Raw genomic sequence first — 57,671 nt, 5'->3', positions numbered from 1 at the left:
AATTGATTCGGTCAATCGAATCTGATCCCCGATTTCCCGATTTATTGCGAGAAGAAGCACTTGCTAATGGCTACCGTTCGGTGTTGTGTGTACCGCTCGTCTATGGCGAAACAACGTATGGTGTGTTGGTCGTTCATGCATCCCGCTCTGACGCATTCAGCGAACGAGAGCAAGCTGTCTTCGAAGAACTAAGCGAGACAATTGGCTACGCGATTCACGCAGCAGAGAGTAAGAAGTTACTCCATACGGATAGCCACTACGAGCTCACATTCGATCTCACCGAGACGACAGCATTTTTTATCACTGCATCTGCTGACTTACAGTGTTCAATTACGCTCGAAGATCTCGTTCCCTCGACAAATAAAGAACTCCTCTACTATATCACACTGGAGAACGCTCCAGTCGACTCGTTTCTCGAGATGGCACGCCAGCAATCGATCGTTAAAAAGGCTCGCTGTATCAGCGCGGAGTCGGAGTCCAGCTTGCTTGAAATCGTGTTCGTAGGAGCATCGACTTCCCCACAAGTTCTAATCGAACGGGGTGCTCGCATTAAACACGCAAAAGTGACTGAAGGGACGGGGTCGTTCGTTGCTGAAGCCCCTGCCGATGCTGATATCCGTGCGCTCACGGATGCTGTACAGTCGATTCATCCAAATGCTCATCTCACGATGAAACAGGAGATAAAGCGTTCTCTCCCGCCACTCAGAAGACAGCATGCCCGTATCACACATCAGTTAACCGACCGTCAGCAAGCGTCTTTGACGGCAGCATACAATGCCGGATTTTTCGAGTGGCCACGTGAGAGTACTGGCGAAGAGGTCGCAAATTCACTCGGGGTTTCGGCGCCTACATTCCACCAGCATCTGAGAGCGAGCGAGCGTAAACTCTTGGCAGCGTTCTTTGGAGAAGCGGAGACATTGGACTAGCACCTCGTTCCTAACTGTTTAGGGCTACTGCTTTTGGAGAATGATTTACAATTGGAATCTATGAGTACGCGACAATCGACCGGTTCAGGAAACCTTTCCAAGGAGCAAGTACTTGGCCTGTTGGGGCATGAACATCGTTATGCAATCATTACGTACTTCGATCGAGAAATGATCGATAGTGCTAGCTTTGATGACCTTATTGACTATATCGTCTCTTTAGATCCGAAGAGAGGGGAATTTTCGGCTGAGCGCCGTAAGCGAGTTACAATCGGTTTGCTTCACAACCACTTGCCGAGACTCGCAGATGCTGGTGTGCTCGAATACGATCAGCGGAGTGAAACGGTACGCTATTGGGGAGATTCCCGACTCGAAACCATCCTCGAGGGTGTACCCAGCGATGAATACCTGATTTAACCCTTCTTCCACTCGTCTGAAAGCAGACCTAGTGGGAACATCCTCTCTCGCGGTCTCAAACAGATTGGGACGGGCTGTTCCAAATCAACGACTGCCGAGACTGCGTTCCCTACGGAAACCGTTGTATTTGCAAAGCGCTACCCTTTAGGCGGGGATCAGCCACTTTTTCTCGTCGCATGACTCTTGCACTCACTGCGTAGCTATTGATATCAGTCCTTGCTACCATCTTCGCGTTGAGCACCGTGTCGTACTGCCACCGAAGATGGCGTTTCCCTCCTCGACGTGCAATATCTGCCAGACTCGTACGTATTATATACGTCTGGATGCCACACCAAAGTGGATATCATGACCAGTGATCGATTTATTCGGGGTACTCCCCGAACCAAACACACTTTCTGATTCTGAAGTACAGTTCCTCGACACCACGCTCCGTGACGGTGAACAAGCGCCGGGGATATCGCTTACCCCCACCGACAAAGCTGAGATCGCGCGCAAGCTCGACGCCACTGGCGTCAGTGTCATCGAGGCTGGCAGCGCTTGCACGGGAACCGGCGAAAGAGAAACGATTTCGAGGGTAACTGACCTCGATCTCGACGCGATGGTAACGAGCTTCGCCCGCGGGGTCAAGAGCGATATCGAACTTGCGCTCGACTGCGGAGTCGATGGGGTGAATCTCGTGGTTCCGGCGAGCGACCGCCATATCGAAGGGAAAGTCGGAACGACACGCGACGAAGTGGTCGAAACGACAGTCAATCTCACCGAATACGCCAAGGATCACGGTCTCTGGCTGGAAGTTCTCGGTGAAGACGGTTCACGCGCCGACCTCGATTTCCTCGAACGACTGATGGGTGCAGCCATCGACGCCGGTGCTGACCGCATCTGTTACTGCGATACGGTCGGACACGCGACTCCGGAACACACAGCGGCCGCCGTTTCCGAGCTCGCGCCGCTCGGTTCAACGAGCACCCATACTCATGACGACCTCGGGCTAGCTTTGGCGAATGCACTGGTGAGTATCGAGGCCGGAGCGGATCTCGTCCACGCGACCGTCAACGGAATTGGCGAGCGCGCTGGTAACGTTGCTCTGGAGGAAGTCGCCGTCGCACTCGACCATGGGTACAACGTCGAGACGGTCGACACCGAACGATTATACGACCTCGCACAAACGGTTGCGACGGCGACCGACGTTCCGCTCGCGCCGAACAAAGCCGTCGTCGGCGAGAACGCCTTCGCACACGAATCGGGAATCCATACTGACGGGACGCTTAAAGATGAGGCGATGTACGAGCCGTATCCTCCGAGTACTGTCGGCCGTGAGCGCCGACTCGTGCTCGGAAAACACGCCGGTCGGGCAGGTGTCCGTTCGGCATTGGACGAACACAACGTTGCGGTGGTCGATGACGAACTAAACACCATCGTAGAGCGAGTGAAGACGATTGGTGAACGGGGACGACGCATCACCGATACTGATCTGCTCGCGATCGCAGACGAGGTACAAGGACGTGAACGTGACCGGCCTATCGAATTATTGGATCTGACTGCCACTAGTGGTGGTGCGACACCGACCGCGAGCGTTCGACTCGCCGTCGATGGCGAGCAGCACGTTGCCAGTGGTGTCGGAAGTGGCCCTGTCGATGCTGCCGTTACCGCTACACGAAAAGCTCTCGACATCGATGCGACGCTCGAATCGTATCACGTCGATGCGATTACCGGAGGGACGAACGCACTCGTCACCGTAGAAGTCGAGGTGTCTCAAGGCGACCATTCGGTGTCGGTGAACGCAAGCGACGCAGACATCACTCGTGCTAGCGTCACGGCCATGCTCAACGCTTTCAATCAGCTTCTCGAAACCGATCGGAGATCCGTTACGGTTACCGAGTCAGCTACCCACGAGTAAACTCGTGGGCCTGTCATGACTCCCCTTCTGGCCGAAATTCGGCGGTCGAGTGATTGTCACTCGGATCCGACATCCCAGACTTAAGGGCAAGCTCACCGTTGCCCAACCTCGAAGGGCAATATGGCGGTAGAATGCGTCTTCACCCTTGCGGTAATGGAGCGTACCCCTTTGCTTCTCGTACTCGTCATCGTCGGGATACGACAGCTGAAATGTTCCCGATCTGTTCTCGTCGCGATTGCTCGATAGAGGGTGCTCACAATACGTCGGTTCCAACGAGCGCCTCATCGGGCACGTCCTTGCCAACGGCGAGGAACGAAGGAAAAACAGACACGTTAACATGAGAACTACAATGAGTGTCGACGGAATGGTGATGAACGGTTGATGTAACGGTACAAAGTGGTCGCAAGATCCGTGCCGTTGGCAAGTGAGGGGACGATCGAATATTCTTAACCCGTGTTACAGTGGAGGAACGGGCGACTACTAGGCGGGAGATATCAACATAGGATTCGAACGATTGGCTCGGGCAGACGCCCCGGTTTCTTCTCGATTATATGGAATACGAGCGGTTCGTTTCGGAACTCTCGCGAGTCGGCAAACAGTGATCGTCCTCTACTGAAGGACGGTTTAAACGATGAGAGTGAGTGACATTTAGGAATGGTCCGACAGCTTGCTCCCGTCGCAACAAATCACACCGGGTCACCATCGGCTGTTTCTGGTAATGGATCAACACGGAACAAATACTCCGCAGAAGCGTCGTCAAGATTCGTGGGACTTTCTTCGGCAGTGTGCTTTCGACATAGCTTTGCTTCCGATTTAACTGTCCCATGGCCGGTTTCTTCCTGGTACCGTTCGAGGACGACAAACCTCGCTATCTCGTCGCACTCACGACGGTGACACACATGAGGCGAGTCTGAATATTCGTCTTCCTCGTACTGGGTCTCATTCGCTTTACCCTGCTGATCACGCGGTTCGGTTTCGTCGATACGTTCACGCGCCTGCTCAACTTCCCATGCTCGCTGGCGGTTTTCTTCGTCACGTGCTTGCTTATTTCGGCTCTTTTTCGTGTCTGCCATACTGTCTCTAGGGGAATGAGTGGGATAACGCTGTGGTCGCCACCTTGGACTCCTTGGAACTCACGCCGGAAACCACTCGACTATCTCTTCTAGGACGTGATAGCCATCGTTCCTACGGTATACCCGTCCGATCTATTGGTGTTCGCCCCAAGTTTCGACGAGTTCGCCGGTACGTACCGGCGCTGTTCGAAGCCGAACGCGTTGCAAATCAGCGTGTGCCCCATGAACGACAGGGATGAGAACGCGTCCACTCAAATAGCACTGTAACAAGCATTGCGTTCAATTGAGTATTTGATAATTTGTTTTGTAAAATATTGGCCGAAAAATGTAGTCGAACCGACCGTAATATCGAGCGTCGGGTTTCATCTTCCATATGTTGCCCGACAACGTGGGTAATTCACGGCTAACACTAACCTAAAACCCACGTTTCACGGAGTACAGTATCAAGCAGTGAATAACTAAACATCTATCTATCAATCCCGTAGTCGTCGGGGAGTGTCTCTGACCATTGGCCTACAATCCCGACCTCGTGGAGATGCTGGAGGATCATCTCCATGCGATCTTTCAAAAGCACACCTATACGTGAGATGAATCTACTGTCTGCGACAAGAGAGTGGTCTATGATCGTCTGTAGGAGCGGTATCCAAATGACGACGCCACGCGAATCTCCCAATCGAAATCATACCAGACGAAAATAGTCTAAAGCCGTCGCTGTCGACCCGTCCAACGTTCAAAAACGAAGCTTTGACTCTCATCGAGTTCTCTAGAAGGAGTCCATACTTCCAAACGCTCTAGTACAGACACCAACGATAGCGAACACGAGCGAGAGTTTTCTCGCTCATTTCAGAGCCACCGTCACTATGCCCGCCGACCGGAGGTGTCGTACAAACGTTGATTGATGTCCCACGCGTCTAGATTGCATGGCCGAATTTCCAGACGAACGGGAGCTCGTACTAAGAGCGCGTTCCCAGTTGGAATAGTGGATAAACAGTGCTCGGATACAGGCATACGGTGAATTGTTCGAAGGTAACGCTCCAATCCTCTCCTCCGAGGAATTGCAACGTCTCGATGCGCTCGACTCTGCGATGGAACGACAGGGTGGCGATGGTGTGTGGGGTATCGATCAGTACGGAATCCATACCGCTGGTGCCACGGGTTCAGACAGTTCAATCGAGATCGTTTGCGTGTATCACCCTCAGGTCACCAAAGACTCCGTCCTTCAGGGAAACGATGGTATTGACGATGAGACCGAAGAGCGACTCAACGCAGTACTTTGGCAATATAGCAAACGCATTGCGGCACTCATTGAAGAACGACTCGATGAGTTTATCCGCCAAACCCAGAGCTAGCCCCGAGTTCAATGCTATCTTTCGAACTTGTACAATTCTTGGACGCCTTCGAGTAGAAGTCCATGTTCGTTCGCAATGTCCATCAGGTCGGCGAGAACGTCGCTGTCCAAATCTAGATTTGATTCTCCTCCGAGCTATACAGCGCTTTGCTGGATGTATACTCGGAACGTTACGGAGGTCTTGAAACTATCACCACCAATGCTGGATTGTTTGATGTTCCTCGGACCAGCTTCCCGAGTAAAAACGTGGTCAAGTTCGTCAGTAACTGCCACTTTCCTGAATACTATCCTTAGCGGTATTGTTCCCGACTAAGGCCGCTGAATCTCTCGTTTGTTTTGTGTGAGAACCCAAACTAAAACGAGAGTTCCAATAGCAATAATCGAAACGAGAATGTCGAAGTACCCATTGATTAGTATCACACTCAGCCACAAGATACTGATCGCACCTGTCTGGAGTGCTTTCGCATAATTTCTGCCGACAATGCCCTGATACCCTGCAACGATAGCCGTCCCGACTGCAGCAAGGAGAAACATTCCATCAGCGATCGATGGCAGATCCATACTATTCGGTTTTCCCATATCGCTTGTATGCTTTGTTTTGTTTTTATTTGATATATGGTGTCGTACACTAACCTTCTCCAGAGGGGATCGATTTCGACCATCGCCGATTGATGGTGCATTGTCTCGTTGACCTTGGCCACTCTCAACACTCGTAGTAGTTCATCGAATGGCTACCCCCGGGAATCCACCAAATGACGACGCGAAGACTGAGTTTGCGGCGTTCGAGGTTGCCTTGTTCGTGAAACTCCTCAAATCGTTGATGGGCTGGTCGTCAAGTCAATGGAGTGTAATGGCCTTAGTGGCTTCCCCTCTTGGCCATGCATGAGAACCGGGCGTACAGAACTGCCGAACCGAGTCCTCTCTATTTTTCAATTTTCCGACTCGCTGTTATTTATTGAGCTTAGATTGTGGTGATAATTGGCTCGCTCAAAACCTATCTCGCAATAGTGAACAATTATTATGATTGACGACGTACTACTAGTGTGAGTGAAAGCTTATGCCAGTTCCACACTACCCATCAGACGAACCCGAGGAGATCACTCCCCCAGACATCGATGGGATTATCCAGCGGATCCTTCATCCGAAGGAGCGATCATCACCACCTCCGATCAGGTAAAGTACGCACCACAAACACAGATGAGGTACTTTGCGTTGGATCGCGTGGCAAGTCGGTTACAGAGAGATTTTGTGACGATAATGTGGGTCGGTGAATGAACACTTTCCCTTATGATGATTGGTCCATGTCTCCCAAAAAATCGCCCTTCAGCACGGTCAAACACGAGCCTGTTATGCGGCTCCCTCTTCCCTCCGAGAATCGCATCCCAATAACGCATCAGAAATCATTTATCGGCGAGCATGTCAGGATCATCAGCCGGAAGTAATCCCGTCGCCATCAATCGCCGGGCAATCACTACAATTCCGTTGTCGAACCCCCTCCCAAACACTGCCTTTTCCGTCTCAATCCCGCCAGTGTCCGTCTCATGCACCGAACTCACGAGAATCGTGTTCTTGTCGATCAACAGCAGCCGACTGATCGTCGTGTCGTCGTTGGCCTCAAGGGGCGAACTGTGCAACCACTCTAACCCGGAGACGAACACTTCTGCATCGGGCAGTGCCTTTGCAATTTGCTCACGAAGCTCCTCGGTTTGTGTGCCAACCAGCACATCGAGACCAGTGTCGAGCGCCTCTTGGAGCTGTTCAACCAACCCGTCATCAATAACCTCGTCACGCCCGACGATGAGTATGATCTCTCTCCCAGCGGCATCAATGAGTTGTTGAGTACGATTCGTAATCGCAGTGGTCCCTGAGAGCGCCCAGACTTCGTGCGTGATTTCTTCATCACCATCCGGAATCGCGGGTTCAATATTGTCCATTGCCTCGACGAGCGTGTCTGTTCGCGTTTCGTATTCTTGGCGTAGTGTCTCGGCGGCCTCCTCGATCGGCACGGCGCGAAATTGCTGAGGATTCGAATGCTGAATCTCGACGAGGCCCTTGGTTTCTAACACTCGAATCGCATCATAGACGCGTGTTCGCGGTACGTCGGACGTCTCGCTGATCTCTTTGGCCGTCCCTTTCGGGAGGCGTGCCAACGCTACGAAACACCCTGCTTCGTACTCTTTCAAGCCGAGTTGTTGGAGCAATTCGATCGCTTGTTGTTGATTAGATAAGTCCTTCATGGGTCCCAACCATTTGCCCGGGAACACCGGACTTGTTCATACCGTTCTAGCGTCGCTTACAAGACAGTTGTTGTCGAAGCCATCGAATTCGCCCAACAGCACTGTCCATCATAAATGAGACTATGCGCGTCAAGACGTATCAAAGGCATTCATCCCCAAACAATCATATTGCTGATTCACCAGCCAACTCGTTTATTCACTCGGATAATCACAAATTACTAATCACAAATCCGCAATATATGATGCGATAATTACGAATTTGCACCATCCATATTGCCTTCAGTTAAATCGATTTTCGATAGATTAGTAGTCTGGGATATATTTCCCCGGCTATGAATCAGATACTAAATTAGTAACCCAGATAATCGCAGTAGGGTTATACAGGACTAGCGCAAAGGACGAAGTGGTACGGAGGTCTGATGGGTCCCAACCAATCGTCATCCCGTACCTGAACTACCACCTTCGTGGCAGTTTTCCTCGTGATCAATCAGTCGGGAACACCACGGTCAGTAAGCACATTCTAATTTTCAATCAGAACTGTGAGCAATGGCTCGATCTCATCGAACTGCGGCCCCTTCGTCACGCGCTGTGCGTCTTGATCCCAGTCGATAAAGCCGTGATCCGCTAATTTGGAGAGATGGACGTGCTGCATTGCGATCGTTTGATCTGTTTGATCTGTTTGATCTGTTTGCTCTTCGTCTCCCCCGTCCGCTGCCAAAGCTCGAGAGGGAGCGAGATGATCGGGCTGGGGAGTCCATTGTGCTAAAGTGACAAGGAGCCGTCGTCGGTGGCGATTCGAGAGGACTGAGAGCTGATCATCGAGCATCATTGGTTCTTGTACTTCAACACAGTATACACGTTTAATCACCTCTCAATTTTCGGATTAGCCAGTGTTTGAGGAAGTGAGTGAACCACTTGAACGAGGGCTGTTGGATTTCACTCGGTTTCTCACATACTATTTACGTCTACTCTCCCAATTCTCGCGTATGGGCCGAGGACTCGACAACGTTGACCAGGGCATTTTGTATCATCTCCAGCGAGATGCACGAAATACAACCACCGAAGAAATTGCCGAAACGGTCGGTGTCTCCGCGAGCACCGTTCGGAACCGGATCAAAGCCCTCGAAGACGATGGGATCATCAAAGGCTACCACCCAGAGATCGATTATGAAGCGGCGAACCTCCCGCTGCGTGTGTTATTCGTGTGTACCGCGCCAGCAACCGAACAAGCCGAATTTGTCCAGCAGATGCTTGCTGTGCAGGGTGTGGTCGATGTACGCGAGATGCTTGTCGGCAAACGAAATATCTACGTGGAAGCGGTTGGGACGAGTAGCAAAGATATTACACGCATCACGGACACGCTGCACGACTCAGGCGTCACGATTGAGAGTTCCGAGATCATACGCGAGCGACATAGCCAGCCATTCGATCATTTCCACTTCAGTGAGGAAACGGCAGAGGAACAACGTGAGAGCTGATCTTCAGCCATTTCAATTGCGTATTTCACACTTTCAAAGACGCATGGTGCTGGAATCACACAGTGACTCTGTTACAGAAGGACAATTCGCGTCTCTCCGTGTGTATTCCACAATCTAACAATGCAATTATAAAAAATGACTATATGTGTGCATACTCGAGGCTCGAGTATGCATGAGGATGGACACCCGATTGGCGATCGTGGCACTACAACAGAACAGATTACGTTGTTATACAAGATGCTTGCTGATCACCGGCGTCGAGCACTTCTCCGGTGTCTTCGTAACACCGAGACTCCTCTGGCCGTCTCTACGTTAGTGACGAAGCTGACACAAAGTGACGACCGAGAACCGTCGAATAGAACCACGGACACAGCAATTACGTTGCATCATATTCATCTCCCGAAACTCGCAGATACAGGGATAATTGAGTATGACCAATCTGATCAGCAAGCCACCTATACTGCCCCACCACAGGTCGACGCGCTCCTCGAGCAAATGCTGGTGACGGTTTTACCTGCAGGGCGAGAGCCCTCACCACAGGAGAAGTAGCTGTCGGTGCTAATTTGTTGGTCTTCTACATCCAATTCCATGCTGTGGAGTATACTGCTCCTTCTGGTTGAAGAGCGGCGGCTTCTAAAATTCGGATCTCTGGGTCGTCTATTGGGAGTAACGCCCTATGTATTCAGCTCGGACACAGTAACAGTTTGGTCAGGAAAAACCGTGACGCGGTACCCAATGTAGTCGAAGCTCACTGTTGGCGAGGCATGCTGATACAGATCTTCGAGTGCATCGGGGTCGATGGCCTCATAGAGGGGAGTCGTGGGCTCCGTACCGTTGGCTTTGGTCACTGCCGTCACCACAGCAGAGATGATCGACTGGGAGTCTGCAGGTGTAGTGCGTATCGATGGCTCTGGGTGCGAGGGTGACGAACTTGGCATATACTCTGGTAATGGATTCCGTTGCAATAGTTGTTAGGGGACACATGATAACACGTAACATTATTTTTCGATTAGTTTGCCACCAAGTTGCGTTGTAGTGCATATCGAGCGACCACCCGATGGTCAGCTATATTAGTCTCTATTACTGCCGTAGGCGATGCGGTTCGAACGCATTTCAAAAAGCTCGCCTCGCGCGAGGAGTACGCTCTCGAATGCGAGAATGACATCGACGCCGCTCTCTCGTGTGACTTCTTTCGTTGGGTTTTACAAAACTCCCCGTGAGCCACGCATTGAGAAGGTAATTCTCATCGACTCCAAGCGCATCTCAGCTCTGTGGCCGCGTTGGTTTGCCTTCGTGAGTATTTATTTCAAAGAGTGTATCAGTGATTAGTTGCTGGATACGGTACTAAGTCGCGGTGTCGGAACCAAACATCGATTTCCTTACCCGTTTCAATGTGGTTGTTGCAGGAGTCTAATTCGCGTCCGGTTTCGTCTCCAAGACAGTCGTGCAAAACGTCCGAGATAGTGCCTTCTTCCCCGTGATGTCCGCTATCGGGATTTGTCTTGGATACGTATAACTGTATTTAGAAATCTATTCATACTCGAAAAATTCCGCGACGAAAGAAATGTCCTCGTGGGTATGATGACAAACAAGAGACTCGTCACCAAATGTCTTTCAGCGTTGCCAGTGTTAATACAGTATGTGTAGTAAATGAAACGACCAACCTTGAAGCAGTTAACGCCGCTTTTCGGGAGCGTTGTTTTCGCACTCGCGCTCTTTGCTATCCACCGAGAACTGCAAGAATTCAGTATTCACGAAATTATCGGAGAACTCAGCGCGTACTCCCCATGGGTTATCGCTCTCGCAGTTGGGTTGACTGCACTGGGGTACGTACTAATGACAGGATACGATTGGCTCGGCTTCCGATACGTCAACCGATCGGAGACGTACCGGCGTACCGCCCTGCCCTCTTTCGTTGGACACGTTATCAGCAATAACGTCGGCGTTTCGGTGCTCACCGGCTGGTCCGTCCGATATCGATTTTACTCGGCTATGAGTGTTACAGCGGATGACGTGACGCGAATTGTTGGCTTCTGCACGCTGTCGATTTGGCTCGGCCTCGTTATCGACTCCGGCCTCGCTTTCGTTGCCGAACCCGCACTTCTCAGTTTGGCACTCGGAATCCCCACGGTATCCGTTAGGATCATCGGCGTCGTTCTTCTTGGCGGTGTCTTCGCGTACGTCCTCTGGGGTGTCCTGCGACGGATTCCGATCGAAATTCGAGGCTGGTCGATCGATACACCTAGGCTACGGCTCTCATTTGCGCAGATCTCTTTGGGAATATTCGATTGGGCAATTGCCGGTATGGTACTCTACGTCCTCCTGCCGACTGGCAACCATCTCGGATATATAGGGTTTCTTGCCGTCTTTTTTGTCGCACAGCTAATGGGAATTACCAGCCAGGTTCCCGGTGGATTGGGTGTCTTTGAGGGCGTGCTCTTGGTGCTCCTTTCCGGAATGCTTCCGACAACTGGGATTGCAGCAGCACTCATCATCTACCGCATCGTCTACTATCTGCTTCCTCTGTTCGTGGCTGCGATCGTTCTCATCGTCCGTACAACGCTTGTACACCGTGAGGAAGATATAATTCCCGCACAAACGATACACCGCTGGGCTGCACCGCTCGTTCCAACCGTCCTCGCCCTACTCACGCTGCTGGCAGGGGCAACTCTCCTAATTACAGGAGCGATCCCCGCTGACTCCTCCGGCTCGTTTGGCTTGGTCGTGTCCTCCCCCTTTCGGTCATTGAGCTATCGCACTTTCTCGCTAGTCTCGTCGGGGTAGGACTGTTGGTGCTCGCTCGCGGTCTCCAGCTACGCCTTGACGCAGCGTATCTCCTCACTATCACCATGCTCTTCCTCGGCATCCTATTGTCATTATTAAAAGGATTCAACGTCGAAGAGGCACTCATTCTCATGGCGGTGCTCGCGGTCGTTGTCCCAGCCCGCCGATTCTTTTACCGCCGGGCATCACTGACACGCGAGTGGTTTACGACCGGCTGGATCGTGACTATCCTCATTGTTTTCGGAACTTCGGTTTGGCTAGGATTGTTCGCCTTCCAACATCTCGAGTATTCAGAACAGCTCTGGTGGCGGTTCTCACTCGATGGCAGTGCTCCGCGGTTTCTACGAGCATCTGTTGGGACAGCTGTAGTTCTCCTCGTCGTCGCTCTGGTGCGGCTTCTGAGTCCATCGATGCCTGACCCATCGCCACCAACCGAAACGGAGTTAGAACGTGCACGTTCGATCGCCGAGAAGTCCGATCGAGTCGATGCGTATCTGGCACTTCTTGGTGACAAATCGCTACTGTTCAACGATGACGGGACAGCTTTCATCATGTACGCCATCGAAGGACGAAGTTGGGTCGCACTGGGGCCACCCGTTGGTTCAAAAGATGACTGTTTAGAGTTGGCCTGGCGCTTTCATGAACTCGCTTCGCGCAATGGGGGGCAGCCCGTATTCTATCAGGTCGGTGAGGATGATTTGCCGGTCATGGTGGATCTCGGATTGTCGTTTTTCAGACTCGGTGAAGAGGGTCGCGTGTCACTACCATTTTCGCTTGAGGGAAAACGACGAAAGGAATTCAGGCGCACGATCCGAAAGGTCGAAGGGAAAAATTGTACGTTCGAAGTCATTCCACGTAAGAGCGTTCCTGACATCCTTCCCCAACTACGAACCATCTCTGATAAGTGGTTGGAAATGAAAGGGGGCAGGGAGATCGGGTTTTCGCTTGGTTACTTTGATGAACGATACCTGAAGAATTTCCCAATTGCGGTCATACGATACAACGGTGATATTGTTGCGTTTGCGAATGTCCTTGAAGGGAGCGGAAAACACGAATTGTCGGTTGACCTCATGCGGTACAGTTCTGGCGCACCTGGACGTATTATGGATTATCTCTTCGTGCAACTCATGCTATGGGGATCTGAGAACGGATACGGCTGGTTTAGCCTTGGAATGGCCCCCTTGTCAGGGTTCGAAAATCGGCATGCAACAACTGCTTGGGATCGGATCGGTGCGCAAGTGTATCAACACGGAGAACACTTCTACAACTATCAAGGGCTGCGCGCATATAAGGCAAAGTTCGATCCAGAATGGGAGCCCAGGTACTTGGCCTGTCCTGGCGGCCTCACGTTTCCACTTGTACTCGTACACGTAATTACGCTAATCTCTGGCGGCGTACGACGGATCATCATTAGATGAGTGAAAAAGGATTCAGTGATAAGTACTAAATCCCCTGGCATTTCTATAACTGACCATTGCAGAGCAAAAACTAGGGTTCATTGAGGGAAAAGGCAGCCCTCACTACGTCAGGTCGATATTAAGTACAGGGGTCAGCAACATCGACGTCTGATGTCGGTATCGCCTTGTGCTTCCGGATCGGCTCAAGGCCCGCAGGAGGTTTCAACTGCGCAATCGCATCGATGCTGACCTCCCAGAATTTCCGGATGGTTTCGCCAGTGTGAACGACATCGAACAGCTCCCGTTGAACGTCGTCTATTCTGCCGTCCGCGATGGACCGCTCATCATTGGGGGATGAAACGGTTGTAGACGACTATCGCAAACAGTCAGAGCGTGAATACGGGGAAGCAGCTGACGAGTAACAAGAATTCATCGACCACCTTACACGCGGGGTATTTAGTAGTGGTTGACGCGAATGGTATCTAATATAGAAATATAAAATATTGGTATAAAAATATACGTGGACAATCCCGTGGCCAATACTCGAACGATATGGTGAGACAGCAAGTCGGCCTTGTACTCCAAGAGTCGAAGTAACCGCGACCTCGTCTTCGAAGTGGTATGGTCGCTTTCAAACGACGGTGAACAGAACGCCGGTCTCAAGGGTTAGAGCTGGCGTGGTGTAGAACTAAGCGTTCAATTCCACGATTGATCTCAGTTGTAAAGGTTTAGCTACTTATCGGAACCGCTCACAATTCATACAAAAACTGACGACTCGATTAGAAAATACGCCCAGTTCAACAGCCACGAAAGTTCAATGATTAGTTATAGATAGATATTAGATGATTTCGCCCGACAAAAGTATCGATTATGTTCTTCCAATCGACTCTTGATGGCATCTGTGCATCAAAACTAAGGGTTCTCACCCTTCACTAAATGGTGTGAAATTTGAATATTACGAGAATAATTAAGATAATTTTCAATTTTTATTCTGTCATTTCCTACTTTTGAGGGATATACTTATAGAAATAGACGACATTATCTCTACGTGGTATGATAGAGAGTACCAAACGACGCGAATTTTTAGCAAAGGTGGGGGCAACGAGTGCCATTGGTCTTGCCGGTTATATTGGTAGCGCCACTGGTCAACAGCAAGGGGGACAACAAATCCGGGTCGGGGTACTACAACCCGTAACGGGCGATTTGGCATCCGTTGGCCGACCGATCAGGGATGCTGCGCTACTGCCGGCAACCCAATTGAACAACGCCGATACAGACTTTCAGATCGATACACAGGCCGAGGACACCCAGACCGACCCACAGGCCGGTATCAGCGCGGCACAAGCGCTCGTCGATGCCGGCTATCCGTCGATTACCGGTGCGGCTTCCTCGGAAGTAACGATTCAGGTCTCCCAAAACGTCCTAATTCCGAACCAAGTCGTCGGTTGTTCGCCCGCGAGTACGTCGCCGGAGATTACGGGGCTGCAGGACAACGGCTTTATCTGGCGGACGTGTCCGAGTGATACTGTCCAAGGAGAGGTGCTCGCGCAGATTGCCACCGATCGCGTGAACGCCTCGTCGGTATCGGTCATGTACGTTAACAACTCGTACGGACAAGCGCTCGCGAACAGCTTTGCACAATCATTCGGCGGACAAATTCCGGCACAGGTCGCCTTCGAACAGGCGCAATCGTCGTACGCCGCGCAGTTGCAAGAGGCAATGTCGAACCAGCCAGACGCATTGTTGGTAATCGCCTATCCAGAGAGTGGTAATCAACTGTTCCGCGACTACTATTCCAGCTACAGCCGCGACACGCAGATACTCGTGACTGATGGACTGCGCGATCCCGCGCTCCCAGGTAACGTCGGTCAGCCCCTCACGAATGTCATCGGGACGGCACCGTCCGCTGCCGGGCCAGCTAGGCAATTCTTCACGCAGCTGTACGACGAAGAGGTCGGAGGAGAACCGGGCGTATTCACTGCCCAAGCGTACGACGCGACCGCCATCCAAATTCTCGCAAACATCGCCGGCGGTGCGCAGAACTCCGGAGGGAATATTCGGGACAACATGCAGACGGTTGCGAACTCGCCCGGACAGCAGGTTGATCCCAGCAATCTCGTTGACGCGCTCACGTTGGCCGCTAACGGCGACGAGATAAACTACCAGGGAGCGTCGAGCAGCGTTACCTTCGACGATAACGGCGATGTCACGACGGCTGCGTACGAAATCTTCAGCTTTACACAAGACGGTCAACTCAACCAGATTGAAGTTGTCGAATTTCAGACCGGCCAAGAACAGGGCGGAGGTCAATGATCGGTTGGCGATAATCGATCCGACTCCATTTTCGGTTTATCCACGAGGAACTCCCGACGAACCTCGATATCGGCGAGCAACGCCTCGTCGGCGTCGGAAAGCTTCCCGCCCATGTGTGTAGTGAGCTCGAAGATCGATTTGAGAATCGCGGACTTTCTGGTTCCGTTCGATCCGATGAACGACGTACTCGCCGTCGTTCACCCGGAGATCAAGCTCAACGAGTATCCGAAAATCTCCGTAACCCACACCGAGATATTCGATGCCGAGTTGTCAGTCCCATTCGCGGTGGAATTTGCTCCAATCGGGCCTGTCTTGCTTGCGGTCATACGTTCGCCCCTAGATACGCCTCTATCACCTGCTCATCCTCCAAGATTACTTCGGGGGCGTCGTCTGCGATTACCCGTCCTTGATGCATTACTATCACACGCTCGCAGTTGTTCATAATCAAATCCATGTCGTGTTCGACGAGAAGAAAAGTATACCCCTGTCCGCGGAGGTTGTGTATTCGTTCGAGCAATTTTTCCTCTAAGACTGGGTTCACTCCGGCAAACGGTTCGTCTAGCAGCAGTACGTCGGGGTCGGTGAGAAGCGCGCGTGCCATTTCCAGCAATTTTCGCTGGCCGCCGGAGAGGTTGCCCGCGTACTCCTCGGCAAGGTGGTCGATCTCGAAGAGCTCGAGAGTGTCCCAGGCTTGCTCACGAAGCTCGCGCTCTTGTTCACTGACCTTTCGCCGAGATCCGGGCAAGATCGTCCGCCAAAGCCGCTCGCCCTGTTGGTTCTTCGGCGCGAGCATCATGTTTTCGAGCACCGTCATTTCCTTGAGTTCGCGAGTGATTTGGAAGGTTCGCACCACTCCCCGATCGGCCGTTGCGTATGGCCGTAATCCGGTGATATCCTCATCGTACAGGTAGATCGAGCCGCTATCGGGTCGATGAACGCCGGTGATACAGTCGAACGTGGTCGATTTTCCGGCGCCGTTTGGCCCGATGAGGCCAGTCAACGAACGCTCCTCCACGTCAAAACTCGCTTCGTCGACGGCGGTAACCCCTCCGAAGTGCTTCACCAGATTTTGGATCCGGAGTGGTGGCACCGTCGTGTCTTCTGTCCGACTCTCGTCCTGCGACATGCGTACACCGCCGTCCAGTGTCACCGTTGATTCCTCGGTGTGACTTCGGATATCGGTGCTCATGGGCTCTGTTTCGGAATCGTCTCTAGAGTAGTTCATGTGTTCTCACCGTGTGATTCGTCGGCAGTATGAGCAACGCTAGATTCGTTCGGCGGTCGGCCACCGTCTGCTTGTACCGGTTGTTCACGCTGGGAGAGGTTGACGCTCGATGCAATTTCTTTACGGTGACCGAGCAGTCCCTCCGGTCGGGTTTGGATCATGTAGATGAGTGCCACACCCGCCAATACGAATCGGAGGGAATCGAGGCTCCCCAACAGGAACGCAAACAGCGGAAGGACATCGAGAGACGCCAACGGCGCGACGGCCGCGACGAACGTATTCGGGGCTTCGCCGAGCGGAAGTAGCTGTTCTACGAGTCGCCGAACGAACGTCGGCCCCTCGAAAAGAAGACCGACGAACAGTACTCCGCCGATCACGCTGCCGGTGTTCGAACCGGCTCCACCGATGATGAGTGCGATGAAGATATAAAACGTCAGAATCGGAAGGAAACTGCTCGGGCTGACGTACGACTGGCTGCCCTGCCAGAGAATACCGCCGAGTCCCATAAGTGCACATCCGAGCATGAACACCTTGATTTTGAAGCGGCCGGTACGCTTCCCGAGTGAGGTAGCAACGAGTTCATCTTCACGTATAGCCTTCAACACGCGACCGAACGGTGAGTTGCCGACACGACTCAGTACCACGTAAAACAACCCAACGAAGGCGATGAGCACGAGTGTGTACGCCCAGTCAACGACGGTCGTACGTTCGATACCTATCACTCGAAAGAGTCCGAACACGGCTTCACCGAGGGCTGTCGGTGGTGATGCGGGACTCCGCGCGTTGCTGTAGAACAATGCGTTGACTGGGTTCGTCGGCAGCGACATTCCCTGTGATGCGCCGGTGCCTAGCTTGATTCCAGCGAGCGAGAACGTCTGCAGACTCGTCGAGTTGTAGGTGATTCGGATTATTTCCGAGAGCGCGAGGGTGACGATCGCGAGATAGTCCGCCTTTAATCGAAGGGCAGGTAACGCCGCAATCGCTCCGACGAATGCTGCCGCGAGCATCCCACCGACGATTCCGACGGGAAGGGGCAATCCGAGACCAGGAACTCCTCCAGCCCCGGGATTCACCGGCGCGGTAAGCATCGCCATCGTGTACACGCCGACGGCCATGAAGCCAGCGACACCGATGTTGAACAACCCGGCATACCCCCACTGCAAGTTGAGCGCGAGCGCGAGGAGTGCGTAGACGGCCGCAAAAAAGGTGATCCGTTGGAGGGTGCTCGCTAATCCGTTGGCATCAAGTCCGAGAACGACGCCGATCAGCGTGAATCCGGCGTAAAGCACGAAAAATACGCCGAGAATCAATCCCGCGTCGCCTCCAGGTAGGCGGCTAGATCCACCTTCAGTGCTCTCACTCATTGGTCATCATCTCCCTCCCTCGTACATTCTCATTGGACTCATCGCGACTCCAACAGTACGATTTACGTCCCGGAAGGCGACATCTGCGATCATAAAGACCACTTTGGGAATCGATTTCCATCATGCAGTTGTCACCCCACTGAAAAGTCCCGCCGGTTTGATTACGAGAATGATAATCATCACGGAGAAGGCAGTGGCGTAGGTGAACTCGGAGGGAAGCCAGACCAACGACATTGTGCTCGCGATACCGATCGTGAGACCGCCGAGTACCGCACCGTAGACCGAACCAATACCGCCGAGGATGACCGCCGCGAAAATCAACAGAAGTAGCGTCCAGCCGTAATCGAACGATATTGTTCCGGTTTCGAGGACGACGAGGTAGCCTGCGGCGGCCGTCAGTCCGCCGCCGATCATCCATGTCGTACGGATCACTTGCTCCGTCGGGATACCGGATACACGCGCAAGGTCGGGGTTGTCGGCCATCGCTCGCATTGCCTTGCCCAGTTTCGTTCGTTGGAGCAACACGTGGACACCCCCCATCATCGATAGCACGACGATTACTAACACGAGTTCATGTGCACTGATGATGAGATCGATCACCGGAACGGTGTACGTTGGCAGCGTCCCACCTGTTACTCCTGTTCGACTCGTTCCGAAGACGATTGCAATGACGTATCGAAGTGCGAGTGCCACGCCGATGCTTGCGATGAGCAGGGCAATGGCGTTCTGACCGCGCATGGGTCGATAGACAATACGATCGATCGCGAGCGAGAGCGCGACACCGAACAGAACAGCGATGACGAATCCGACGAGAACCGCCACTGGCGTAGTTACAGCGCTCGCACTCACGCTCCCGGCGTCAGCACCACCGCTGACGCCGACCAAGAACAGATCACCAGCAGGTATCATTCCGAATCCGGCGATCAGATACGTCGTCACCCAGCCGGCGAATGCACCAGCGGTTAGATAATCGCCGTGGGCGAAGTTCGCGAAGTTGAGAATGCTGTATGTCATCGAGAGTCCGATTCCGGCGAGCCCAATGATGAGTCCAATGACGATTCCATCTTTCAGAAATAGAGCAAGCGTAAGCCCTGTTATGGTTCCGGAAATGAGCTTTAAGACGAGGTCAAGGATGAGTAGTATTATGACTAGTACGATGCCGATTTCGAGTGGTCGTTCTACGAAGAGTCGTTTCCCTCGGATGTAAGTATCCCCCACGCTCATTGATACCCCCTCACAAACCGGAGCGAGGTGTGTAAGTAAAAACCTTTGCACAAATCCGGTTTTGTTCACGGGGCAGTTTACTTGACTTCGTGTGGAACGATCTCGATTCCACTTCTTCCGGTTAACGAAGCCACTTAGCATAGCGAATCTGCACACTGGTAACAAGTAATTTCTCTCCAATGAACCTATAAGCGCCCATTACAAGGAGAAGTGGAGAGTTATCAACCGATAAGCTGCCTCCATCGGATTTCGAGTAAGCTTGAAGTCTGGCATCGGTTGACTGGTATTGCCGAAATCGAGTTGCGTGATTATATTGAATTATTCCCAGTCAAACTGGTGAAAACGGGAACATCGATTACCGATGATCCCTTAGTGAGGTGAATGAGTAGACCAATAGAGACAGTCAGATTCAAAGCAATCACTGATCAGAAAATCGGAACTGGGACGTTTATCGAAGGACTGCCAGGACACGGCCTGGTTGCAGCAATTGCAGTGAACCAAATCACCCAACAGCTTGGACTGAGCCATCACGGATCACTTCACTCTGATCTGTTTCCTCCGGTGACATCATTTACGAAGGGCCAAATACAGGATCCTGTCCGAGTATACGCTGGTGAAACGCCGCCCGTACTCACACTGCAGAGCGATGTCGTCCTCCCTCCGACGAGTTATCGAGCGCTCGGAAGCTGCCTACGAAAGGAGATTATGACCAAATTTGAGCGTGCGGTGTTTTTGGTTGGCGCACCCGCACGATCAGAATCTGAAGTGGGCGACATACAGGGAGTTGCAACAACAGCTGCACTCAAAGACAAATTAACCGCCGCGAATATTCCACTCGCTACTTCCCCCGGACTTGTTGGTGGCGTCACAGGCGCGCTTGCGGACGATTTCTATCAATCTGGGATCCCGACCATTGTACTCATCGTCCAAGCGAATCCCTTCTACCCAGATCCAATCGCTGCACAATCATTGATTGAAGATGGTGTTGAACCCTTGGTTAACTTTGATATCGAAACGCCAGAACTCGATCAACAAGCAGATGCAATCCAAGAAAAGCTTGAGCAAGTTGCTGCACAGTACCAACAAGTCACTCAAGATGATCAAGCGGGACAATCACGATACATAGACCAGCCGGTACCAAGTATGTACCAATAGGCAAGAGTACCGCTACCTCTGTAGCGAGAGCTATGCAGGAGAACACAGGGATGGCGATGACTCGGCCGAGGATGGGGGGATGTTTAACCGTCCTGCAAGACACCCACGCCGACGCTAAAGCCCAGCAGTTGACGCTTGGGGAGTATGAGTCTTGAAACCTTCAGGCCGTCCGATACGGCCTGGAATCCCAGCATGGGATTCCCGCGACTTTAGGCGCAGGAGTCCCACCATGAGACTTCTGGCCGAGCGCGCCAACAACAGCACGTGTGGCGGCAATCCAGAGGCTCAGTGAGGAGTGTTCCGTCTGTGTGCATTCGCGGTTTCGCATCTCCTAGGGATGCAGAACCCAACCGTCGTGTGTTACCCTCACCCCCCTCGTATCTGGTTGCATTACTGAACTGTTATCGTATTTGGGAGCGTCAGGTACTGTGGGGAGTAAGTATGGCAGCTACAGCAACCGACAACGTTGAACTTGTCCGGGGAATTTACGACGCGTTCAATCAGGGCGATCTCGACACTGTTCTGGCCAGCATGGCCGACGATGTGACGTGGGTCGAACCCGAGGGGGACCCCCTCTTCGGCGGCACCTACCAGACACCCGACGATGTGCGAACGCACGTATTCATCCCGGCACTCGAGGAATACGACGACTTCACGGTCACTCCGAACCGTTTTATCGACGGCAGTGACACCGTCGTCGTGGAAGGTGTATTCACGGGCACATCCAAAGCGGGGACACCGTTCGAACTCCCGTTCGCCCACGTGTGTGACGTGCAGGATGGGAAGCTCACGCGGTTCACTAACTACGAGGACACCGCTCTCTCCCAACAGACGCGGGAGGCGTAGCCTCTTGCGTGTCTAGCACACCCATTCGTCGGAGATCCACCAGAGAACCATCCGTGGACTCAATTTTTCCCGCTCCACCACTATCCTCATGCAACTCCTTAAGCCGCCCATGTGCAGTTGGCCGCTTAATCCTAAGTGTATCCACCACCCGGCGAACGGTCATCGCCGGAAATGCCGACTCACATACAGCTCCAAGAGTATCGTCGTCGCTCGTTTCATCGGTGTTGTGATCTAGTAATGCGATGGATTCTGTCCGTAAAAATGTTCCTTAGTAAACAACTCATCATTTCACCCGAATATTTCCCTTTATTTGTATTATGTTATTTAGAATTTGTACGGATAGTGATACCGGTACAGTTTCTCGGTAAGAGAACATAGAAGGACGAAATGACGAGCACCAATTCTGAATTGACGGTCGGGGTATTAAGTCTGCACAACAGTAAGGAGACGAAAGCGATTCTCAACGCAGTTGATATGCTCGGGTTTGGGACGGAGTGGCTTCGCCGGGAAAACACGATAGCTCGCGTTCAGGGGGACGAGTTTGTTCTTGAACCAGACATTGATGTTGTCGTCAATCGTCTACTTGTCTCGAATACCGATCAACCCACCGAGGCACTTGGACTCGCCTGCATCTATGATGGATGTCGACCAGTTCTCAATCCGCCGTGTGCCGTGCTACGAGCAGTACATAAGTTCGCGACTGCATCCGCACTTCATGCTGAAGAGATTCCAATTCCGAATGCAATCCTCGGACTTGACCCAACTCACCTCAATACTGCACGTTCCGAGTTTGCAAACCATGCTGTCTACAAGTCGGCAATTGGAACGCATGGTGGTGGAACGTGGCTTATCGATACGTCGAATCCAGTCCAACCAAAGGTCGGCAATCGACAAGCATTTTTACAAGAGTTCATCAAAACATCGGGTAACCGCCATTTCGATTATCGCGTGTATGTTGTGGGCGAAAACGTCCTGGGGGCGATGAAACGAACCGCGTCAGAAGGTGAGTTTCGAACTAACGTTGCACAAGGCGGTGCAGTAGAGGACGCAACGGACGATCTCCCACCGAACGTCCGGGAGATGGCATGTGATGCGATGAATGCTGTGGGTCTTGATTACGCAGGAGTTGATATCGTTGGTAGCCCTAACGGTTGGTACGTGCTCGAAGTCAACCCGACGGCAGGTTTTCGAGGATTCTTTCGGTCCACTGGTCTCAATCCCGCTCCATACATCGCCAAACTAGCAATTGAGCGCGTCGGTGGTGAAGTTGATGACGATCGAGTGACGTCTCTTGCAGCACAACTCGATGATTCTATGCCAGCGTGTACTCCTCAGCCAACCCAAAATATCCATCGTGAACCGCTTCTGATCGGATACACGGAACGAATTACAGTAAGTGGTGTCCACGGTTCAGAGACGGTCGTTGCTAAATCGGATACGGGCGCAACTCGGACAAGTATCGATCTCGGATTAGCCGCGAAACTTGGTGTTGGCCCACTCAAACAACGAACGCGGGTAAGATCTGGATTATCGAAAACGCCGACGACTCGACCACTCGTCGACATCGTTCTCGGAATCAAAGGCGACTGGTACACGGTGACGGCGAACCTCACCGACCGAAGCCACATGTCACATCCCGTACTTCTCGGACGGGATGTACTCCAGCACTATGCCGTTGACGTTACCCGGGCAAGTGAAGAGTAAGTGGCTTCCATCACAGATTTGTCAATAAATAATGTAGAATAGTGCATATGTGTGAGTTATCACCTTCTCCAAAAACATCGGGATTATGTGGTTTAATTGGCAGAGAGAAAGATCAGCTATGAACACTACGAAACGACAGATGGTGGTGGAGACTATATTTTCTGCCCGCATCGCAAAACCGCACACATGGTCGATATATGAACCAATTGTCGGTGTTGAACTTCGTTGAATTCGCAAACCATATCCTTATACCGGTTCCAACCCTCTTTTAGAGTGTGAGGTGGTAACGTATAACAAGAAACAACTATCAATTAACCTCTAAAAAACATGGTTTCCTCAGAGGAAAGAAACCAGTAAAACGAGGGATTTGTCATTACTACTATGTGCTCATTTCCCTCTTTTCCTTTCCTTTATTCATCCGATGAAGAGCATCATTTGGACGTAAAGGTATATTAGGGGAGATTCGTCCACAATTGTCGTAGTCATGAATTCTTTGTCGACACCATGATAATCATGTCACGGCAGTCACCGTCAAGCTATAGAATGGACGGAGTCATTACTCGATAACACGTATGACCATCCAGTATCGTGCAAATTCATAAACATTAATTCGCGTTTAAGGCACGAATTTAGTGAGATCATATGTCGGAGGACTACGAGATAACGATTATAAAATACATTTAAATATCACTTTCACCCAGCAGGGTAGCCGGAAGAGAGTTCTCGCTTCCACGCGTGTAATGGTACGATTATGGATGAAAGTACACACACAGCCACAAATGAAACACTTGCGCGGTTGCCCTCTGGGACACAAATTAAAACGACCATTCACACCTATACTGGTTCCGAGAATGGACCAACGGTGTATATACAAGCCGCACAACACGGTCGGGAAGTAAACGGTGCAGAAGTCCTTCGTCGTCTTCACGATCAGATTATCGATGTGGATCTCGCTGGGCGAGTAATTGCTGTTCCGGTTGCAGACCCGATTACGTTTGACCATGTTTCGTATATTACTCCTGAACAATTGGATCCAGTCAATCCAAATATGAACCGTGTCTGGCCAGGCAAGGAGAATGGAAGTGTCCATGAACGGATGGCGGCGCGCCTCTGGAAACATGCTCGGCAAGCGGACGTAATCATCGACTTGCACACAGGGAGTCCAAACATGCTTCCTCATGTCGTTGCCCTTGATGGGCATGCTGACTCAATTGAGCTTGGACGCGTCTTTGGAACAGGGCTTTTACTCACCGAACAGGCACACACAGCGGCAAGCGAAGAGTGGCATCGACGAAGCTTCGGCGGGAAGCTTCGCGTCGCTGCTGTTGAAGAAGGTATCCCAAGCATCACACCGGAATTGGCGTACAGTAAGCAAATCATCGAAGATGCCGTCGAAATCGGCCTCACTGGCATTCTAAACGTATTACGACATCTCGATATTCTTGATGAACCACCGGTCGATACCGGGCCGCAGACGCTTGCACGAAACCATCTCGGGCGAATTGTCGCCTCAGAATCCGGTCTCTTTCGCTCGACTCCAGATATTACCGTCGGATCGTCCGTTGAAAATGGTACATTTCTCGGAACGTTGTACGATCCAACCACGTATGAGCCACTTCAAACGGTTCGTGCAGATCGAAATGGGCTCTTATATGTACTGACGCAAGAAGCAACGATCATAATGGGTGAAACGTTGGCAAACATCGCAGAGCCGTACGATTCGCAAGATTAGCCTTGTGAATTCCGCAACTCTTTCTTAATCAATAAGCAACACTATCGGAATCATACCCGTTTTCACGCTTCCACTGACCACGGCAATCACCTGAACAAAAATGATATGAAATCATGATCTCTTCATCTAATTCGTTTGTCTTTTTTTGAATGATCACGGGATGTGACTCGGTAAGATCCAGAATAGTCGAACAAGAAACACAGCCGACAAATCGAGACTCTACGTCAGCACTCTCTATCGAAGTTTGTTTTTCAATCATACTGTTGCTTTGCGAGCATTTTGTATGGTAGTTTCGGCCCTTCTCGCACATTTACGTGCTCATTTGCACCGAGGTGTTACTCTATGTGGCATTAATCACTTACTGTCGTTTTATTTTTCATGTTTCACACCTTTTTGTGAAATAATATTACACTCAGTAAAGGAGGGTTTCAACATCTTCCCGTAATCGGTTAGCGTATTCTAACCGAATCTTTCGTGCATCAGCTACCGAAAGCCGATATTCTCCGGCGATTTCTTCGGCCAATGGTTCGTACTGATTAATATCAAATCGCATGGCGGCGAGGTATTGACAGACTCGTTCGGAAAGCCCGTCGTTCATCGCAGTTGCAGTGATTGCGCGAAGTTCTCCAAACGGCGGAATTCCAATCTCCTCCAGACGAATCCCTGGAGTACCGATATTCACCGATTTTTCCTCCGTTAATGACATCAACATCGAAATATCGCTCACGAATTGGAGGATCTGACTCGGAAGTGCAACATCGGGTGCCCGCCACTCAACCGTTGGCGTTTCTTCCCGTAATCGAACAGGGGTGAGAACAACGTCTTCCTGTTGAATGAAGTGCGTAAATTCGACTTCTGGAATATCGAGCTGTTCAGCCTGTAGTTTCAGCGTTTCATACATCTGGGCGAGACGCTCATCCCACTCCTCGGTCGTCTTTGCATATGGCCAGAGATCCCGATACCGAGTCAACAGTTCGGTCGAATGGGTACGGTACGAGAGTGCACGGGCATCCATTCCCATTAACACACCATCGTAATACGGTGAAGAACTAACGAGTGCGATCGCTGGATCCAGTGCTGTCAAGAGGTTGAGTTGGTCAACAACGCTTCCTTTATCGAAGTGGATATGCGTCCCTGCACAATTTTTTGCGTATTTGATCTCGTCACCGTATATTCGCTGCAGCAGTTTTCCTCGATCGCTAGTGATCGGGAACTGGTGTTCAGTTAGTGGGGTGGCGAGCGGAACGAGATGTTTGTCAAGGTCGGATGCTCGTGCTAATACGGTTTCGAGGATCGTAATGAGATTTTGGCGCAATTCCGTCAGCCCGTCCGCCGGTGGGAGTTGGATCTCGATCATTGGGTCGATAAGCTCAGGGACGACCGCCTCATGGATATCAAGGAGCTCATCTGCACCGACTAGCGCTCCCGAATCATCAACCACCCAATATTCCAATTCGAGACCTAGTTTCATTGCTTATTCTAAGAAGAGCGATCCTCTTAGAATCAGTGGCTAAATAGACAAAAGGACAGAATTCGATCCAAATGACAGACAGAGATCTTCGTATTGCTATGGTAGGTCTCACCGCTATTCAAAGAGACCATCTCTCTGGGAACCGCTCGAAGTCGTCGGTTTTTCCTTGGTGCGGAGAGTCGCCGGTTAAGTTATCAGTTATCCCTAGACAATTATGCCGTTGCTATAGATTCATACGGGGAAACAGGTCGTCTCTATTCCTGACCACCTTAGCTCGGTCGGAAATCTAATTCTCTCACGCATATCCTAAATCCTTGAGTTGTTGTTTTACCGCATCAGCTATCTCGACGGTATCATTTGTAGCTTCTCGAACATCCAACGTTTGTCGGCACTCCTCGAGTGATTTTTGCGGGTCAGAAACAGCCGGGGAGCCGCTTTCTTCCCAGCCATCTCGTGTCTCATAGCCATAATACGTACGAGGAAGCGCAATACCAATGAGTGGCGTATCATACGTCTCGATAAGTGAACTGGAATAGCCAGCCTTCTGCATCATTCGAATTCGCGCGGATCGAAGACCTTCATACTCAACTAATCGTGGTTGATCCGTAATTTCACTTAGTAAATGCTGTCCTCGGGACGGAGCATCGACGTCAGCAAGTTCGAGAATCGTTCGATGGACGTCAAGAATGCTCGTTGTCTTGGTACACATTCCTTTGCAGTCAGAACCTGAGATTACAACCGGAATATGAGCAAGTTCTGGATACACTCCATGTAAATGCCGCCAGCCGCCATGCTCACCGAATAATTCGCCGTGATCACCCATCGTGATCACATAATCAAAGTCCTGCTTTAACTCGGCAAAGATCCGCTGATATTGATCTGCAAGGTAATGAACTGCTTCGTCATACGCTTTACGAATATGTTCTTTGTCGGGCTCGTTATCCGTGAGCGTAGCGGCTACTTCGTCATAGGACGAAGCCTCAGTAGTTCCATTTGGTGGTGTATATGGAGCATGAGCTTCCATGAGGTTTGCAAACAAGAATTCGTTATCTCCAAACTCGGTTTTCTGAGTCATTTCAAGGAATTTCGCTGCACCATCGTCAGTTCGTTTGCCTACTAGATCGTGAGATCGATTTCTCATGCCTCGCTTGATTGAGGCTCGGATTCGATATTGACCAGCGAATGCTCGTCGTAGAACATCCGTATATCGCTCCAATCCGGTGGAACTCTGATTGGTTTCGAGAATTTCTTTCCACCCCTTGAGATTTTTACTGTTGACGTTAATTCGCCACGTACCCTCGAACGTGTCAAAACCTCTATCGAACCCGAAAACAGGCGATACTATTAGATTTGCACTAAACGCCCGTGTCGTGTATCCGGCTTGCTGAAGACATTCTGCTAGTGCTAGCTCTGGACAATCGAACCCTTCTGATTTTGCGTGGACGCCGATTTCGCTCGCATATTTTCCTGTGAAGAGAGATGCATGCGCGGGCATCGTCCATTTCGCGGTTGACCACGCATTGTCAAACCGCTTCCCAGGAAGCCAATCAAATTCTGCATCAAAAGCGTCCTTTCGGAGGGTGTCTAATACAATGAGGGCGATATTGGTCATCACCGTAATAGAGGCCTAGAGTACTGCTAACGCTTCTACTTGCATATGAAAGCGATAATTCGATTCCGGATATGATTTTTTATCATTTATCACTTTCGTAATTCACAGATCACCCAGATTGCGAAATCGCCCCTTCGATACCGTGGAAAGTAAGGATAAGGGGGAATCTGTTTCCAACTCCACTTCGGTTGCGAGTCCTCCACCCATTAGATAGCGAGTTTCATCAGGATCTTTACAACGTCGTACAGTTCTCAATTCCCATTGGATGTGTAGATGAACTCATACTTAGGTGAGCGGAGAGCACGAAGTGAGCGATCGTACGAGAAATTTGCGCTAGAAGTGATCCAAACCGCAGTTCGAATTCTTCAATTGATAACTAGGGTGCGCACATCAACGAATGCCAGCTTGAGGGACGATAGCAACCCCGGCAATAGGGTATCTTCGTTTTCCATCTTCCCTTGAAAACGTGATTCGAGCCAATACTTATGGAAAAATAGGATGACAACTATAGGTATGAAACCGAGTACTCAGAGGAGTCAGAGGAGAAAATCTCTCCGGAAATGCAGTATCTGTTATCAGAAGACCAATTATTATTTCATCTCCGGAAACGATGTTTTTTGTTATGATTGCTTCTCGGATTTGATTGGATTGTGTTAATATCGTATTTTTCCAATGCATATTAACGCCCTCTGCTCGAGCTGGTAATCCATCGCACCGCATTCTCCAATGGCCTCCTCCCGCGACTTTAGGTGCGGAAGGAGGTCAATGCGGATATTGATGAGTTTGAGCGATATGATTTGGGGAAACAAATTGAAGATCCCGTAAATGAACAGGGGATCAACCGGTTACTCGATAGCTGTTTGAGTGTCCAGTAGAAGGGGTAGGAAGCGAGATGCCAGTCCAGGTAGTCATCAGGAAGTGTTGAACGAACTGTCGAGAGAATAACGAAACCAGCAGGCACAATAACCGAAACGTATCGCCGACGACTTCGCGCTCGCAATGCAATATACTCTTCTCCACCATGCGTCACTCGGCTTGCGAGGAGGAAGAAATCACTACGACATATCGTATTCACCTTTAGCTATCACGCTACTATTCGTATCTCTTCTTAGTCTTGTTTACCCTCAAAACTACCTTGATTCGATTCTTGATGGGTTTCATCGATATCGCTGGTCTTATTTGAAGTTTCTAGCGCATTGAGCGCCCCCGGAAGCCGCTTCTCGATCGCCGTTAGCAGGAGTCGATAGAGAAGATACGCGAAACTAGCAAAAACCAGCACTTCAAGGAGATATAACTCAATTATCTCTACTACCGAGAGTTCTGCAAGGACAATACCTTGTGCAAGTGAGAGAAAACCGACCATAATAACGAGTAATATGACCGGAATAAAGAGCACTAAAAGACCGATAATAACTAACGTGCTCCGTGAGATGAGATTTGAGATTTTGGTTGCTATCTCGTCATTCGATTTCGACATCTGGTTCACCTCCCCTCTTGTGACGAATCAAAACACAGATGCACCGTCGAGTCTCGTAAATCTCCCTTTCGGTTCCGAACCTGACTGGGGTTAACATTATTGAACCGTACCTGACAACTCGTGTGAATAGCTTTCTGATTTCCTCCGTCACCCGACCGAGAGACCTGTGACACGGCACATCCCTTCTAACCAAGACCCTAAGGAATATCGCCTTACTACCCAATTCGACGGGTGAAGAGGATGGCTGCCACTAAGACGAGATGGTCTCAAGGGTGATCCACCCCCGGAGACTAAGTGACGAGTAGCATGATTCAACAAGGACCGTGAGACAGCGGAGGACAGCCAGCAACGGCAAGGAGTTTCGAGAGCCCTCCTCTACCGGGGCAGGGCAAAGAAACCGGCTGAGCGTCGATAGTGAGGTACCAGTGGCCCCACTAAGGTGGATGCCTGCTGTCTTCACGAAGCGGCTGGTATTGAACGGACTCAGAAGGTACTTTCACCTTGCGTATAACAGAACACCCATGGTTGGAATTTCATTACTCGTCGAAGGAATCGGTACGGGATTTCTGATTGGAGGTGCCTTTGGAGCCAGACACGCTTTCGAAGCCGACCACGTTGCTGCTGTGGCCACGCTTATCGAAGGTGAACGACGCCCGGCAACCACGGGTGCAACCTGGGGAATTGGTCATTCCTTGCCAATCGTCTTCCTAGGTGCGATCTTCCTTACGTTGGATTTGCAGATCCCGAGCGGTGTTGCAACGGCATTCGAACTCCTCGTCGCCGTTATTCTTGTCATTCTTGGCCTTCGAGTTCTTGCTGGGCGCAAGGCGCTTGGAATTACGATTCTAAGACACATGCATGGTGGCAAAGATAACCCGGATAGTGGCCACACCCATATGACAATAGGTAACGCACAGATGGGATTTCTTCACTCACATGGGAACGGAGGGTCACTGGCCGTTGGAATCGTACACGGACTCGCTGGAAGTGGTGGCGTTGTTGTTGCCCTTGCAGCAGCATCCCCTACAGTTGCTGGTGGTGTCGCTTTCCTGGTTGGCTTCTCGATTGCAAGTGTGATTGCGATGGGGGCCGCCTCTTGGACATGGGGGCAAGCAATCGGTCAGACGCGGAAGCTAAGAATCCTGGCTGGTATAGCTAGCATTACAGTTGGATTGCTGTTGTTCGTGGAAATCATTGGGTTTATACCTACAGCCTAACCGGGATAGTTCTTGGCTTCGCTTGCTGGATATAGCCAACCCACAGCGCAGATTGCGAGTAGAGATTACCCAGGGATACCGAACAGAGCGATGTCGTAGCTTGCGATCTTGTTAACCGACGTGAGAAGGACAACCTCAAACTGCCATGCCGTTTCGGCACTAAGATCGCTCGTACTATCGAGATAGAGTTCAAGCTGAGCGCCCGTATCATCGTAGACACGGACACGTACCTCGGCGTAAGCGAGAAGATCCCCACCCGTATTGCGAACAGTACCCTGCACCGTTGGTCCCTTGTAGCTGTCTTTGACAACAAACTCATGAGAGTTGAGTGTGAGCGAGTTAATCGAACTCGCATTCTCATCCGGACTTTGTTGCGCGATCGCTTCTGCTGCGACCAACTCGTTTGCCGTTCGCGGTTTGCCGGAAGCGTTGGTAACTTCAGCGCGAGTGTAGCGCGGATCGTCATCCGTGCTGGCACAGCCACCGAGAATAGCCGTCGTTCCGATACCGACTGAAGTTAGAAAGAACCGCCGGGAGAACTGTTGAGAGCAAACTCTCATCCGTGACTCGCCCCACTACCGTGTTCACTGTCAGTCATTGTACTCGAATGGATGGACAGCATGCATTCCAATATAGCTTTTCGACAGTAGATAGGTGCGTTTTTCTTAGATTTGCTCGGCACAATATGAGTATCAAAAATTAGTTGTACTTTAACTTATATCCTATGCATATGTTCTTTATGCTGTCGTCCCGTTTCTCGAATATGGGCTCTACCGGGAATGATAGAACAACAGAGTCAACCAGCACAGATCTCGCTCAACGACCGGTATCACGAAATCGAATTGTAGAATGGATATTGGTCGAGGGAAATCGACTGATCATCACGATCGGTGGCTCCACAATAGTTTTCGCGCTATTACTCATCTTCTCTCGTTTCGGCGTGATTGCATTTACGAATGAAGATTCGGTCACGCGAATGGCGAGTGGGATGATTGCTGGTACATTCTCACTTGTCACTCTCGTTGTTTCAGTTAATCAATTCATTCTCTCACAAGAATTCTCTCCTGCTGGCGATTTCCGAGACCGTCTCGAAGGCGTGCTACAATTCCGGAAAGATATCGAGGATGCAACGAGTGTACCGGCGGCCCCAACAGCTCCCTCCCGGCTTCTCACATTGCTTGCTACAGCTATCCACCACCGCGCCAATACCCTTGCCACCGCTTTGGACGACCATGATGACGATGGATCTCAAACTCGGGCAGTCCGGTTTGCTAATAGCGTTGCAGATAGCACAGAGCAAATCCACGAGTCGCTGGATCAGACCGAGGAAACCGCATTCTATACGCTCACCACAGCGATCAAGTACGATGACGTATGGCAACTCTATGCAGCAAAACATCTCCGTAACGACGTTCCCTCGCTCTCGGAAGAAACTATCCAAAATTCGATGATTTGATTGAACTACTTCAGTTATTCAACATTGCACAGGAGCATTTTAAGACGATATATCTGCAACGAGAGCTCACTCGATTCTCACAATTGACTATCTACTGCGGTATACCAGCGGTGCTTGCTGCAGTCCTCATCGCTGTTCTCTACGGTGACATCGGTGGTGCGACAATCACTGTCATGTGCCTCTCCTATGTAGCATCATTCCTTGCAACTCTCGTGTTTGTTCCACTCATCTTGCTCGCAGCGTATATTCTTCGGACGGCAACGCTTACTCGACGAACCGCTGCAACTGGGCCAATTCTCCCCCAGAGAGACCCCGATGATGGACCATTTGAAGTTTCGTTTAACGATGAAAAATGACATCGGCAGTGAGCCGGTCAAGGCTGCACAGTTCATCGATGATTGAGTAATCTCGCGTTCTTCTCCGAGCGAAAGTAAAATTTTGAATACCTCGTCTGGGAACTCGGTAGATACGGCGGCTAGTTGATCCTGTGACGCCGCGGCATTGATTTTGAGCTGTATATGAGGCATCGTACTAAAGCGTTACCGCTATACGTACAACTACTTACATGTCTACACAGATTCACTGAAAGCTCATCGCATCTAGAGAACCTAATTTAACGAGGAAATCAGACAATGATGAACCAGACGAACAAGCGACGAAATCGGCACGCAAACGAAACTGAAGATAATCAACAATTCCGACCGACCCATTCCACGCGGAGAAGCCGCTCCTCGGATGGTACTCGTCTTCAGTTTTGCCCTTTTCGCTATTGCTAGTGTACTCGCGTTTATGCTCCCGATGTTGGCGTCGGCCATTCCGGTCGTGAATCTCGTTGTACCCGGGATATACACGTCGTTCTTTGAGGAATTAACTGGAGTCGACAATGTCCTTGCCCCCTATCTTGGCGGGAGTACGTTCCTGTTTAGTGGTCCTGCGGTTGGTAAACTAAGTAATCCAGTAATCGTGCTATTCCCTTTAGCAACACTCTCAACGTTCGCACGGGAGTCATCAGGGGTATTGAGGATCTCGCGGGGAACCGCGAAGAAGAGAAAGCCTGAACACACTGCCTATCACGATCGGGAAACGACTAGCGCTCGCAATGGCCCAACGGTGTTTCTCGTTGCGGTGGTCGCAAGTCTCGGCCCATACGTGCACGGCACGTTTGGAGTGGCCTCTCTCGTTATCGGAGCACCCGCGATTATTGTAACGCTCTACGCAAGATATCCGAGCGATACCGACCCAACGGGGAGCCAATCGTTTCCAAAGAAGAGATGTACATCTCTGCGGCGTTCGTTTTCAGGCGTATCACGCTCTTGCTGTGAATGAATGTCGATAAAATAGCCGAAGTCAGACCGAATTCCCTGGAAGTATTGCTGACATCCTCCGAAAGCGGCGGCTTTCAGCGATTGTGCGATAGAGAGGGCACGAATTAATCGCCGATATAGATACCATTACTTATATAATTTTGGCGAGATACAGAGAAGACTCCAGCACCAAATTAGACAATCTTAACACACTAAAGCAGCAATTGTTCTATTATGAGTAGATCCGACCAAGATTGGTGGCCGAATCAGTTGAACTTGAAGATCCTTGATCAGAACGCTCGCCAGGTCGATCCGATGGGCGAGGAGTTCGACTACGCCGAGGAGTTCAAGACACTCGACCTCGACGCCGTAAAGGCGGACATCGAAGAGGTAATGACGACGTCGCAGGAGTGGTGGCCGGCTGACTACGGCCACTACGGGCCGCTCTTCATTCGAATGGCGTGGCACAGTGCCGGCACCTACCGCACCAGCGATGGCCGCGGCGGCGCGTCCGGCGGTACCCAACGGTTTGCGCCCCTCAACAGTTGGCCCGACAACGCGAACCTTGACAAGGCGCGCCGACTGCTTTGGCCGGTCAAGCAGAAGTACGGCCGCAAACTCTCGTGGGCCGACCTGCTGGTTCTGACCGGGAACGTCGCCCTGGAGTCGATGGGATTCGAAACGTTCGGCTTCGCCGGCGGGCGCGAGGACGCCTTCGAGCCCGACGAGGCCGTCGATTGGGGGCCCGAGGACGAGTGGGAGGCGTCCGAGCGCTTCGACGACGGGGAACTCGAGGAGCCGCTCGCCGCCACTGTGATGGGGCTCATCTACGTGAATCCGGAGGGACCGGACGGTGAACCGGATCCGATCGGGTCGGCGGAGAACATTCGAGAATCGTTCGGTCGGATGGCGATGAACGACGAGGAAACGGCCGCGCTCATCGCCGCCGGACACACGTTCGGGAAAGTCCACGGTGCTGACTCCGGCGACAACCTCGGTCCCGAGCCCGAAGCGGCCTCCATCGACGAGCAGGGCCTCGGCTGGACGAGCAGCCACGGCTCCGGCAAAGGTTCCGACACAATTACCAGTGGGATAGAGGGGCCGTGGACCTCCGCGCCGACCCAGTGGGACATGGGCTACCTCAACAACCTGCTCGACTACGAGTGGGAACCGGAGAAAGGTCCTGGCGGTGCGTGGCAGTGGGCGCCGACGGACGAGGAGCTTCGAGACACCGTCCCGGACGCTCACGTTTCGTCGGAGAAGCAAGATCCTATGATGCTGACGACGGACATCGCGCTGAAGCGGGATCCGGACTATCGGGAGATCATCGAGCGCTTCCAGGAGAACCCAAAGGAGTTCCAGGACGCCTTCGCGAAGGCGTGGTACAAGCTGATCCACCGAGACATGGGCCCGCCGATTCGGTTCCTCGGCCCGGAGGTTCCGGACGAAGATATGCTCTGGCAGGATCCCATCCCTGACGTTGACCACGAACTGATCGGGGACGAAGAGATCGCCGAGCTCAAGGAGACGATCCACGCTTCGGAACTATCCGTCTCCCAACTGGTCAAGACCGCCTGGGCGTCGGCATCGACGTACCGCGACAGCGACAAGCGCGGTGGAGCGAACGGGGCCCGCATCCGCCTCGAACCGCAGAAGAACTGGGAGGTGAACGAGCCGGAGCAGCTGGCGACTGTGCTGGACACCCTCGAAGAAATTCAGGAGGATTTCAACAGCTCGCAATTCGACGAGACGAGAGTCTCGCTCGCCGATCTGATCGTTCTGGGCGGTTGCGCCGCCGTCGAGAAGGCCGCGAGGGATGCCGGGTACGACGTGGACGTTCCGTTCGAACCGGGCCGTACCGACGCCTCGCAGGAGCAAACCGACGTCGAGTCCTTCGAAGTGCTCGAACCGAAAGCCGACGGATTTCGTAATTACCTCGGTGGCGAGCACGACCAATCGGTGGAGGAGTTGCTGGTTGACAAGGCTGACCTCCTCACGCTGACGGCTGGTGAGATGACGGTTCTGGTTGGCGGCATGCGCGCGCTGAACGCGAACTACCAGGGATCCGACCTCGGTGTCTTCACTGACCGGCCGGAGACGCTTTCCAACGATTTCTTCGTGAAACTGCTCGACATGGACTACGAGTGGGAAGCGTCCTCTGATTCCCAAGACATCATGGAGTGGGAAGCGGCCTCGGAAGCCCAAGACATTTACGAGTTGCGCGACCGTGAAACAGGCGACATCGAGTGGGCGGGTACCCGCGTGGATCTCATCTTCGGTTCGAACTCCCGGCTTCGGGCCATCGCGGAAGTCTACGGAACCGACGACGCAGAGGAGAAATTCGTACGTGACTTCGTGGATGTGTGGGGCAAAGTCATGAGCCTCGATCGCTTCGACCTCGAGTGAAGCGGGCGGCAGAGCAAAAACGGCAGTTCCTCGAACTGTCCGAGCGGTACTACCGTGATGACTAATTTTCGATGAGTCGCTTACCACGTTGCACTGCACGCGTGAAACTCGCTATCTGCAAGAACTGCGCACCTTCCGGCGAAATCGCTGACAATACGACCTCGTACGCTCAAATTGCGGTGTCAATATCCGAGTCGCTATGCTTTACAGAGTATTGACCCATTGATTGCTCTGTTTTGGCGCAGAGTTGGGTCTGCACACCGTGAGACGAGCCAACCGTCCAATCCTGTTCTCCGGAGTCATGTGTCGGGTTACTTGCTAGTCCAGCAATTTGGGAACACCCGGTAGCACTATATCACCGTGGTTATAAGACAACGGTAACTACCGGTTTACATGGCCGACGATTCGCGGATAACGACGTGCTACACTACAAAATGACTGATGAATATGTTGATCGAAATCGTCTTTCTCTAATTCCAACGCCTCACACAACGCAGACAGCCACTGATACGGTTCAGAAATCTGCTACGGATGAGAATGAGCCACCTGCTTCAGTGGTACTGCAGTCACTCGAAGACAATAAATGCAGAGCGATACTCGTGGCGTTACGCGAGCCGAAATCCGCGTCTGAACTCCAAAGTAAATGTAACCTGGCGAGTTCGACAGTATATCGAAAACTTGAACGACTTCGTGAGTCATCCCTCGTCAAGGAGTACACTGAAGTTCGTCGTGACGGGCCAAATGCGACACTTTATGAGCTAGATTTCACAAATATCTCAATCAGCATCGACAGAGACGACGAATTTACCGTCTCCGTTGATCGGCCAAAGGAGGACGCAAAAGATCGGATGGCAACGTTCTGGTCAGAAATGAAGGAAGAATCATGACGGAGAGTCTCATTATCTTCCTCGGAGTTGTCAAATTTGCAGCGCTTGTACTTGGTGGCGTCGTCTCCCTCTTAGCGTATCGTGCGTATCAACGAACGCAGATTGAGGGTCTCCAGTACTTCGCAATAGGTCTAATAGTCATTACGATCGGGACGTTTCTGGTCGGTGTGCTCCATCATCTTTTCAGTGTTCCTAGTGTCCAAGGAATGCTTTACGAAAGTCTCTTCGTCTGCACAGGATTTCTCATCATGATATATGGACTCTACGGACACTAGCCAGTGGACTGCATAGCCGGTTCGTGTTGCGACGGAGTGCACCGCTCACGAACGCTCTCTTTTCTGTCGATAAAAGGACCGTTTAGACGAATAGACATCCGGATCGCCCCTAACGAGCAAGGGACAAATTCGCGGTATTCCCACATCATGGGAGTCCTCCATCGTTCCTTATGAGTCACATACAGAGGCTGTAGTGATGAGCACCTCTACAACGTCGGTTCGTCGATTCGATTCCAGACTCACTCAAGATACCCGGAGGGAGTGATAACGTATGAAGCGAAATCTCCCGCAGCGGTACGCGAACACACTTATCGAACAGAGCAGACTCGTCATCGCTATGCTACTCGTGCTCACGGTGATCGTCGGTGCTGGCGCGGTGGTCGGCACTAGTCCGGACAGCGCGATTGGGCAGGCGAGCATCGACTCCGAGGAACAAACGACGCTCAACCAAATCGAGTCGACGTACGAAACTGACGATGCGATAGTCACACAGATCGTCGTCAGACAGGAAGGGGGCGACGTCCTCACTAAGGAGTCGTTGCTGCGGAGTCTCCGCCTCCAGCAGGCGATTCGTGAGAATGAGTCTATCGAATCGACACTCAAAGACGAGTCCGAGATGGTCGGGCTCGAAAACATCGTTGCGACCGCGGCCTACTTCCAAGATCAGGCGGCCGCAAACACCACACACGACTCTGCTCCGATGAGTCGGACCGAGCAATCACCGACCCTTGACCAACAAATCGCAGCACTCGAATCGCACTCATCCGGGGAAGTCGACACACTCCTCGCGCGAGCCCTCGATCCGAATGCAACTACGCCCGGTCGTGACCCGACTGCATTCTTACCGTCTGACTACCAACTTGGAAAGACGAACGCAGATGCGAGACTGACACTCGTCTTCCACTCCCCAGAAACTGGTGGCTCTAGTGAAACGCCACAGGAAACATACGACGCGCAGGTTACTATCGAAGCGCTCGTCGACGAGCGCTTCGACGACGCGTTCGTCTTCGGGCAGGGCATTGTTGATGAAGCGTCCTCGCAGGCTATCGGCGATAGCTTCCTCATTATCACCCCGGTCGCGCTCGTCCTCCTGCTCGTCGTCCTCAGTATCGCTTACCGCGACGTGGTCGACGTGCTCATCAGCATATTCGGAATCGGCGTGGTAATGGTCTGGCTTCAAGGAATCCAGGGCTGGCTTGGCATTCCATCCAGTTCGATTCTCATCGCCGTCCCGTTCCTACTTATCGGACTGAGTATCGACTACTCGCTCCACGTCGTCATGCGCTACCGCGAGGCCCGAACGGGTGATCTTGAAAGCGCTACCAAGTCTGGTGGCTCGCAAAATCCGACTGCTGCCATGCGATTGGCGATAGGGGGAGTTGTCGTCGCGCTAGCGGCTGCTGCGTTCACAACCGGAATCGGGTTCTTCTCAAACTATGTCAGTCCGCTTGGCTCGATTCAAGACTTTGCTCTCCTGAGCGCCGCTGGCATCATCGCGATGTTCGTCGTCTTCGCCACGCTGTTTCCGGCCACAAAACTCGAAGTCGAGCGACTTCTCGCCCGCATTGGTTGGGATCGGCGCAAGTCCGCCTTCGGAGTCGGATCAGGATCGATAAGCAACGTTCTTTCGCACACCGCAACCATTTCGTACCGAGCCCCAATCGCTATCTTCGTAGTGGGACTATTGGTGGCATCCGCAGGTGCCTATGGTGCGACTGGGTTGGATACGGAGTTCAATCAGGCGGACTTCCTTCCAGAAGACGCTCCCGCGTTAACAGAGTCGCTCCCGGAACCCTTTGCCCCAGCCGAGTACGACATACGCGAGAATTTCAAGTACCTGAGCGACAACTTCCGGCAGCGCGGGCAGGGGTCAGAGGCACAGATACTGATACGCGGGGATGTGACTGACCCATCTCTGCTCGACGCAACAAGCGATCGGTCGCTGAGCACAGCCCGCTCCGGGACGATCACCATGCAGGCTGACGGCACCGCCGCCGTCGAAGGACCGGCGACCGTCCTTCGCTCCGTTGCCGCCGAGAACCAGACCGTCGCCGACGCGATCGACGCACGGGACTCAGATGGTGACGGACTTCCTGACGAGGACGTCGCCGGAGTGTACGACCTCGCGTACGACGCCGCACCAGAGCGGGTGTCGTCCGTGCTGTATCGTTCCCATAACGGGTCGTACGTGTCTGCCAGGTTAATTATCGGTGTGCAACGTGATGCATCTGCCCAGTCGATTGCCGGTGACGTGCAACAGGTCGCGACCGATATTGAAGCAACTGCACCGGTTACCGCCGTCGCAACGGGGGAACCAATCATCACCGCCGTCGTCCAGAGCGCCCTATTTGAGACGCTCGTTCAGGGATTCGCTGTAACGCTAGGAGTTATCCTGGTGTTCCTGCTCGGACTGTACTGGTGGCGGTACCGCGCACCGGGGCTCGCAGTCGTGCTGCTCGTCCCCGTGCTCCTTGCACTCGCGTGGTTACTCGGTACAATGGCAATACTCGACATCTCGTTCAATAGCGAGACCGTCGTTATCACTAGTCTCGCCATCGGGCTCGGGGTCGATTACAGCATCCACCTCGGTGAACGATTCGTTGACGAGTATGCCGACCAGGAGTCGCTTGAGGCGTCGCTTGTGACTGCCGTCACGGGGACTGGTGGTGCTTTATTGGGGAGTGCGGCGACGACAGCAGCGGGCTTCGGTGTCCTCGCACTCGCGCTTTCCCCCCCGCTCCAGCGGTTCGGTATCGTAACCGGGTTGAGCATCGTCTTCGCATTCGTAAGCTGTGTCACGGTGTTGCCGAGTTTACTTGTCGTTCGGGAACGCCTGCTCGACCGACATAGCCGCTGAGATTCGATCTCGCAGATATTTCTCGAAATCACAGAGGGGGCATAGTCTGTTCTCAACTACACGCGGTGATAACTACTGACGTCCCCATCTCGTCACAATCTCCTCACGCTCGAAAATTATAATATATTATAAATAAATTTATTTATATTTCGGAGCAACATTCGGTGGGAATTGAGGACTTGTCTGAGTTCGCCTTTAGTAGCTGCATCAGTGAAGACAAGAAAATATGGTTGTCGGCGAGATAATAAATTAATAAAACAGTTCGACATTTCAATGATAGATACATCATATGACGAGTGGGATAAGAGCAAAGACACATCCAATATCGTCTTCGTAATTGACGCGGATCACGATAAAAAGCGTACCGATATTGCGATAATCGCAGATATCACGAAAGACGATGCGTGGATTATTGCTGACGCCGGGGATGCATTTCAGTTGGATATCTGGCGGTGAGCAACAGAACAAAAAATATAAGAATTAACGACTCTATCGAAATTCTCGGATATTTGTAGGATTGGCCAGTAGTTTGACCGAATGTAGGCCATCCCGAAATCGTGATTGAACCAATTCGTTGAGCAAGCTTTCCACTTGGCATGGCGAGCCGTGATTCGATACTCCCGGAAGTTCATGGAACGACCTACACGCTCCACCAACACATCGTCTTTTTCTGTCTCAAAGTGCGGAAACTTATCGGATGCTTCCTGACGAACTTATCGAAATGTCTCGTATCCGGAACACGATCAACCTCTCCGAACTCCCATCTTCCTCAATGGTGTGCAAAGCGTTTAACCCGCTCGATATGACGGGGTGGTGCGTTCTCTCAACCTCTCGGCCACGCATCACGCCGAGTGTATGTGTGAGACGAGTAACCAAATAATCACAACGAATGAGAGGGGACGCGTGCTAAATACACCCCTTCTATAACCGCAACAACTGAACAAACTGATAAATTGGATCGAAAGCGCTGCTTCCGAATGCAGAGAAGGTATAAGAAATCAGTGCCACCATTCAATACTCAAAATAATCAGGAAGGACGTATCGTTCGATCCCGACGCCGTTCTTAAGTAATTGACGAGCAGAGTCAGTCTCACCGAACCACCGAGACAGGAATCAAATACCGATCGAACATTAGTATGAACCAGATGAGCATAAAATTCGAGGCACAATCCCTCTCACGAGTCATAGACGGGCATCGAATCGTCGATTCCGTCTCTTTTCGCGTTCACGAACGCGAGGTTCTCGCAATTTTGGGGCCGTCTGGGGCGGGGAAATCGACGCTTCTCCGACTGCTCAACCGCCTCGATGAACCGAATGAGGGCACTGTCTATCTGGATGGAAGAGACTATCGAGAGCTGCCGCCACGGGAACTGCGACACCGTGTCGGGTATGTTCCTCAAACGCCTGCGCTCCGTGACGGCACTGTCTTCGACAACGTCACGATCGGCCCTCGACTTCGAGAGGAACCAGTGTCCGAGGACCGTGTTGAGGAGTTACTTGCCCGGATGGATCTTGCGGAGTACGGACGTCGAGACGTGGCGGAGCTGTCCGGCGGGGAAACACAACGAGTCGCTATCGCACGGACGCTGATTACTGACCCGGAAATTCTCCTCCTTGACGAGCCAACGTCAAGTCTCGATACAACCTCGGAGTCACGAGTTGAAACCCTACTCACGAAGTCCATCCATGAGTCGGGGTTGACAGCCATTCTCGTGACTCACGACACGACGCAAGCGCGTCGTCTCGCTGATCGCGTCGCACAACTCGAAGCGGGCCAACTCATATCTATCGGGTCTGTCTCGGAGGTAATCTCGTAATGTTGCTCGACCAATTTCGAGATCCCACTGTCGTAAAGGGACTCGCGCAGGTTGCTGTTGCGTCTCTGTTAGCAGTGGTCGTCCTCGGGCTATCCTACGTCCGGCATCTCGATCTCGAAACGGAATTGGGGCGAGCATTCGTCCGTGGATTCGTACAAGTGATCGCGATGGGTGCCGTTATCGGCGTTCTCTTTTCGGTGCGTCTCGCGTGGAGTGGACTTGTCCTCACTGCCATGATCGGGATTGCGGCCTGGATTTCGAAGGATCGAGGAGCAGGTGTGCCAGCGGTCTTCCGGGTCTCACTCGTCGGAATTGCATTCGGTGCGGGCATCGTCATCGTGACGATGATAGCAGCAGGGGCGATCGAGGCAACAGTACAGAACCTCATTCCGGTCGGGGGAATGATCATCGCGAATGCGATGAAAACGAATTCGCTTGCTCTCGATCGATTCAAGGGAGAGGTGGAGTCGAACCGAGCAGAAATCGAAGCCGTCCTCGCGCTAGGGGTACCACCCCGAAAGGTGATTTCGGACTACGTAACGACGAGCGTTCGCGCGTCACTCATTCCGATGGTGGATTCGCTGAAAAGCCTCGGTGTCGTGTACATCCCGGGAATGATGTCTGGGATGATCCTTGCGGGCGCGAACCCGATTTACGCCGCTGAATACCAATTCGTGATCATGGCGATGCTGTTCGCCGCTGGCGGCCTCACGAGTATGACGAGCGTCATGCTTGTCGGTCAGTATGCGTTTACAGACGCAGAGCAACTCAAACTGTTCGAAGAGCGCACAGCAGACGGCAGAAAGGCACCGTGAATCGTGTCCGTAGCGGTTGTAATTTTCGCAGGCAGATCTTCAAGACATCTCAACCCTCACTCAGAAAAGCCCCGCTTTGATACGGTGAGTACGGCATTCGCGTCTCTGATCGCTTCGAACTCCGTATCTACAAAAAAGAGTTCATTTGCCAGTGGCGGACGTTTCGCCGTGTCCCAAACGGTCATGCCGCACAGAACCCGACTAACTCAGCTCCAAACGGTGACAACGCTTATGGGTACTCCAAGGTGACATTATGTATGGAAGATGTTTTTGTTGGCCAGCTCATGTCTACCGCCCTTCATACCGTTTCGTCGGATACGCTCGTCGAAGAGGCGGCACAGAAAATGCTCGAAAACGATATCGGCTCGGTCGTCGTCATCGGGAGCGACAACCAGCTTGAGGGGATACTGACTACTACCGATTTCGTCAAAGTTGTCGCCGAACGGCAACCGAAGGACGAGACACCCGTCGAGACCTACATGACCACGGACGTGATTACAGCGACGGCGCAGGATTCGGTTCGCGATATCTCAGACGCCATGATAAAGCATGGCTTCCACCATATGCCGGTCGTGGACGAAACAGAGGGAGTCATTGGGATGGTCTCGACGACGGATCTCACAGCGTACCTCTCTCACATCCAGACACCGAGTCCGTCGTAAGCAAACTACATCCGTTTGAGAGCGATGTATGACATTCTTCCCGGCGTAATCGCCGGGCTTCCCGTATCGCAGGTAGGATATTTGCCAGGTTACGATACGACCTGTTCTCTCGTTCAAACATCCGTTCTTGTGGTCGAATAAGCGTGTCGATGGTTGTGCCACAGCCGTTACTCCAATCCCCGCCGTGAGGACTCGGAGTTATTTTCTGGCGCATATTATCTGTCCCATCACAATTCACCGCAACATCTTCTGCAAACACATAGTTGTTGTCAAAACATGACTGACGACGGCACGGTCAACGTTCCCTTCGAAGGACGAAGACAATGCCGAACCAGTAGTCTGCGACTGCAACGGCCTCAACGGCTTCCCATGCTGGCCGTGCGTGCAAACAGGACGAAAGGAACTGCCGAACTAACCTCTATTTCTTTTTCTCGTCAACGGATGCTGACGGAAGTGATTGAGCGAAACGCACTCGCTACCGGACTCTTCGTTTTGACAAATTCCCATTGGAGCACGAGGGATAGACCACTCACTATGAATCCATATGCTTCTCCGCGATAGCACAGATACCTATCTCTTGTTTCTCAACTCGAATGTCATCAAACCCTACTCTTGTAAGGAGCGGTCGCAGTTCATCTTGAGATTGACCCGCAATCGGTGTAAATGCAACGGCAATTCGGCCACCAGGTTTCAACACACGTCGCATCTCTTTGAGACCGGCGGCAGCATCGGGCCACACTTGCATCGAGTTAATAGAGAAAATCGTATCGAACACTGCATCCTCGGAGGGAATCTCGTCAGCTGAACCATATCGCAGATCAACGTGACCTGTCTCAACGGCAGCTGCATTCCGTTTTCGTGCCATTTCAACCATCTCGTGTGAGTAATCAATACCAGCGACAAATCCGTCCGACGTTGCAGCTGACGCAACCTCTATGCCAAGACCCGGACCGAAGCCGACTTCCAAGATCCGGTCAGTCGGCTCAACAGCCAATTCCGAGAGAACCCACTCGGCCATCGCGCGCTTATCCTTTCCTGTCATTAACCGTCCGCCGAGGCGTCCAGCTATTCCGCGTGGTTCTCCGAACATGCGATGCAAGAGCATGCTCACCGGATTCATTCAGATGAGCCTGCTTTTGTCTGCGATTGGTTTGCTCGGACTCCCTGGCTTGACTTCTGATGGTTTATTCTATGAGCACCGAACTGGGCCCCGATACACCACACTACGGCCCCGAAAATAAGGAATAGAAGGGAACTGATCGTTGTCGCGTATAACGGTGCTGGACTCGCAAGGTAGACCCCGACGTACGTCCCGTAGACGAGGATGAGTGCAAGGATCGTCTTGACTGGAGTGAACTGCATGTCTGTCCGATTGTGGTCCGATTAAATAGGATCGCTGCCGGAGATATTCGGCACCTACTTACCTTCTCTAACGCCTGCGACACTTGGAAACCATTTATTTCATTAGCGCCAGAGTATGAGTTGCGACGATCGAATATCCTTGTGGAATTTACTGAACAATCCGCGAGAGCACTTTTGCCTCGATCTTCTGGAGGTGTTCCCCGACAGTTGCTCGACTGAGATCTATCTCTGCTGCGACGTCTTCGAGTGTCGACCCTCTTGGTACCTCGTAATAGCCTTCTCGGACGGCAACTGTCAGTATCTGATACTGTCGATCCGTGAGTGTCGCTCCAAGATCCCGAGCTCCAGGTCGGTACGTTCCTGTCTTCTCGAGATGGATATTAACAATCCCGGAGATCGCTTCAAGTGCCTCTCCGAGCGCTGGCTCCTCACCGATCAGTGTTGCCTTGACCGAGCCATCGGTTGTAAACTCCAACGGCATATCGAGAACAACCTCAAATAGATGCAGCGTCGAAACGATCGATCTAACAGGATCATCGAGTTCACAATGGATATACGCGAACCCTCCACCCTCTCCCTGGTCGACGAGACCGTAGTTCAATACGTCTGGTGCAGCATCAAGTACTGTCTCAATCTGGTCGAGATCTCCTTGGAAATGGTAGAGTAGAACGACAGTCTCGTCATCAACTAGATTAAAGTGATGTAGCTGTCTCCGCGTGACTGCGGATCTTCCCGGTGCTATATCATCGTCTGAGGACTCGTGCTCCTCATCCAGTTCCAATAGAACGGTCGCATATCTCGGGCCTTGTGTCTGGCCGCCTTTTTCACTTTCATCTACTTTCTGATCCTGTGAATTTGAGTGATACGTCATCGTATAACCACCTGATTTATTTGGAATCCGTGACCAATAGAACGGCTGTTCTTATTTAAATAGACCGAACAAATCTGGTAGGTATCCTTTGCACAATTTAATTGACCGACCACGTCTACCCTTCCGATGACCACCCTAGCCGGAACCACTGGCCACCCAACAACTCATCACCGCTCACAAGCTATCACACCCAATGGTGCAGTCGGCCGGCAGAAACAGTATCTACCCGGCGTGAAACATCCGTCATTCGAGTGAATTCCAACATCGTAAACAGTCACCAGCACCCATCCAGATAGTTCCAGTGACCCACTACCAATGACAGTCCCTCTGCTAATTCACGGAAGACAATTCACTGGTCTAAACCAGCCCACTTTACAACCCGTCGCAGCACGCTAGACAATCCTTTCAATCATCGCCGCATATGGCCATCACCTGCTGGTACAGGAATGACAGCCCCATGGACTTTAACATAACTAGCGTCTGTTATGCTGGTCAGTAACGAACAGTCCAGAGTTGCAGTAGAATGACTCAGGGTTAGCTACCCTCGCTCCTGGAGAATAATCTGGTAGTGTTGCTCATTGCCGGTTGCTCGTGCGTTCATTGAAATCCCAGTGTCGTACTCCTGTTGGCACCCCCACTCTGGCGCCCAGGTTCATGAACCCAGCATCACGCGGTTTGACCTCGATTTCGTCGTCGACATCGTAGAGGTAGCCGAACAACAGGAGGCGTTCGATGGTATCATCAGCCACTGGTTGGTTGAGGTCTTCTTCCTCGGCAAGGGTTCACTTCTGAATCGACGCGTACTGGCCATAGGAAGATTTGTTTGCCTGTATCAGTGGATGATTATACCATTGACAGTATTAAGACAAGCATGGCAAAGTTAGACAAGGTGGAGAGAGTATCCGACTTTATTAACAAGTATTTTGTTGTTTGGGTGATTGCCGCTTCGTCATTCGCTCTCTCTCAGCCTGACGTCTTCACGTGGATTGGAGAGTATATTTCCCCACTATTGGGAGTTGTCATGCTAGGCATGGGCCTTACGCTTACTCCGCCGGATCTCAAACGGATTATCGAACGGCCAAGAGACGTTCTGATTGGATCACTCGCCCAGTGGACAATCATGCCAATAACAGCTTATCTCTTAGTACAAGCCTTCAACCTCCCGACCGAGATTGGGATTGGTATCATCCTGCTTGGGGCTGCACCAGGTGGTACATCCTCAAATGTGATGACGTATTTAGGAAAGGGCGACGTTGCTCTTTCAATAGCAATTACATCACTCACCACCATTGTTGCGCCAATCGTCATGCCAGCTTGGGTATTCTTCCTGGTGGGAACACAAATTCAGGTCACATTCGTGGAGATGTTTCAAGAGATCCTCTTCATCGTTTTGCTTCCCGTCGTAGCTGGGCTCACAATCCGCCAATTATTGGAACGAAAGGCACCAACCACTGCAAAGGCTAGTTTAGCTGCCTTTCCATCGATTAGCGTTATCGCTATCGTCGCTATCGTTGCTGCTGTGGTCGGGCTCAACGCTGATAACATTCTGACTGTCAGTGCTGTTGCACTTGCTGCGATGATCATCCACAATACAATTGGTCTCGCATCCGGGTATACGATCGGCTATACCGCTAAAATGCCAGAAGATCGCATTCGTGCCTGTACATTCGAGGTTGGACTGCAGAACTCCGGGCTAGCTACTGCACTTGCCATCACCTTCTTCAGTCCTCTCGCAGCCCTTCTCCCCGCGCTATTCAGCGTCTGGATGCTTATCGTTGGGCCCACCCTCGCCACTTATTTCGCTCACCAAACAGATAGGAAACAAAAATCCCAATCAAACACTGAGCCGACGATGACCGACTAACAGTTTCACTGAGCTCTCAGCTATCCACTATCTGTGTCTATCTCCAAGGATTCCGATTCATCGCGACTATCTTCATCCTCACTATCATCTTTCGGCGGGAAAATCTTCCCTGGATTGAGAGTCTCTTTCGGGTCAAGCGCTTGTTTGATCGCTCGCATCGCATCAACTGCAGCCTCACCATGCTCTCGTTCCATGAATTTGCGTTTACCGACGCCAATGCCGTGCTCGCCGGTTGCAGTCCCATTGAGCTTGATAGCACGCTCTACAAGTGTAGCGTATGCCTCCTGAGCATGGGCGGCCTCCTCGGGATCGTCATAGTCAGCCAGCACGAAATAATGAAGATTGCCGTCGCCGGCGTGGCCAAAACAAGGTACAAAGAAGTCGTATTCTTCGGCAATGGCACGGACTTCAGCGATCATTTCCGGATACTGGCTAATGGGGACGGTCACGTCCCCCGGCGGCCCAATATCGAGATCAGGATCGTACTCTTCGGCAGCATAAGTAATGTCTTTCCGGACTTGCCAGAGCTGCTCCATCTTTTCTCCAGCAGCGATCTCCATCCGTTCAAGCTCATGTGTTTCAAAGATAGTTCGACAGAAATCGATCTCCTCGTCAATACCGTGATTGGCATGGAATTCGACGAACACCATTGGTTGTTCTGGCAGATCAGTATCGGCGTAATCGTTGGCCAACAGAGCTGTCCGGTCATCAATGAGTTCAATCTTTGCCACGTCCACTCCCGATGTAACCGCATCGGAGATCGCTTCAGTAGCGTCATTCAAAGTCGGGAAAACAGCGCGCCCACCCTTCACTTGCTCGGGACGGCCAGCGAGTTTGAGCGTCGCGCACGTGATGATGCCTAGCGTTCCTTCACTTCCGACAAGCAACTCCTTTAAATTGTATCCGCTAGAGGTCTTGACCGCTTTACTCCCAGCCTCAATGACAGATCCATCCGGCAATACCACCTCTAATGCGAGCACCCAGTCTGCGACTTCACCATACTTGACCGTTCGTTGCCCGGACGCGTCGGTAGCGATCATCCCACCAATCGTCGAAATCGCTCCCGAAGACGGCAACGGTGGAAAGAACAACCCATATCGCTCAAGAGCCTCGTTGACCTCGTCACCAATAGCGCCTGCCTCCACATCGATCTGGAGGTCATCAGGTCGAATTTCGCGAACAGAATCCATTCGAGTGGTGTCAAGACTAATTCCGCCTTCAATTGGCGTAGCGTTACCCTCTAGTCCCGTTCCGGCAGCATACGGTGTGACCGGGATGTCATGATCATTAGCCGCACTGACGATCGTAGAAACATCCGTAGTTGATTTAGCAAAAACGACGACGTTCGGCTCAACTTCGTCCTCATCACGAGTACCGAAATCGCCAGCGTGATTTCTCCGGTCGGATTGGGCCTGAGAAATCTCGCCATCCAGTTCGAGGTTATCAAGGAACGAGTAGTCGTTGACCATACGATAAAGAAGTCAGTGTTTAACATAACTCCTCGGCTAGAAGGCTAAATCCAAGAAATGATACTATCCAAAGGTCACTATAGGCTCAGCTAGCTTTTGATGCTCTGCATGACTGCACGACACCCATGAGGTGGTCGACGAACTGTCGACGTCATCGACTGCCTCTATGACGCGGTCGTCGCCGTCATTGCCGACAACTAGCCGTTGAAAGTCGCCAGTGGTGGTCACACCGGGACAGAACGAAAGCGCCCATCAAAGTGATTCCGTCACAAACGCAGATTCCATCCTCAAAAGAATTCAAATACAGTACGTAATTTCTTCTTGGTTTTGGTGCCGAAAAGACCACCGATTTGCAGTGTGTAGCAACACCCTCTATCTATCGTCTGGCTCTTGCACATCTACCTCGTTGAGAATAAAGACAATCTCAATTACCTACTACACGCTTGGAAAGACAACTAGTCCGCGAGAGATCCGATCATGAACTGCGCATAGATCGATTCGGAGGTTTCGGGGTGGGTACTTCTGCTTACGATTTAAAGCCCTCGTAGGAGATTCAGACCATTAGAGCATTGATCGGCAACTTTTCGCGAGGACGATTATTCTGGGCGGATGATTTCACGACAACCAGGACACTCTGCATACACCGTACGCTCTGTCTGCACCTTGTATTCAAGGTGAAGGCTACTTTCTGGAACCGCTGCCCGGCAGAACGGGCACGTACCTAATATCGAGCCATTGTCCGCCACGGTCATCAGCCACTAGTATAACTACGGACTCAGCATAGAAAGTGATTTACGATATTATAAGTGAATCCACTCACAGTTCCGACTTGGATCTGACTCCGGCGACGAATCGCCGTTACGCGAATTATTCAAATTATCTGACTTGTGAACCACCAGGTGGCTAATCACGGTGTGCGTTACCGGAGGCTGCGTCGTCCTGATTACGCGCACCGGTACAATTGACCTAAGAGGTTGTCTACGAGCGCATCCTCGGCGGCGAGATTACGCTGGTCGCTACCGTCTGGGACGAGGAACCGCTCTTGCTCAATAGTTCGTTGCTCTACTGATACAATGTGGTTCACACCTCACATCGTCGGTCGGATGCACAACGCCAACGAGGCGTGGGCCGAGAAGCTTGACGCTTACTTCTGAGCGACCGATGCGAAAACCGGCTCTCACCCCATGTCGGTAGACAACCGTACGGAAAAAGACGACGTGCGTGCGGTGCGCAGCGCACCGAGATCGTTCTCCTCACTCCATCAATCAGCCGACAGAGAGTTCTGAAGCAAGAAGATACAGTAGTGCAATCGGGAACGCTGCGTGTTCGACTACGACTTCCAAAATCGCCAATTTCGAATACTGTATATTATTTTTGCATTTTATTTCTAAACTAGAATCACCGCGCGTTTCCGGTTCGGAAGGCTAACCTACAGCTCAGACCTCAGTGCGGTTGATGTGACCGCATCTAGCTCAACGATGAACAGTACTAGTTTGACGCCATCATTAATCTCGATACTATTTAATCACTATAGAGGCTTCGAAACGGCAAAAAACGCAGTTTCCGCTTGTACATTTTTCTACAAGTATTCTGATAAATTCGCTGTCGACGGTGCGTCAATCGTCTTTTGTGTAACGCCGTGAGAAACCTGTTGTCGTGGGTTCAATCTCAAAGATGATACTGTAGACCTCAAATCATGGACTATAATATAATTGACCTTTATTAGAAAATGACATTATTGATACTGTTTCAGAGGGCTGCCGAAGAAACGATTAATTAGTGGCTCGTATCGATCGCTTCCGCACGAGGTGTATTGCGGGCGACGTCTCGAGCGTCTGTAATCATGAACGGCAAACGTTGATGTGTTCCGATTGTCTTCGGGCTCTTCGCATTGCCGCTCACAGTCTAAATGCACGCTGATAACAACCCAGAAGTACGAATGAGAGAGCATCCAGTCAACTCTGGGTGAACGGAGTGTTACTTCCGACTGGTATCCCTGCTTAGGGAATCGAAGTCGGTCTTCGATTTGTATCAAAAATTATACTACTATAATACTTTATAGGAATGCAGTAACGATCAATATGTGAAGGAGGACTCCCTCGTAGACTATTAGTCGGACAGTGACCTTTATCACGCAACTTCTCATTATTCAAAACATGAGTTCACCCGTCCAGCGGACGGTAGATCCAACCGAACAGCTCTGTGAGTTCGTCACCGGAGTTGAATACAACGATATTCCAGAGAGTGTGACTGAGCATGCGAAATTAATGATCCGAGACACGCTGGGCGTCTCAATCGCAGCAACCAAGACACAACCATTCGAACGGATACGCGCAGCGAAACGCCAAGATCTCAACCATGGGCTCAGCACTGCTCGTGTGCCCGGGACACCGATCCGCGCATCTCTAGGCGATGCCGGGCTCCTGAACGGAATTCTTGCACATGCACTTGACTTCGACGACGTACATCCGGATATGGGCGGCCACCCGTCCTCGCCGGTACTGAGTGCTTTGCTCCCTATCTCGGAGCAACAAAACGCGTCTGGGAAAGAGTTTCTCCGGGCTTTCATTCTCGGGACAGAAGTCGAGATCACCTTGGCGAACGTGCTCAATCCGGGTCACTACGAACGGGGCTGGCACCCGACTGCGATCCTCGGCACCGTCGGTGCTGCGACCGCTGTCGGAGCCCTGTGTGATCAGGATGACGACACACTCCGATACGCGGTTGGGATTGCAGCATCTCAGGCGGGCGGAATCAAGGCAAATTTCGGGACGATGACAAAATCCTACCACGTTGGCCGAGCAGCCCGATCGGCCATTGAGGCCGCGCAACTCGCCGAAGAGGGATTCACATCAAATCCTGACGCGCTTGAGACTGACTTTGGTGGCTTTTGTGATCTTTTTCAAGGAACCCCCGGCTACGACTTCGCCGACCATATTGAGAAACTCGGCAATCCATGGAAAATCCTCTCGCCCAAAGTTGGATTCAAGCCCTATCCCTGCTGTGGAAGTACCCATGGAGCAATCGATGCTGCCCTTGCGATCCGTGAAAACCTTGATGGTAATCTCGACCTCGAATGCGTCAAATCAATCGAAATCGAAGAACACCCGAGACGGCTAGGTCACACCAACCGCCCGTATCCCCGGACGCCGCTCGACGCCAAGTTCAGCGTCCAGTATTGTGTCACCTCGGCTCTCCGTAACGGTGATGTCTGGTTCGACCACTTCACGTTAGAAGCCGTCGAAGGCGACCGACAGAACGTCCCACTAGATCGTGTCACGATCCAGGAGCGACCCGAGGAATTCGCAAACGATGACTGGGGTGCCGAGGTGATTGTGAGACTAACCGATGGAACCGAGGAGTCTGTAAGGATCCCCGCGCCAAAGGGATCCGCTGACAACCCAATGACAGACAAGGAACTTGAACATAAGTACGGACGTTGTGTCGCCCACGTCCTCCCCAAGGAGAGGGCTAGTGAGTCTATAAGCCTGTTTGAACGACTTGAGAATCTCGACGATGTCACTGAACTACTCGACGTCCTCACTTCATGAGGACGCGGCCAGATTCACCACTACTTCGTGATATTATGATTGGACGACCTCTCAGGATCAGCTCTGTCATAACCGATCCGTACGCTGCCTTTTGCATACGAAGTTTTTTCGACACATAAGTTTTTGTCTGGTGACTACCTGCGAAGTATATGGACTTAGGACTCACGGGAAAACGAGCTTTCGTACTTGCGGCGAGCCGTGGACTCGGTAAAGCAGTCGCAACGGAGCTCGTTCGAGAGGGTGCGTCGGTTATCATCACGGCGCGGGACGCTGACCAACTCAGGGGTGCGGTTGAGGAAATTCAGCGAGAGACAGCGTGTGCGGAAGACGCCATTGATCACGTTATCTGCGATCTTGGCGACGAAGACATGGTGCGGGATGCGACACGCGAGGCCATCAGTCGGCTTGGTGGACTTGACGTTCTCGTAACGAATCATGGTGGTCCACAGACGAGCCGATTCCCCACCCTCTCCATCGAAGACTTCGACGAAGGCTATCAGACTATCCTACGGAGCACCGTTCTCGTCTGTGAGGAGGCTCTCCCCGCACTAAGTGATGGCGGCGCTATCACGAACTTGGTGGCAGCATCGACGCTCGAACCCTCGGCTGGTGGCGTCATCGGCAATGTCTTCCGTCCGGGAATATATGGCCTCTCAAAAGTTCTTTCCGACGAGTACGGCGAGGACGGAATTCGCGTCAACTGCGTCGCACCCCGCGGCGTAATGTCCGACCGGATCGAGCAAAAACTCGCATCGCTTGCTGAACGGGAGGGGATCACCAAAGATGAGGCGCTAGAACTTCGTACGGACGAACTGGCGCTAAACGAACTCGGCCAACCGAAGGAGTTCGCTCGGACGGTCTCATTCGTATCTTCGCCGGCTGCAGGATATCTCACCGGTGCGGTCATTCCCGTCGACGGCGGGTGGCATCGTCACGCGTTCTGAAAATAACCTACGCCGATATATTCGGAGGTGGGGAATTCCTCCTCGACCGAGGAAGATCCGTCTCATCGTTGCTCATAGATGAATCGTAATCCAAAGCTGTTGAGAAAGTCGTATACTTTCGGACATAGATTTCTGCCGGTTACTTGCCCATCACGGTGACCACCGGGATATCGGAGTTGAGGAGGATCGACTGGGTGGTGCTTCCGAAGAGTGCTTTCCCAACGGCCGAACGCTTCTTTCCACCAATCACGAGATACGGGGTGGCGTGGTTTTTCGCATATTTCACGACCTCGTTCGCAGGGTCACCGACCAGCCCGACGGCGGTGGCGTCTACCCCTGCATCGGAGATCGCAGCGGAGGCGATCTCCCGTGCCATCGAACGAATATCATCAAGACTAATGGTTTTTCCAGTATCTTCGACGGACTGTTCTTCGAGGTCACGGAACGAGTCACGGTTCATTACGTGAACAACTTGAAGTTCTAGGTCAAAGGCCTTGGCCAGCTTCTCTCCTTCTGTAACGAGTATCTCCTCTGATCGATCTCCATCGACTGCTACAATGATTGGCATTGTTCGATACGATGAACCAGGAGATAATAAGCGTGTGGCTCGTTTGTATGGGGAGAGAGCTGGACTCTTGATAGATGGATGGTCAGCCGTAGGCCGATAGAGTGGCCATTCAGGTAAGCAACGGCCAGTAGATCGTCCAGGCGAACACGATGACGAACGCGGCGTAAACCATCGTTACGAGGCCAAATACGATGACGTCAATTTTCGAAAGCGGACCCCGATCGAACGAGAGAAGAACTGCCGTCGTGTTGAAGGGTAAGATGGTGGTCGAGCCGACGATCAGGAGAACAGAGAGTGCGAGGTAGAGCCGATTGATGCCGAGCGTTTCACCGAACCGGATAATGATGGGGAGCACGACAATAATCGCCGCCGAGGCAGTTGAAAAGAACACCCGAATCAGAACTGCGAGTGCAAGCAGGATTGCCACGATCTGCCAGTAGACGAGGGAACCAAATGGGATCATATTCGTGATCAAGTCCACGAGGTACGTGAGCGTACCAGTCGTCTCCATTGCGTGGAGGATAGAGAACATCGTCCCAATCACGAACAAGATTCCCCAACTTACCTCCGAGACGTCGTCCGCCGTGATGATGCCGATATCCGGGAGTGCGAGCACTCCGACGGCAAGGGCAGCGGGAACGATCGTAGGAATCCCGATGAATGATCCAATGATCCATAGCACGACAGCGCTGACCATAACCGAACCGACAATGAGTTGATCGTGACTAAATTCGAAATCGGGAGTGACCTCCAAATCGTCGGTGAGTTGAGACGGGCTAGTATCGTCAGGAGTCGCATCTTCAACCTCGGATCGTGCATCGTAGAACCGTTCGGCGGTGAACGCGGACAGCACGTAGAGAACGACGACCGGTGGGATCATCAGGGTAGCCCATTCAACCCACGTGATTGGTTGGATCTCACTTTGAACGAGCTCCGAGGTGATGATTGCCATTCCACCGCCTGTCATTAGGGTCATCGATGCAATCGGGTTTATGTGTCCGAGAACGAGAAACGACGTTCGCTCGAAGTCGCTGTCATGGCCTAATCCGTAGGCTTCCGTCATCTGGCGGACAACCGGAATAAATGTGACCGTTCGAGCGACTGCAGAAGGCATGACGAATGACAGTGCGAGCATGTACCCGGAGAGCGCTCGAATCGGACGGTGAGAGTGTCCGCCTGCAGAGAGAAGTCGCGAGGCAAACCACGCGTCGAGGTCGACCTTTGAGATCGCCTGTCCGAGGAGTAACAACAGAAGGAGAAAAAACACGAGCGAAGATGCAAACCCAATCGTGGCGTCTTGAAACGTGTCTACACCGCCAAGTGCAAAGAGGAGAACGACGGAGATTGTGGCCGAGATGACGTAGGGGACTGCCTTGCTGAGCCAGAGAACAAGCGAGAATGCGAAGACGGCGAGGACGCTCTGCATCTCCGGAGTAAATCCGTGTGGCGGCGGTACAAGAACGCTCCAGAGAATCGGCACAATGCTAAGAGCCACTCCTCCAGACATGACGAGGGTATCACGTTGCTTTCCACTAGTATCGTTTTCGACGAGATCACTCATGGTATCTCCCCTGGCGAACCGTGAATAATTCCGGTAGTGACAAAAACATAATCTATCTCAAGAGATCAAACGTTCGATCCGTGGCTTGATCGCAGGGCCAAAAAGGATGACGAGGATCGCGATGACGATCACCAGAGAGAGTGGTTTGGTTACGAAGATCGAGTAAGAGCCGCCAGAGAGTTGCAGCGAACGGAGAAGGTTCTCCTCTGCAATTGGTCCGAGAACGACACCGAGAACGAACGCGATGATGGAGTAATCGTATTTAACCATGAGATAGCCGAACAGACCGAGACCGACTACTGTAGCAACGTCGATCCAGTTCGTTCGAAGCGTATACCCGCCAACCAACGACAGTACAACGATCGTCGGGACGATATAGTGGGTATCAATCTTCGTGAGGAGTCCGAGTCGAGTGACGAGAAATACGCCCACGAGGAGGATGAATATATTTCCGACTAAGAGAGCAAGCATGAAGGTGTACGTCGTCGCGAGCTGTGTCTGGAACAGCTGGGGTCCAGGCCGGAGGCCGTGCATCAATAGGCCACCCAAGAGAACTGCGGTCGATCCACTTCCTGGGATACCGAACGAGATAGTTGGGATCAGCGAGCCGCCGATTGTCCCGTTGTTTGATGCCTCAGAGGCGATCACCCCATCGGGTTTTCCGCTTCCGAAGTCGTCGGAATTATCGGAACTCCGCATTGCCTCGCCGTACGAAATGAAATTCGCAACGGTCGCACCCGAACCAGGCACAGCGCCGATGAACATACCGATAAAGCTAGATTTGATGATCGTGATTGGACGACGGATTGCCGCACGCACGCCGTTGAAGACATTTCCGGTGAGTTTGATCCCTCTTTCAGCGATACCGCCGCTTTGAGCGGAGAGCTTGATCATCTCTGCGATTGCGAACATTCCGATTAACGCCGCGATGAAGTCGATACCGTCGTAGAGCGACAACATACCGAACGTGTATCGGAGCTCGGGAGAGTTTGGTGCAATGCCGATTGTAGTTAGCATCATGCCGAATGCACCGGCGACGATCGCCTTGACGACCGAACCGTGGGCGACGACGCCGATCATTGAAAGCCCGAGGACTGCCATGAGAAAGTACTCTGGTGTTCCGAACAGTAACACGACTTCGATGAGGACGGGTGAAAGAAGGATCAGAGTAAGGACACTGAGAAAGCCGCCGATCGCGGAAGACGTTGCAGAAATGGACAGGGCCTCGACGGCTCGTCCCTGTTTTGACATTGGATATCCATCGAACGTCGTCGCTGCCGCTGCTCCAGTTCCCGGGACGTTTACCAGGATCGCTGAGATACTACCGCCGTACATCGCCCCACTATACATGCTCACAAGCAGGACAAGGGCATTAATTGGCCCAAGGGGGAGTGTGAGCGGCAGGACTATCGCCATCCCGAGCGAAGAGCCGACACCCGGAAGCGCACCAGCAATCATCCCAAGGATGAGTCCTACAACCACCCAGAGTGGGGTCGGCCACGTCAAGAGCGTGTCTGCAGCTTCAATGAGCGGCCCGATTATACCAGCCATGAAGCACCCCCTAGCGTCAGGATCGCACCCGTAGCCATGGATACATTGAGAACCACCATGAAGCTGTACGCGATGGCGAAGGCAACGACCGTCAATATGGCAGTTCGGAGGAGATCGATGCGGTACCATCGGGCGTACACGATAACGAACCACGGACTAGCCCAGAGGAGTCCGATAGCGTAGCCAAGCAGGGCATACCCCACAATCGAAAGCGCGGTGAATACTGAGTCGTGCAGAGGTCGGTTAACCGACGAGACGCCCTCTTCGGTCATGGCTAGATCCTGCTCTGTGGACTCCTGTTGCTCGGTGAGTTCCTCACTGGCCTCGAACGTTCCCCCGTCGCTGACCAACATCCGTCGGATTGATGCCGGCAGGTAATTACGGACGAGGAGAAGAATTGATCCAGTGAAGACCACGGACGCAGCGAGCCTAGGAAACTGGGCAGCGCTGTCGATGCTAAACGTGGTTGTTCCCCAGAGCATATAGCCAGAGATGATCACCATGGTTGCTTCCAGTACCTTTTCTCCATCCATGACATCTTCTATGAAATGTTGATA

The 57,671-nt window shown here is 52.0% G+C and carries 53 protein-coding genes and 2 pseudogenes (2 of these 55 only partly in view); 30 read left to right on the top strand and 25 right to left on the bottom strand.

Annotation, left to right across the window (positions count from 1 at the left end):
* The 3 genes from LIX15_RS27970 to LIX15_RS27960 form a co-directional block, all read left to right on the top strand.
* Positions 1–926: the end of a PAS domain S-box protein gene (locus LIX15_RS27970; RefSeq protein ID WP_227778499.1), read on the top strand. The gene continues 1,540 nt to the left of window position 1, outside the view; only the last 926 of its 2,466 coding nucleotides appear in the window; its start codon lies beyond the left edge, outside the window; the stop codon is at positions 924–926.
* A 60-nt stretch (positions 927–986) separates the two neighbouring features.
* On the top strand, positions 987–1,340 hold the full coding sequence (locus LIX15_RS27965) for a DUF7344 domain-containing protein (RefSeq protein WP_227778498.1): 354 nt from the start codon (positions 987–989) through the stop codon (positions 1,338–1,340).
* Positions 1,341–1,692: 352 nt separating this feature from the next.
* Positions 1,693–3,237: a (R)-citramalate synthase gene (locus LIX15_RS27960; RefSeq protein WP_227778497.1), complete on the top strand. Its 1,545-nt coding sequence runs from the start codon at positions 1,693–1,695 to the stop codon at positions 3,235–3,237.
* Between the two features lie 686 nt (positions 3,238–3,923).
* Here LIX15_RS27960 and LIX15_RS27955 read toward each other — a convergent pair.
* The gene (locus LIX15_RS27955; protein ID WP_227778496.1) at positions 3,924–4,310 is read right to left on the bottom strand and encodes a hypothetical protein; all 387 of its coding nucleotides are present in this window, start codon (positions 4,308–4,310) and stop codon (positions 3,924–3,926) included.
* Between the two features lie 983 nt (positions 4,311–5,293).
* On the opposite strand from LIX15_RS27955, the gene LIX15_RS27950 reads away from it, so the two are divergent.
* Positions 5,294–5,659, top strand: a complete 366-nt coding sequence (locus LIX15_RS27950) for a DUF7539 family protein (RefSeq protein ID WP_425556772.1) — start codon at positions 5,294–5,296, stop codon at positions 5,657–5,659.
* A gap of 308 nt (positions 5,660–5,967) precedes the next feature.
* Here the strand turns inward: LIX15_RS27950 and LIX15_RS27945 are convergent, their stop codons facing one another.
* The 3 genes from LIX15_RS27945 to LIX15_RS27935 all read right to left on the bottom strand — a co-directional run bounded on the left by LIX15_RS27945 (position 5,968) and on the right by LIX15_RS27935 (position 8,724).
* The gene (locus tag LIX15_RS27945; protein ID WP_227778494.1) at positions 5,968–6,219 is read right to left on the bottom strand and encodes a hypothetical protein; all 252 of its coding nucleotides are present in this window, start codon (positions 6,217–6,219) and stop codon (positions 5,968–5,970) included.
* Positions 6,220–7,058: 839 nt separating this feature from the next.
* Positions 7,059–7,895 (bottom strand): TrmB family transcriptional regulator, encoded by an 837-nt coding sequence (locus LIX15_RS27940; protein ID WP_227778493.1) that lies wholly within the window; start codon positions 7,893–7,895, stop codon positions 7,059–7,061.
* A gap of 520 nt (positions 7,896–8,415) precedes the next feature.
* A complete protein-coding gene (locus tag LIX15_RS27935) occupies positions 8,416–8,724 on the bottom strand; it encodes a DUF7344 domain-containing protein (RefSeq protein WP_227778492.1) in 309 nt (102 codons plus the stop codon).
* A gap of 157 nt (positions 8,725–8,881) precedes the next feature.
* Here LIX15_RS27935 and LIX15_RS27930 point away from each other — a divergent pair, with 157 nt between their 5' ends.
* A complete protein-coding gene (locus LIX15_RS27930) occupies positions 8,882–9,373 on the top strand; it encodes an Lrp/AsnC family transcriptional regulator (RefSeq protein WP_227778491.1) in 492 nt (163 codons plus the stop codon).
* A 135-nt stretch (positions 9,374–9,508) separates the two neighbouring features.
* A complete protein-coding gene (locus tag LIX15_RS33870) occupies positions 9,509–9,922 on the top strand; it encodes a DUF7344 domain-containing protein (protein WP_438267236.1) in 414 nt (137 codons plus the stop codon).
* Between the two features lie 125 nt (positions 9,923–10,047).
* Here the strand turns inward: LIX15_RS33870 and LIX15_RS27925 are convergent, their stop codons facing one another.
* Together LIX15_RS27925 and LIX15_RS34070 are read right to left on the bottom strand one after the other, a co-directional pair.
* Positions 10,048–10,311, bottom strand: a complete 264-nt coding sequence (locus tag LIX15_RS27925) for a HalOD1 output domain-containing protein (protein ID WP_227778490.1) — start codon at positions 10,309–10,311, stop codon at positions 10,048–10,050.
* Between the two features lie 380 nt (positions 10,312–10,691).
* Positions 10,692–10,895: a DUF8139 family protein gene (locus tag LIX15_RS34070; RefSeq protein ID WP_486327125.1), complete on the bottom strand. Its 204-nt coding sequence runs from the start codon at positions 10,893–10,895 to the stop codon at positions 10,692–10,694.
* 128 nt (positions 10,896–11,023) lie between these two features.
* Here LIX15_RS34070 and LIX15_RS27920 point away from each other — a divergent pair, with 128 nt between their 5' ends.
* The 4 genes from LIX15_RS27920 to LIX15_RS27905 all read left to right on the top strand — a co-directional run bounded on the left by LIX15_RS27920 (position 11,024) and on the right by LIX15_RS27905 (position 15,867).
* Positions 11,024–12,157: a lysylphosphatidylglycerol synthase domain-containing protein gene (locus tag LIX15_RS27920; RefSeq protein WP_227778489.1), complete on the top strand. Its 1,134-nt coding sequence runs from the start codon at positions 11,024–11,026 to the stop codon at positions 12,155–12,157.
* Positions 12,118–13,575 carry a bifunctional lysylphosphatidylglycerol flippase/synthetase MprF gene (mprF, locus tag LIX15_RS27915; protein ID WP_227778528.1) on the top strand — a complete coding sequence of 486 codons (1,458 nt, stop codon included), beginning with the start codon at positions 12,118–12,120 and terminating at the stop codon, positions 13,573–13,575. Before LIX15_RS27920 ends, mprF begins: the two co-directional genes overlap by 40 nt.
* Before the next feature lie 166 nt (positions 13,576–13,741).
* On the top strand, positions 13,742–13,912 hold the full coding sequence (locus LIX15_RS27910) for a hypothetical protein (RefSeq protein ID WP_227778488.1): 171 nt from the start codon (positions 13,742–13,744) through the stop codon (positions 13,910–13,912).
* Between the two features lie 695 nt (positions 13,913–14,607).
* Positions 14,608–15,867: an ABC transporter substrate-binding protein gene (locus LIX15_RS27905; RefSeq protein ID WP_227778487.1), complete on the top strand. Its 1,260-nt coding sequence runs from the start codon at positions 14,608–14,610 to the stop codon at positions 15,865–15,867.
* A gap of 322 nt (positions 15,868–16,189) precedes the next feature.
* Here LIX15_RS27905 and LIX15_RS27900 read toward each other — a convergent pair whose 3' ends face one another.
* From LIX15_RS27900 to LIX15_RS27890, 3 genes are all read right to left on the bottom strand, one after another.
* A complete protein-coding gene (locus LIX15_RS27900) occupies positions 16,190–16,993 on the bottom strand; it encodes an ABC transporter ATP-binding protein (RefSeq protein ID WP_227778527.1) in 804 nt (267 codons plus the stop codon).
* A gap of 95 nt (positions 16,994–17,088) precedes the next feature.
* A complete protein-coding gene (locus LIX15_RS27895; RefSeq protein ID WP_227778486.1) occupies positions 17,089–18,456 on the bottom strand; it encodes a branched-chain amino acid ABC transporter permease in 1,368 nt (455 codons plus the stop codon).
* A gap of 120 nt (positions 18,457–18,576) precedes the next feature.
* The gene (locus LIX15_RS27890; RefSeq protein WP_227778485.1) at positions 18,577–19,680 is read right to left on the bottom strand and encodes a branched-chain amino acid ABC transporter permease; all 1,104 of its coding nucleotides are present in this window, start codon (positions 19,678–19,680) and stop codon (positions 18,577–18,579) included.
* A 381-nt stretch (positions 19,681–20,061) separates the two neighbouring features.
* On the opposite strand from LIX15_RS27890, the gene LIX15_RS27885 reads away from it, so the two are divergent.
* The 4 genes from LIX15_RS27885 (at position 20,062) to LIX15_RS27870 (ending at position 25,117) form a co-directional block, all read left to right on the top strand.
* Complete coding sequence (locus LIX15_RS27885; protein ID WP_227778484.1) at positions 20,062–20,835, top strand: proteasome assembly chaperone family protein; 774 nt, start codon at positions 20,062–20,064, stop codon at positions 20,833–20,835.
* A gap of 441 nt (positions 20,836–21,276) precedes the next feature.
* Positions 21,277–21,681, top strand: a complete 405-nt coding sequence (locus tag LIX15_RS27880) for a nuclear transport factor 2 family protein (protein WP_227778483.1) — start codon at positions 21,277–21,279, stop codon at positions 21,679–21,681.
* Positions 21,682–22,068: 387 nt separating this feature from the next.
* Entirely contained in the window at positions 22,069–23,385 is a 1,317-nt protein-coding gene (locus LIX15_RS27875; RefSeq protein WP_227778482.1) for a RimK family alpha-L-glutamate ligase, read from the top strand.
* 751 nt (positions 23,386–24,136) lie between these two features.
* On the top strand, positions 24,137–25,117 hold the full coding sequence (locus LIX15_RS27870; RefSeq protein ID WP_227778481.1) for a succinylglutamate desuccinylase/aspartoacylase family protein: 981 nt from the start codon (positions 24,137–24,139) through the stop codon (positions 25,115–25,117).
* A gap of 28 nt (positions 25,118–25,145) precedes the next feature.
* Here the strand turns inward: LIX15_RS27870 and LIX15_RS27865 are convergent, their stop codons facing one another.
* The 4 genes from LIX15_RS27865 to LIX15_RS27850 form a co-directional block, all read right to left on the bottom strand.
* Positions 25,146–25,376 carry a DUF7576 family protein gene (locus LIX15_RS27865; RefSeq protein WP_227778480.1) on the bottom strand — a complete coding sequence of 77 codons (231 nt, stop codon included), beginning with the start codon at positions 25,374–25,376 and terminating at the stop codon, positions 25,146–25,148.
* 153 nt (positions 25,377–25,529) lie between these two features.
* Positions 25,530–26,558 (bottom strand): glutamate--cysteine ligase family protein, encoded by a 1,029-nt coding sequence (locus LIX15_RS27860; RefSeq protein WP_486327119.1) that lies wholly within the window; start codon positions 26,556–26,558, stop codon positions 25,530–25,532.
* Positions 26,559–26,883: 325 nt separating this feature from the next.
* Positions 26,884–28,200, bottom strand: coding sequence for a sulfatase-like hydrolase/transferase (locus tag LIX15_RS27855; RefSeq protein ID WP_227778478.1), 1,317 nt, complete (start codon positions 28,198–28,200; stop codon positions 26,884–26,886).
* 1,108 nt (positions 28,201–29,308) lie between these two features.
* Positions 29,309–29,677, bottom strand: coding sequence for a hypothetical protein (locus LIX15_RS27850; RefSeq protein WP_227778477.1), 369 nt, complete (start codon positions 29,675–29,677; stop codon positions 29,309–29,311).
* A gap of 521 nt (positions 29,678–30,198) precedes the next feature.
* Here LIX15_RS27850 and LIX15_RS27845 point away from each other — a divergent pair.
* Positions 30,199–30,894: a HoxN/HupN/NixA family nickel/cobalt transporter gene (locus LIX15_RS27845; RefSeq protein WP_227778476.1), complete on the top strand. Its 696-nt coding sequence runs from the start codon at positions 30,199–30,201 to the stop codon at positions 30,892–30,894.
* A 65-nt stretch (positions 30,895–30,959) separates the two neighbouring features.
* On the opposite strand, the gene LIX15_RS27840 is transcribed toward LIX15_RS27845, so the two are convergent.
* A complete protein-coding gene (locus LIX15_RS27840) occupies positions 30,960–31,454 on the bottom strand; it encodes an FxLYD domain-containing protein (protein WP_227778475.1) in 495 nt (164 codons plus the stop codon).
* A gap of 164 nt (positions 31,455–31,618) precedes the next feature.
* Here LIX15_RS27840 and LIX15_RS33490 point away from each other — a divergent pair, with 164 nt between their 5' ends.
* The 12 genes and pseudogenes from LIX15_RS33490 to LIX15_RS27785 all read left to right on the top strand — a co-directional run bounded on the left by LIX15_RS33490 (position 31,619) and on the right by LIX15_RS27785 (position 43,373).
* Entirely contained in the window at positions 31,619–32,350 is a 732-nt protein-coding gene (locus tag LIX15_RS33490) for a DUF7972 family membrane protein (protein ID WP_497007445.1), read from the top strand.
* Positions 32,347–32,706 (top strand): DUF7972 family membrane protein, encoded by a 360-nt coding sequence (locus LIX15_RS34065; RefSeq protein WP_486327121.1) that lies wholly within the window; start codon positions 32,347–32,349, stop codon positions 32,704–32,706. Before LIX15_RS33490 ends, LIX15_RS34065 begins: the two co-directional genes overlap by 4 nt.
* Before the next feature lie 304 nt (positions 32,707–33,010).
* Positions 33,011–33,676: a UbiA family prenyltransferase gene (locus tag LIX15_RS33485; RefSeq protein ID WP_227778526.1), complete on the top strand. Its 666-nt coding sequence runs from the start codon at positions 33,011–33,013 to the stop codon at positions 33,674–33,676.
* A 212-nt stretch (positions 33,677–33,888) separates the two neighbouring features.
* Entirely contained in the window at positions 33,889–36,060 is a 2,172-nt protein-coding gene (katG, locus tag LIX15_RS27825; protein WP_227778474.1) for a catalase/peroxidase HPI, read from the top strand.
* Between the two features lie 434 nt (positions 36,061–36,494).
* A complete protein-coding gene (locus LIX15_RS27820) occupies positions 36,495–36,947 on the top strand; it encodes a winged helix-turn-helix domain-containing protein (RefSeq protein ID WP_227778473.1) in 453 nt (150 codons plus the stop codon).
* A complete protein-coding gene (locus tag LIX15_RS27815; RefSeq protein WP_227778472.1) occupies positions 36,944–37,222 on the top strand; it encodes a DUF7521 family protein in 279 nt (92 codons plus the stop codon). The genes LIX15_RS27820 and LIX15_RS27815 overlap by 4 nt, the downstream gene beginning before the upstream one ends.
* A 271-nt stretch (positions 37,223–37,493) precedes the next feature.
* On the top strand, positions 37,494–40,079 hold the full coding sequence (locus LIX15_RS27810; protein ID WP_227778471.1) for an efflux RND transporter permease subunit: 2,586 nt from the start codon (positions 37,494–37,496) through the stop codon (positions 40,077–40,079).
* 273 nt (positions 40,080–40,352) lie between these two features.
* The gene (locus tag LIX15_RS27805) at positions 40,353–40,535 is read left to right on the top strand and encodes a DUF7556 family protein (protein ID WP_227778470.1); all 183 of its coding nucleotides are present in this window, start codon (positions 40,353–40,355) and stop codon (positions 40,533–40,535) included.
* Between the two features lie 105 nt (positions 40,536–40,640).
* A pseudogene (locus LIX15_RS27800) lies at positions 40,641–40,932 on the top strand (IS5/IS1182 family transposase); the annotation flags it as partial.
* A 292-nt stretch (positions 40,933–41,224) separates the two neighbouring features.
* The gene (locus LIX15_RS27795; protein WP_227778469.1) at positions 41,225–41,896 is read left to right on the top strand and encodes an ABC transporter ATP-binding protein; all 672 of its coding nucleotides are present in this window, start codon (positions 41,225–41,227) and stop codon (positions 41,894–41,896) included.
* A complete protein-coding gene (locus LIX15_RS27790) occupies positions 41,896–42,711 on the top strand; it encodes an ABC transporter permease (protein ID WP_227778468.1) in 816 nt (271 codons plus the stop codon). The genes LIX15_RS27795 and LIX15_RS27790 overlap by 1 nt, the downstream gene beginning before the upstream one ends.
* 257 nt (positions 42,712–42,968) lie before the next feature.
* Complete coding sequence (locus LIX15_RS27785) at positions 42,969–43,373, top strand: CBS domain-containing protein (protein WP_227778467.1); 405 nt, start codon at positions 42,969–42,971, stop codon at positions 43,371–43,373.
* An 89-nt stretch (positions 43,374–43,462) separates the two neighbouring features.
* Here the strand turns inward: LIX15_RS27785 and LIX15_RS33865 are convergent.
* From LIX15_RS33865 to LIX15_RS27770, 4 genes and pseudogenes are all read right to left on the bottom strand, one after another.
* A pseudogene (locus LIX15_RS33865) lies at positions 43,463–43,608 on the bottom strand (RNA-guided endonuclease TnpB family protein); the annotation flags it as partial.
* A 297-nt stretch (positions 43,609–43,905) separates the two neighbouring features.
* A complete protein-coding gene (locus tag LIX15_RS27780; protein ID WP_227778466.1) occupies positions 43,906–44,493 on the bottom strand; it encodes a class I SAM-dependent methyltransferase in 588 nt (195 codons plus the stop codon).
* Positions 44,494–44,883: 390 nt separating this feature from the next.
* Positions 44,884–45,606, bottom strand: a complete 723-nt coding sequence (locus tag LIX15_RS27775; protein WP_227778465.1) for a helix-turn-helix domain-containing protein — start codon at positions 45,604–45,606, stop codon at positions 44,884–44,886.
* Positions 45,607–46,181: 575 nt separating this feature from the next.
* A complete protein-coding gene (locus tag LIX15_RS27770) occupies positions 46,182–46,355 on the bottom strand; it encodes a hypothetical protein (protein WP_227778464.1) in 174 nt (57 codons plus the stop codon).
* Positions 46,356–46,477: 122 nt separating this feature from the next.
* Here LIX15_RS27770 and LIX15_RS27765 point away from each other — a divergent pair, with 122 nt between their 5' ends.
* Positions 46,478–47,470, top strand: coding sequence for a bile acid:sodium symporter family protein (locus LIX15_RS27765; RefSeq protein ID WP_227778463.1), 993 nt, complete (start codon positions 46,478–46,480; stop codon positions 47,468–47,470).
* 20 nt (positions 47,471–47,490) lie between these two features.
* Here the strand turns inward: LIX15_RS27765 and LIX15_RS27760 are convergent, their stop codons facing one another.
* The 3 genes from LIX15_RS27760 to LIX15_RS27755 form a co-directional block, all read right to left on the bottom strand.
* Positions 47,491–48,939 carry an FAD-binding oxidoreductase gene (locus tag LIX15_RS27760; protein WP_227778462.1) on the bottom strand — a complete coding sequence of 483 codons (1,449 nt, stop codon included), beginning with the start codon at positions 48,937–48,939 and terminating at the stop codon, positions 47,491–47,493.
* 596 nt (positions 48,940–49,535) lie between these two features.
* Positions 49,536–49,691 (bottom strand): DUF7837 family putative zinc-binding protein, encoded by a 156-nt coding sequence (locus tag LIX15_RS33860; protein ID WP_438267235.1) that lies wholly within the window; start codon positions 49,689–49,691, stop codon positions 49,536–49,538.
* Positions 49,692–49,882: 191 nt separating this feature from the next.
* Positions 49,883–50,023, bottom strand: coding sequence for a hypothetical protein (locus tag LIX15_RS27755; protein WP_227778461.1), 141 nt, complete (start codon positions 50,021–50,023; stop codon positions 49,883–49,885).
* A gap of 1,072 nt (positions 50,024–51,095) precedes the next feature.
* Here LIX15_RS27755 and LIX15_RS27750 point away from each other — a divergent pair.
* Both LIX15_RS27750 and LIX15_RS27745 read left to right on the top strand, forming a co-directional pair.
* The gene (locus LIX15_RS27750) at positions 51,096–52,490 is read left to right on the top strand and encodes an MmgE/PrpD family protein (protein WP_227778460.1); all 1,395 of its coding nucleotides are present in this window, start codon (positions 51,096–51,098) and stop codon (positions 52,488–52,490) included.
* 149 nt (positions 52,491–52,639) lie between these two features.
* Positions 52,640–53,434: an SDR family oxidoreductase gene (locus tag LIX15_RS27745; protein WP_227778459.1), complete on the top strand. Its 795-nt coding sequence runs from the start codon at positions 52,640–52,642 to the stop codon at positions 53,432–53,434.
* Positions 53,435–53,573: 139 nt separating this feature from the next.
* On the opposite strand, the gene LIX15_RS27740 is transcribed toward LIX15_RS27745, so the two are convergent.
* The 4 genes from LIX15_RS27740 to LIX15_RS27725 all read right to left on the bottom strand — a co-directional run.
* Positions 53,574–54,002, bottom strand: coding sequence for a universal stress protein (locus LIX15_RS27740; RefSeq protein WP_227778458.1), 429 nt, complete (start codon positions 54,000–54,002; stop codon positions 53,574–53,576).
* 109 nt (positions 54,003–54,111) lie between these two features.
* A complete protein-coding gene (locus LIX15_RS27735) occupies positions 54,112–55,563 on the bottom strand; it encodes an SLC13 family permease (RefSeq protein ID WP_227778457.1) in 1,452 nt (483 codons plus the stop codon).
* 57 nt (positions 55,564–55,620) lie between these two features.
* A complete protein-coding gene (locus LIX15_RS27730) occupies positions 55,621–57,114 on the bottom strand; it encodes a tripartite tricarboxylate transporter permease (RefSeq protein ID WP_227778456.1) in 1,494 nt (497 codons plus the stop codon).
* A protein-coding gene (locus tag LIX15_RS27725) for a hypothetical protein (protein ID WP_227778455.1) crosses the window boundary here: on the bottom strand, positions 57,102–57,671 show its 3' portion. 18 nt of this gene lie beyond the right edge of the window; the window shows 570 of its 588 coding nt (coding positions 19–588); the start codon falls outside the window, past its right edge; its stop codon occupies positions 57,102–57,104. Before LIX15_RS27725 ends, LIX15_RS27730 begins: the two co-directional genes overlap by 13 nt.

The organism is Haladaptatus pallidirubidus, from assembly GCF_020700235.1.
Lineage (GTDB): Archaea > Halobacteriota > Halobacteria > Halobacteriales > Haladaptataceae > Haladaptatus > Haladaptatus pallidirubidus.
The sequence above is the reverse complement of the archived record's forward strand: the minus strand, read 5'-3'. Positions and strand labels throughout refer to the sequence as shown.

Bases quoted from the DNA above. Each gene is read 5' to 3' on its own strand.
- LIX15_RS27965 (WP_227778498.1), top strand. From the start codon at position 987: ATGAGTACGCGACAATCGACCGGTTCAGGAAACCTTTCCAAGGAGCAA.
- LIX15_RS27955 (WP_227778496.1), bottom strand. From the start codon at position 4,310: ATGGCAGACACGAAAAAGAGCCGAAATAAGCAAGCACGTGACGAAGAA.
- LIX15_RS27945 (WP_227778494.1), bottom strand. From the start codon at position 6,219: ATGGATCTGCCATCGATCGCTGATGGAATGTTTCTCCTTGCTGCAGTC.
- LIX15_RS27940 (WP_227778493.1), bottom strand. From the start codon at position 7,895: ATGAAGGACTTATCTAATCAACAACAAGCGATCGAATTGCTCCAACAA.
- LIX15_RS27935 (WP_227778492.1), bottom strand. From the start codon at position 8,724: ATGATGCTCGATGATCAGCTCTCAGTCCTCTCGAATCGCCACCGACGA.
- LIX15_RS27930 (WP_227778491.1), top strand. From the start codon at position 8,882: ATGGGCCGAGGACTCGACAACGTTGACCAGGGCATTTTGTATCATCTC.
- LIX15_RS33870 (WP_438267236.1), top strand. From the start codon at position 9,509: ATGACTATATGTGTGCATACTCGAGGCTCGAGTATGCATGAGGATGGA.
- LIX15_RS27925 (WP_227778490.1), bottom strand. From the start codon at position 10,311: ATGCCAAGTTCGTCACCCTCGCACCCAGAGCCATCGATACGCACTACA.
- LIX15_RS27920 (WP_227778489.1), top strand. From the start codon at position 11,024: ATGAAACGACCAACCTTGAAGCAGTTAACGCCGCTTTTCGGGAGCGTT.
- LIX15_RS27905 (WP_227778487.1), top strand. From the start codon at position 14,608: ATGATAGAGAGTACCAAACGACGCGAATTTTTAGCAAAGGTGGGGGCA.
- LIX15_RS27900 (WP_227778527.1), bottom strand. From the start codon at position 16,993: ATGTCGCAGGACGAGAGTCGGACAGAAGACACGACGGTGCCACCACTC.
- LIX15_RS27895 (WP_227778486.1), bottom strand. From the start codon at position 18,456: ATGAGTGAGAGCACTGAAGGTGGATCTAGCCGCCTACCTGGAGGCGAC.
- LIX15_RS27890 (WP_227778485.1), bottom strand. From the start codon at position 19,680: ATGAGCGTGGGGGATACTTACATCCGAGGGAAACGACTCTTCGTAGAA.
- LIX15_RS27885 (WP_227778484.1), top strand. From the start codon at position 20,062: ATGAGTAGACCAATAGAGACAGTCAGATTCAAAGCAATCACTGATCAG.
- LIX15_RS27880 (WP_227778483.1), top strand. From the start codon at position 21,277: ATGGCAGCTACAGCAACCGACAACGTTGAACTTGTCCGGGGAATTTAC.
- LIX15_RS27875 (WP_227778482.1), top strand. From the start codon at position 22,069: ATGACGAGCACCAATTCTGAATTGACGGTCGGGGTATTAAGTCTGCAC.
- LIX15_RS27870 (WP_227778481.1), top strand. From the start codon at position 24,137: ATGGATGAAAGTACACACACAGCCACAAATGAAACACTTGCGCGGTTG.
- LIX15_RS27865 (WP_227778480.1), bottom strand. From the start codon at position 25,376: ATGATTGAAAAACAAACTTCGATAGAGAGTGCTGACGTAGAGTCTCGA.
- LIX15_RS27855 (WP_227778478.1), bottom strand. From the start codon at position 28,200: ATGACCAATATCGCCCTCATTGTATTAGACACCCTCCGAAAGGACGCT.
- LIX15_RS27850 (WP_227778477.1), bottom strand. From the start codon at position 29,677: ATGTCGAAATCGAATGACGAGATAGCAACCAAAATCTCAAATCTCATC.
- LIX15_RS27845 (WP_227778476.1), top strand. From the start codon at position 30,199: ATGGTTGGAATTTCATTACTCGTCGAAGGAATCGGTACGGGATTTCTG.
- LIX15_RS27840 (WP_227778475.1), bottom strand. From the start codon at position 31,454: ATGAGAGTTTGCTCTCAACAGTTCTCCCGGCGGTTCTTTCTAACTTCA.
- LIX15_RS33490 (WP_497007445.1), top strand. From the start codon at position 31,619: ATGCATATGTTCTTTATGCTGTCGTCCCGTTTCTCGAATATGGGCTCT.
- katG (WP_227778474.1), top strand. From the start codon at position 33,889: ATGAGTAGATCCGACCAAGATTGGTGGCCGAATCAGTTGAACTTGAAG.
- LIX15_RS27820 (WP_227778473.1), top strand. From the start codon at position 36,495: ATGACTGATGAATATGTTGATCGAAATCGTCTTTCTCTAATTCCAACG.
- LIX15_RS27815 (WP_227778472.1), top strand. From the start codon at position 36,944: ATGACGGAGAGTCTCATTATCTTCCTCGGAGTTGTCAAATTTGCAGCG.
- LIX15_RS27810 (WP_227778471.1), top strand. From the start codon at position 37,494: ATGAAGCGAAATCTCCCGCAGCGGTACGCGAACACACTTATCGAACAG.
- LIX15_RS27805 (WP_227778470.1), top strand. From the start codon at position 40,353: ATGATAGATACATCATATGACGAGTGGGATAAGAGCAAAGACACATCC.
- LIX15_RS27795 (WP_227778469.1), top strand. From the start codon at position 41,225: ATGAGCATAAAATTCGAGGCACAATCCCTCTCACGAGTCATAGACGGG.
- LIX15_RS27790 (WP_227778468.1), top strand. From the start codon at position 41,896: ATGTTGCTCGACCAATTTCGAGATCCCACTGTCGTAAAGGGACTCGCG.
- LIX15_RS27785 (WP_227778467.1), top strand. From the start codon at position 42,969: ATGGAAGATGTTTTTGTTGGCCAGCTCATGTCTACCGCCCTTCATACC.
- LIX15_RS27780 (WP_227778466.1), bottom strand. From the start codon at position 44,493: ATGAATCCGGTGAGCATGCTCTTGCATCGCATGTTCGGAGAACCACGC.
- LIX15_RS27775 (WP_227778465.1), bottom strand. From the start codon at position 45,606: ATGACGTATCACTCAAATTCACAGGATCAGAAAGTAGATGAAAGTGAA.
- LIX15_RS27765 (WP_227778463.1), top strand. From the start codon at position 46,478: ATGGCAAAGTTAGACAAGGTGGAGAGAGTATCCGACTTTATTAACAAG.
- LIX15_RS27760 (WP_227778462.1), bottom strand. From the start codon at position 48,939: ATGGTCAACGACTACTCGTTCCTTGATAACCTCGAACTGGATGGCGAG.
- LIX15_RS33860 (WP_438267235.1), bottom strand. From the start codon at position 49,691: ATGACCGTGGCGGACAATGGCTCGATATTAGGTACGTGCCCGTTCTGC.
- LIX15_RS27750 (WP_227778460.1), top strand. From the start codon at position 51,096: ATGAGTTCACCCGTCCAGCGGACGGTAGATCCAACCGAACAGCTCTGT.
- LIX15_RS27745 (WP_227778459.1), top strand. From the start codon at position 52,640: ATGGACTTAGGACTCACGGGAAAACGAGCTTTCGTACTTGCGGCGAGC.
- LIX15_RS27740 (WP_227778458.1), bottom strand. From the start codon at position 54,002: ATGCCAATCATTGTAGCAGTCGATGGAGATCGATCAGAGGAGATACTC.
- LIX15_RS27735 (WP_227778457.1), bottom strand. From the start codon at position 55,563: ATGAGTGATCTCGTCGAAAACGATACTAGTGGAAAGCAACGTGATACC.
- LIX15_RS27730 (WP_227778456.1), bottom strand. From the start codon at position 57,114: ATGGCTGGTATAATCGGGCCGCTCATTGAAGCTGCAGACACGCTCTTG.